Genomic DNA, 52,902 nt, shown 5'->3' with positions numbered 1-52,902 from the left:
CTTCCTGGCCTTCGTCGCAGGCCATGCGATACTGTTTGCCGTCGATGGAAACCGTGACCTGTGCCATTGCCTTACCTGTCCAGGACCGCGCGGATGGTTTCCATGGCGGTCACCAGCCGCCGCGACACTTCCTTGTTGGCGTCCTCCAGCCGTTCGGCGCGCGCTTCGGAATTGTCGAGCTCCTGCGCCAGGCGCGAGCGGTCGGCGTTCATGCGCTGCACCTCGGCCTCGGCTTCCGAATAATCGCGCTCATGCTCGAGCTTCGCCGCCACGGCGTTTTCCAGCCCTTCCATGGCCTTGCCCAGCCTGGCGATGACTTCCTTGAGGGTCGTTTCCCCGGTCATGGCTTCGTCCTATGCCCTGCCCATCACCGAATCGCACGTGTTCAGAACGCGTTATCTGGGAAAGATTAGGCGCCGGGTGAAGGGCACGTCAACAAAGCTCTCGCGACTGTCCCCCGCTATCGCTAATGTAGGCGCCGGGTGCCATAACAAGCCCGGCAAAATCCATCCCGATTTGTTGACTAAAAGACCGCGCCTGCTATGTGTCGCGGCATCCTTTTCCAAGGGTTCTCCCCAGGCTCCAACTCACTTCCGGAGGAAGCATGACCTCGCGTGAACAACATGATCGGATGGCCAACGCGATCCGTTTCCTTTCCATGGACGCCGTCGAGAAGGCGAACTCCGGTCACCCAGGCCTGCCCATGGGCTGCGCCGACATCGCCACGGTGCTGTTCAGCCGTTTCCTGAAATTCGACGCCAAGGCACCGCACTGGGCCGACCGCGACCGCTTCATTCTGTCGGCCGGCCACGGCTCGATGCTGCTCTACTCGCTCCTGTACCTCACCGGCTATGAGGACATGACGATCGACCAGATCAAGAATTTCCGCCAGCTCGGCTCCAAGACCGCCGGCCATCCCGAATACGGCCATGCCGCCGGCATCGAGACCACCACCGGCCCGCTTGGCCAGGGGCTCGCCAATTCGGTCGGCTTCGCGCTCGGCGAGCGCATCATGAACGCCGCCTTCGGCAACGACCTCGTCAACCATTATACCTATGTGCTGGCCGGGGACGGCTGCCTGATGGAAGGTGTATCCCAGGAAGCCATTGCGCTGGCCGGGCATCTGAAGCTCAACAAGCTGATCGTCTTCTGGGACAACAACAACATCTCGATCGACGGCCCGGTCTCGCTCGCCGACAACACCGACCAAGTCGCCCGCTTCCAGGCCAGCGGTTGGAACGCCAGCCACATCGACGGCACCGATCCGGAAGCGATCGCCTATGCCATCGAGGCAGCGCGCCATTCCGACAAGCCGACGATGATCGCCTGCAAGACCACCATCGGCTTCGGCGCCCCGACCAAGGCCGGCACCAACAAGGCGCATGGCTCGCCGCTCGGCGCCGAGGAAATCGCCGGCGCGCGCAAATTCTTCAACTGGGACTCGCCGCCCTTCGAGATTCCGGCCGACATCCTCGACGCATGGCGCGCCGTCGGCACGGGTGGCGCCAAGGCCCGCGCCGATTGGGAAGGCCGCCTGGCGAAGGCCGAGCCGAAGCTCAAGGCCGAGTTCGAGCGCCGCCTCGCCGGCAAGCTGCCCTCCAATTTCGACGCCGTCATCGCCGACTACAAGAAGAAGCTGTCGGCCGACAAGCCAAAGGTCGCCACCCGCAAGTCGTCGGAGATGGCGCTGGAAATCATCAACGGCGCGGTGCCGGAAACGATCGGCGGCTCGGCCGACCTCACCGGCTCCAACAACACCAAGACCAGCCAGACCAAGAACATCACCCCCGATGATTACGGCCAGCGCTATGTCCATTACGGCATTCGCGAGCACGGCATGGCGGCGGCGATCAACGGCCTGACCCTGCATGGCGGCCTGATCGCCTATGGCGGCACCTTCCTGTGCTTCTCCGACTACGCCCGCCCGTCGATGCGCCTTGCCTCGCTGATGGGCATCCGCTCGATCTTCGTCATGACGCATGATTCGATCGGCCTCGGCGAGGACGGCCCGACGCATCAGCCGGTCGAGCATCTGGCGGCGCTGCGCGCCATCCCCAACCACAATGTCTTCCGCCCGGCCGACGCGGTCGAAACCGCCGAATGCTGGCAGATTGCGCTGGAATCCGAAAAGACGCCCTCGACGCTGGCGCTGACCCGCCAGAACCTGCCGACCGTGCGCACGGAGCATTCGGCGAAGAACCTCTCCAGCCAGGGCGCCTATGAGCTGGCCGCCGCCGGCGGCGAGGCCGTGGTGACGATCTTCGCCACCGGCTCCGAGGTCGAGATCGCGCTTGGCGCGCGCGACCTGCTGGAAAAGCACGGCCATCCGACCCGCGTCGTCTCTGTGCCCTGCTTCGAGCTGTTCGACCAGCAGAGCGAGGATTACCGCAAGAAGACTATCGGCAACGCCAAGGTGAAGGTCGCGATCGAAGCCGGCATCCGCCAGGGCTGGGATCACCTGATCGGCACCGACGGCATTTTTGTCGGCATGCACGGTTTTGGCGCCTCCGGCTCGATCGAGCAGCTCTATCCGCATTTCGGCATCACCGCCGAAGCTGCGGCCAAGGCGGTCGAAGCCCGGCTGCACGGCAACTAAGAATTGGCTCAGCCCGGCAACGTCGGTTGACGCTTTGCCGGGCTGGACCAACCTAATCGATTTAAATGCGACCTTCTGCGGCTGGATTCTTGCGCCTTCCGCCGTTATGACACTGCGGACCCATCCGCCCCAAGGGAGAGAACAATGACCGTCAGAGTTGCCATCAACGGATTTGGCCGCATCGGCCGCAACATCCTGCGCGCCATCCATGAATCCGGCCGCAAGGACATCGACGTGGTCGCCGTCAACGACCTCGGCCCGGTCGAGACCAATGCGCACCTGTTGCGCTATGACAGCGTGCATGGCCGCTTCCCGCATGAAGTGACCGTGGACGGCGACCAGATCTCGGTCGGCAAGGAGAAGTTCAAGGTCACCGCGATCAAGGACCCGACCCAGCTGCCCTGGAAGGAGCTCGGCGTCGACATCGCGCTCGAATGCACGGGCATCTTCACCGCCCGCGACAAGGCGGCCGCGCACCTGACCGCCGGCGCCAAGCGCGTGCTCGTCTCGGCCCCGGCCGAAGGCGCCGACCTCACCGTCGTCTACGGCATCAACCACGACAAGCTGACCAAGGACCACATCGTCATCTCGAACGCGTCCTGCACCACCAACTGCCTGGCGCCGCTGGCGGCCGTGCTGCACGAAACCGTCGGCATCGAGAAGGGCATGATGACGACGATCCACTCCTACACCGGCGACCAGCCGACGCTGGACACCATGCACAAGGATCTCTACCGCGCCCGCGCCGCGGCGCTGTCGCAGATCCCGACCTCGACGGGCGCCGCCAAGGCGATCGGCCTTGTCCTGCCCGAGCTCAAGGGCAAGCTCGACGGCATTTCGATCCGCGTGCCGACCCCGAACGTCTCGGTTGTCGACTTCAAGTTCATCGCCAAGCGCTCGACTTCCGCTCAGGAGATCAACGAAGCGGTCATCGCCGCGTCCAATGGCAAGCTGAAGGGCGTTCTGTCGGTCACCCATCACCCGAACGTGTCGATCGACTTCAACCACGACCCGCATTCCTCGATCGTGGCACTCGACCAGACCAAGGTGATGGACGGCAACTTCGTCTCGGTGCTGTCCTGGTACGACAACGAATGGGGCTTCTCGAACCGCATGGGCGACACCGCCGTCGCCTTCGGCAAGACCATCGGCTGATCGCTCGTCAATTTACAGTTCAAAACGCCCGGCTTCGGCCGGGCGTTTTCGTTTAAGTCTCGGCGGATCAGCGCACCTGGTGACAGCCGGAACACCAATCGCGTCGTCATTCCAGAATCCGCGGCTGAGCTTCGCTCCTGCTTCGCCCTGGAATGACGAAGTTTGGAAGCATTGAACCCAAAAAACATCCTGTTGCCTTGCACTGGTCATGTCTTCGCCCCACTCTCCCGTAAAGCCACAAACAGAGGGACTTGGAGGGGCAATAGCGGATGGAGCATGCGATCTATCTCGTGACGCTGGTCGGCACGGCGCTCATTGTCGCCGCCGCGTTTTCGAGCCTGATCGCCTTCCGCTTCGGCGCGCCTTTGCTGCTCCTCTTCCTCTGCATCGGCCTTGCTACCGGCGTCGACGGGCTCGGCATCGAATTCGACAATGCGCGGCTGGCCTATTTTGCCGGCTCACTGGCCTTGGCCATCATTCTGTTCGATTCCGGTTTCGGCACGCCGCTCAACGCGCTGCGCCAGGCGGCCGGGCCGGCGCTGTCGCTGGCCACGATCGGCGTTATCCTGACCACAGCCATCTTCAGCGCCGCCGCTTCCTATGTTCTCAAGCTCAGCTGGCTGGAATCCTCCCTGCTTGGCGCTGCCGTCGCCTCCACCGACGCGGCCGCCGTCTTCTTCCTGCTGCGCGCCGGCGAGATCCATCTGCGCGAGCGCGTGCGCGCGACGCTCGAGGTGGAATCCGGCACCAACGACCCGATCGCCATCTTCCTCACCATCACCCTGGTCGAGATCATCGCCGCGCATGCCAACCCGGAAGCCAACGTGCTGGCCACAAACCTTCTGCTCGGCTTCCTCGCCAATATGGGGCTCGGCGCCGTCATCGGCGTGCTCGGCGGTTTTGCCATCGTGCGTCTGGTCGAGCGGTTGAATCTCGATCACGGCCTGCTGCCCATCTTCGTGCTGACGCTGTCGCTGATGGTGTTCGCGGCGGCCGGTGCCGTCGGCGGCTCGGGCTTCCTCGCCGTCTACCTTGCCGGACTGATCGCCGGCAATTCCGACATACGCGCCGTCACCATCCTGAAGCGTTTCCAGGACGGCATGTCGTGGCTGGCGCAGATCATCATGTTCCTGATCCTCGGCCTGTTCGCCACACCCTCGCAATTCCCCGAAATCCTTGTGCCGGCGATCCTGCTCGGCCTGTTCCTGATCTTCGTCGCCCGCCCGGTCGCGGTCTGGCTCTGCCTGACCCCGTTCCGGCTGCCGCGGCCAGAGGTCGCCTTCGTCTCCTGGGTCGGCCTGCGCGGCGCGGTCTCGATCCTGCTCGCCATAACGCCGCTGCTCGGCGGGCTCGAGCACGGCCGGCTGATCTTCAACGCCGCCTTCATCATCGTGCTGGTGTCGCTGGTGGTGCAGGGCTGGACGGTCGGTCCGCTGGCGCGCCGCCTCGGGCTGATCGTGCCGGCCCGTCTTGGGCCGCTGGACAAGGTGGAGCTCGAATTGCCGGGCTCGGCACATCATGAGCTGCTCGCCTATCGCGTCGCACCCGGCAGCCCGGTGGCGCGGGGCGAGCGCATCCCGCGCTGGGCGAGGCCCTCGCTGGTGCTGCGCGACGGCCGCTCGATGCGCTTCCAGGACATGGGCCGGCTGGCGGCCGGCGATCAGGTCTACATCTTCGTACCGGACCGCTACCCGCGCCTGCTCGACAAGCTTTTTGCCAGCCGCGCCGTGGTCGATCCTGAGGATGCCGACTTCTTCGGCGCCTTTGCCGTCGATCCGGCCCGCTCGGCCGCGGAGCTGGAAGCCGCCTATGCCCCCGGCCTGTCCGAGGCCGAGCAGAAGCTCACCGTTGCAGCGCTCGTTACCGAGCGGCTCGGCGGCCGTGCCGAATATGCCGACCGTGTGATGATCGGCCCGATCGAGCTGATCGTGCGCGATGTGGACGAGAAAGGCAGGATCACCGGCCTTGGCCTGTCCTTCGAGCCGACCGCGCCGGTCGCGCGCGTGCCGGTGTTCATGAGCGCCGGCGAGATCGGGGACCGCATCGCGGCGCTGATCCGCAGCTGGCGCAGGCCGGCAGCGAAGCAGGCAGCCGACGACGTGCCGGTCGACACGGTGGCGCCGGCAGCGGACGGGCAGAAGGCAACCGGCGAAGGCTGATGTCTCACGGCGACATCATTTTTGCGCGCGCGCCATTGACGCGGCCCTTGCATCGTCTTCCGCGCCGAGTAAGGTCGCCGCGTTTTCGCTAGAGCAATTCCACGAAAAGTGTGGGCGGTTTTCCGTCCGGATTGCGTCAAGGCACCAGGAAGGAACGACCATGGCCGGCTTCAAGACACTCGACGATATCGGCGCCGTCAGCGGCAAGCGCGTCCTGGTGCGCGTCGACCTCAACGTTCCCGTCGCCGACGGCAAGGTGACCGACGCCACTCGCATCGAGCGCATCGGCCCGACCATCGCCGAGCTCTCGAAAAAGGGCGCCAAGGTCATCCTGCTTGCGCATTTCGGCCGCCCCAAGGACGGCCCGTCGGACGAATTCTCGCTGGAGCCGATCGCCAGGGCCACGGCTGACGTTCTCGGCCGCCCGGTCGGTTTCGCCGCCGACTGCATCGGCGCCAAGGCCGCGGACGCCGTCGCGGCGATGAAGGACGGCGACGTCCTGCTGCTCGAGAACACCCGCTTCCACAAGGCGGAGGAGAAGAACGAACCGGCCTTCACCGAACAGCTCGCCGCCAATGGAGACATCTATGTCAACGACGCCTTTTCGGCCGCGCACCGCGCGCATGCTTCGACCGAGGGTCTGGCGCATCATTTGCCGGCCTATGCCGGCCGCACCATGCAGGCCGAGCTCGACGCGCTGGAAAAGGGCCTCGGCGATCCGGTACGGCCGGTGGTGGCCATCGTCGGCGGCGCCAAGGTCTCGACCAAGATCGACCTGTTGATGAACCTGGTGAAGAAGGTCGATGCGCTGGTGATCGGCGGCGGCATGGCCAATACCTTCCTTGCCGCGCGCGGCACCGATGTCGGCAAATCGCTCTGCGAGCATGACCTCGCCGGCACCGCCAAGCAGATCATGATCGAGGCGGCGGAAGCCGGCTGCGCCATCATCCTGCCTGCCGATGGCGTCGTGGCCAAGGAATTCAAGGCGGGCGCCGCCAGCGAGACCGTCGCCATCTCGGACGTGCCGGCCGACGGCATGATCCTCGATGTCGGCGCAAAGACCGTGCAGAGCGTCAACGACTGGATCGACCGCGCCGCGACGCTGGTCTGGAATGGGCCGCTCGGCGCCTTCGAGATCGAGCCCTTCGACCGCGCCACGGTGGCCGCGGCAAAGCATGCCGCCGCACGCACCAAGGAAGGCAAGCTGGTCTCGGTGGCCGGCGGCGGCGACACGGTGGCCGCGCTCAACCATGCTGGTGTCGCCGACGACTTCACCTATGTCTCGACCGCCGGCGGCGCGTTCCTCGAATGGATGGAAGGCAAGCCGCTGCCCGGCGTCGAGGTGCTGAAGCGGTAAACAGTCCGAGACCAGGCAAAGCCCGCGCGGCTTTCAATCGATTCTAGCTTTCCGGCGTCATTCCTTTGGCGGTAGTGTTCTGCTAGCGCGGAATAAACGCAGCGTAGGAGAGCACCCATGAGCGAACGTCTCGAAGATATCGCCGCCGCTATGGTGAGCGGCGGCAAGGGCCTGTTGGCGGCCGATGAGAGCTCCGGCACCATCAAGAAGCGTTTTGACGTCATCGGCGTCGAATCCACGGCCGATAACCGGCGCGACTATCGCGAGATGATGTTCCGGTCCAAGGAGGCGATGTCAAAATACATCTCCGGCGTCATTCTCTACGATGAGACCATTCGCCAGAAGGCCGCCGACGGCACACCGCTGGTCGACATCATCAAGGCGTCCGGCGCCATTCCCGGCATCAAGGTCGATCTCGGCGCCAAGCCTCTCGCCGGCTTTCCCGGCGACACCATCACCGAGGGCCTGGACGGGCTGCGCGAGCGGCTTGCCGACTATTACAAGCTCGGCGCCCGCTTCGCCAAATGGCGCGCGGTGATCGACATCGACACCAGCAAGGGCGTGCCCTCGGCCAATTCGATCGCCTCGAACACCCACGCGCTGGCCCGCTATGCCGCGCTCTGCCAGGAAGCCGGCATCGTGCCGATCGTCGAGCCGGAAGTGCTGATGGACGGGGCGCATTCGATCGACACCTGCTACGACGTCTCCAAGGCGACGCTGATCAGGCTCTACGACGAGCTTTACGCGGCCCGCGTCGTGCTGGAAGGCTCGATCCTGAAGCCGAACATGGTCATCTCAGGCAAGAAGTCGGGCAAGACCGACAGCCCGGAGGAAATCGCCGAAAAGACGATCAAGCTGTTCCGCGAGGTGGTGCCGTCGGCAGTGCCGGGCATTGCCTTTCTCTCCGGCGGCCAGGAGGACGAGGAGGCGACCGCCAACCTCAATGCCATCAACGCCATCGGCCCGCATCCTTGGAAACTGACCTTCTCCTATGGCCGCGCGCTGCAGGCCGCGCCGCAGAAGGCATGGAGTGGCAAGGCCTCGAACGTTGCTGCCGGCCAGGCTGCCTTCACCCACCGCGCCCACATGAACCATCTGGCGGCGCTCGGGAAATGGCAGCCGGCGCTGGAAAAGGCCGCCTGACGCCATCCCTGAGCAGTGCATAAACCCGGGCCAGCAGCCCGGGTTTTTGCTTTTTGCGAGCCGCGTTCCCACTTGTCAGGCGCCGACCGCTATCGGCCATGTCGGATCGCGCCGATGTCGAACGTCCTTGGCAGGAGAGGACAGGAGATGGTCATGCATCGCAATGCCGTGGTTTCGCGCGAAGACTGGTTCGAAGCGCATCGCAAGCATCTCGAACGCGAGAAGGAGCTGACAAAGTTCCGCGAGCTTATCGCCGCGGAGCGGCGGCAACTGCCCTGGTTCAAGCTGCGCAAGGATTATGTTTTCGAGAGCGAAGCGGGGCCGAAGCATCTTGCCGAACTGTTCGCCGGCAAGAGCCAGCTCATCGTCTATCATTTCATGATGGCCCCGGGCTCCGACCACCGCTGCGAGGGCTGCTCGTTCCTCGCCGACCATATCGACGGCGCCAACCGGCACCTGAAGCATCATGACGTCTCGCTGGTTGTCGTCTCGCGTGCGCCGCTGGCCGATATCCTGCCTTACAAGCAGCGCATGGGCTGGAAGTTCGACTGGGTGTCGTCCTATGCGTCCGATTTCAACTTCGACCTGCAGGTCTCCTTCACCGACAGGCAGATCGCGGCGGGCGAAACCACCTACAATTTCGAGAAGCGCCCGCTGCGGTCGAAAGACCTGCCCGGCACCAGCATCTTCTATCGCAACGAGTGCGGCGACATCTTCCTCACCTTCATGTCGCGCGCCCGCGGCGGCGATGCGCTCATCGGCACCTATCATTATCTCGACATGACGCCGAAGGGCCGCGGCGAAACGGGTCCCTATTACAACCTGATGGACTGGGTGCGCCTGCATGACGAATATCGGGACAAAGACAAGGACCGGCCGGACTGCTGCGCGTGAACGGCAGGACGCGCCACTCGCGAGCCGTCCTCCCCCGAATATGGACAGGCCTACGCCCAGTGCCCAAGCACCGCCGCCAGCGAGATCGCGGCCATCGCAAGCAGCGCCAGCTTCCAAAAATCGCCGCGCCGCTTCAGCCCCGGCCAGCCCAGCGGCTTGATGACCTGGATCAGCATGATGCCGCAGATGACAAGGGCGAGCAGTTTCGTCATGCCGCCTTTGACCAGCATCGATGGCGACTGTCAAAGCTGTTCTCGAGCGCACCCTCGGGCGGAGCATTCCTGACAGAAATAGGGCCTATTCGAACGCTGCGAGCGGCACCGCACCGTCTTTCTCCGCACCCTGCCAACCTCCTGACAGACTGCTGTCAGGAGGGGTGTGAGATACTCTTCCCATCAAAAAGAGAGGAGTGAGGTCATGAACGGTTTTACAATTCTGCGTAGTGTGCAGCATTATGTCGGCAGAATCCGCACCGTGCGCAACGAGATTCGCACCCAGCGTTTCCTGAACACCTTGCCGGCGGACATCCGCAAGGACATCGGCTGGCCGGACCTTTACCAGGGCCGCGTGCGCGAAAACTGAAATTTTGCTGCCGCGACTTGGATTGTGGCGGCAGCGCGCCCAGATGTAATGGCGGCCAGCGATGTTGAGTTCAGGGAAAGAAGCCTTTGTTTGCCGATAGCTTCGCCGCAGCCTCCTGACAGTATGTTGTCAGGAGGCATGCGGTAATTGGAGCAGCTTCGATCCTGACAGCAACGAACATGGTTCGACGATCCGGAGTAATCCGCAATGGTGAGAAGCTGGAACGACAAGCTGAACGCACCGGGCGTCAACCACATCAAGCCGTCGCCGCGACTATCCTTCGGAGCGAAATTCGTTGCCGCGCTGCGCAAGCGCGAAGGGCTTATGCCATAATCCTCGGGGGATCTAGCGATGCGTCGTGCTGACAGGCTTTTTCAGATCGTGCAGCATTTGCGGGGCGGCCGGCTGGTCACCGCGCAGAAGCTTGGCGCATGGCTCGAGGTTTCAGAACGCACCATTTACCGCGACATAGCCGACCTGCAGTCGACCGGCGTGCCGATCGATGGCGAAGCGGGCGTCGGCTACATGATGCGGGAGGGATTCGACCTTCCCCCGCTGATGTTCACACGTGACGAGATCGTGGCGCTGGTTGCCGGCGCCCGCATGGTGCGCGCCTTCGGCGGCGCTACGATGGCGAGGGCCGCCGACGAGGCGCTGGTCAAGATCGGCGCCGTGCTGCCCGACACGGAAAAGGACCGCATCGCCCGCACCGAGATCCACACGCCGATGTGGGTAGTGAGCGACGCCGCGCGGGAAGCGATCGACCTGATCGAGCGCGCCATCGAGAAGCGCCAGGTGCTGACCATCGACTATTCCGACGAAGCCGGCCGCGGCACCGCGCGCGACATCAGGCCGTTGGGGCTGTGGTTCTGGGGCAAGGTCTGGACACTGGTCGCCTGGTGCGAGATGCGCGACGATTTCCGCGCCTTCCGCATCGATCGCATCGCCTCGGTCGTCATTGCCGGCCGCATCTTCAAGCCGGAGCGGGGCAAGCAGCTCGCCGATTTCTACCGCGCCGTCGAGCGCTCAGAGGATTACGGCATGGCCCCCGACCGCGCCGCGCGGACGTGACTTGCGCTTTTCTCCTTCTCCCCTTGTGGGAGAAGGTGGCCGCGAAGCGGCCGGATGAGGGGTGTTCCAGGGAACGCCGACGTCTCACTCCGCTGGAACACCCCTCATCCGTCTCGGCGCTATCGCGCCGATCCACCTTCTCCCACAAGGGGAGAAGGTAAGAGCGCTCATTCCTCGTCTTCGTCCTTGTTCTTCGACTTGAGCGCCGAAAGCTTGGCGAAGACGGCGTTGGCATCGAGCTCCTGGTCCTCGTCCTTCGGCTTCTCCGGCGCCGGCACCAGCCGTTCGGTGAGCGCGGCGGGCAGCAGCGTGTCGCCGACAGGCTGCGCCGGCTCGCGGCCGCGCGAGGCTCGGTTGACTTCGAGGTCCAGGTCGATCTGCGAGGTGAGGCCGAGCGTCACCGGATCCATCGGCTGCAGATTGGCCGAGTTCCAGTGCTTGCGTTCGCGGATCTGCTCGATCGTCGACTTGGTGGTGCCTACGAGACGGGCAATCTGCGCATCCTTGAGCTCGGGATGGTTGCGCACCAGCCACAAGATGGCGTTCGGCCGGTCCTGGCGCTTCGACAGCGGCGTGTAGCGCGGGCCTTTGCGCTTCGATTCCGGCACCCGCACCTTCGGCTCCGACAACTTCAGCCGGTAGTTGATGTCCTTCTCGCCGCGCGCGATCTCGTCGCGCGTCAACTGGCCGGTGATGATCGGGTCCATGCCCTTGATGCCCTGGGCCGACTCGCCGTCGGCGATCGCCTTGACCTCCAGCGGATGCAGCCCGCAGAACTGCGCGATCTGCTCGAAGGAAAGCGCGGTGTTGTCGACCAGCCAGACGGCGGTCGCCTTGGGCATCAGCAGCGAATTGGCCATATCAAAAATCCTTCTCGTTCGCCCGCTTTCCCGCGCGGGCGGTGGTTTTAGAGCCACCAAAATGGGAAATTCGCGGCCTGTATAAACGCTCCCTCCAATTTTCGCAATGTTTTTGGGAAGGGCCGATTCAAGGCCCCTAAAAAGACAAAACCCGCTGGACGAGGTCCAGCGGGCTTGGAACCGGAAACAAAGCAAGCGTCTCGACGGCTCTGGCTTGCATGTCGCAGCCCGACCGCGAGGCCGGGCTGCGTCTGATTACACCGCCTGGCGGGCGATACGCTCGATATCGGCTCGGTTGATGCCGAGGTCGCTAAGCTGGCGGGCATTGAGCTTGTTCAATTCGCGCACGGTCTCGTTGTACATGCGCCACTTACGGAAAGCACTGATCGGGTTCATGATGGTTCTCCAGTCGTTTGGTCAAATCGTTTGATGCCGCGTAAATAGGCACTCCTGCCCACAAATTGAACGGACGCTTTTGCATGGCCGCAATGCGTTTTGTGCAATGCAGCATTAAGGTTTCGTTCAGCTTGGAACCGGACACGCGCCGACGCCAGGATGGGTCGAGATTCAGGTCAGGCCGAGTCGAAAATGGTGGACTTCGAGAACCGGAGCGGAGCGTACTTTAGTACTTGAGCACCGGAAGCGCAGAAGCCCGGCATTTGCAGGCCGGCCTCACCTGAATAACGACCCATCCTACTCCACGTCGAGGACGATCTTGCCGATGTGCTCGCCCTCTTCCATCCGCTCATGCGCCCGCCAGGCTTCGGTCAGCGGAAAGATCGTGTCCATGACGGGTGCCACCTTGCGTGTGCCGAGCAGCGGCCATACCTGGGCCTCCAGCGCGGCCGCGATCGCCGCCTTGAACTCGACGGTACGCGGGCGAAGCGTCGAGCCGGTATGGGTCAGCCGCTTCACCATGATCTTGGAGAAGTCGGCGCTGGCCACGGCCCCGGCCTGCACCGCGATCTGTACGATGCGCCCTTCGACGGCCGCGGCATCGTAATTGCGCCCGACATAATCGCCGCCGACCATGTCGAGGATGACGTCGGCGCCCTTGCCATCGGTCGCATCCTTCACGGCGGCGACGAAATCCTCCTCGCGGTAGTTGACTGCCCGGTCGGCGCCGAGCTTCAGGCAGGCGTCGCATTTCTCCTTGCTGCCGGCGGTGGTGATCACAGTGGCGCCGAAGGCCGAGGCGAGCTGGATGGCGGTGGTGCCAATGCCGGACGAACCGCCATGGACAAGCAGCGTCTCGCCTTTCTTCAGGCCGCCGCGCTCGAATACATTGTGCCAGACGGTGAAGTAGTTTTCCGGAACCGCGGCGGCTTCCGAATGCGTGAAACCCGCCGGCAGCGGCAGCACGCTGCCGGTATGAACCTTGACATATTCGGCATAGCCGCCGCCCGGCGTCAGCGCGCAGACCCGGTCGCCGATGCGCCAGCGCGATATCTCGTCGCCGAGCGCCGCGATTTCGCCCGACGCTTCGAGGCCCGGCAAGTCGGATGCACCGGGCGGCGGCGGATAGGCGCCCTTGCGCTGCTGGACGTCCGGCCGGTTGACGCCGGCCGCGTGCACCCGGATCAGCACTTCGCCGGGGCCGGGCACCGGCACGTCGCGTGTTTCCGGCTTGAGCACCTTTGGCCCACCCGGTTGCGAGATCGCGATGGCCGTCATCTTCGCCGGAATCTTCTGTCCGTTTGCCATGATGTCGTGTTCTCCCTGTATCCCGGTCTATCGCCGCCCGTTTGCATCTGCCTGGAGCAGTTCGGCGCTTGAAGAAGCGCCAACCTGCTCCAACTCTTTGTTCTTACGCTATTCCGGACGGAAAACCGCTACGCACTTTTCCCGGAATTGCTCTATGTATGCCGATTGCCAAATCAGGCAAATGGCCGAGTAAGAGAGGAGCGACGGATGGCGATCTTCGACGACGAACCCAGGAAAAAGCAGCGCCCGCACGAGATCGGCCAGGACCTGTCTTTGTTGTCCGTCGACGAATTGTCCGAGCGCATCGCATTGCTGCGCGACGAGATCGCCAGGCTGGAAGCCGAGCGCACCGCCAAGGGCGCCACCAAATCCGCCGCCGAGTCGCTGTTCCGCCGCGGATAAATTGTTCGGCGTGCTCTCTCGCCGCCGAAAAGCCCGAATACATCTGTCTTCAGGCCCTGCGTCTCGAACCCGGATCAAGCGATGTTTGCAACCTACAGACCGATCCTCTCGCTGCTTCGCGGCACAGCGTTCCTGCTCGCTGCATCCGGCCTGCACGGGCTGCTCCTGCCGCTGCGCGGCCAGGTGGAAGGCTTTTCGACTGCATCGCTCGGCCTCATGGGCACGGCCTGGGCGGGCGGCTTCGTCACCGGCTGTTTCTTCGCGCCGCGTCTTGTTCGCCGTGCCGGCCATGTCAGGGCTTTCGGCGCCTTCGCTGCGTCCGGCGCGATCATCGCGCTGCTCACCGGCCTCATCATCAACGAATATGTCTGGATCCTTTTGCGCGCCTTCACAGGCTTCACCATGGCCGGCGCCTTCATGGTGATCGAGAGCTGGCTCAACGAGAAGGCCACCAACGAAAACCGCGGCACCGTCTTCGGTCTCTACATGATGGTCACCTATGCCTCGATCATGGGCGGTCAGATGATCGTCGCGGGCGGCGACGTGCGGTCTGCCTCGCTGTTCATGATCACCGGCATCCTGTTTTGCCTGTCGCTCATTCCCACCGCCGTGTCGACGCAGTCGCATCCCAAGCCCCTGCAGGACGTCAAGCTCGACGTCAAAGGCCTCTACGCCAATTCGCCGGTGTCGGCCGTGGCCTGCCTCCTGATCGGCATTGCCAACGGCGCCTGGGGCACGCTCGGCGCCGTCTATGGCGCCCGCATCGGCATCTCCACCGCCGAGATCGCTCTGATGATGAGCCTTGTGGTCATCGCCGGCGCCGCCATGCAGCTTCCGGCCGGGCGTCTCTCGGACACGACCGATCGCCGCTTCGTGCTGGCCGGCGCGGCCTTCGGCGCGGCGCTAGTCGCGATGCTGATCTTCCTGGTCGCGCCGCGTTCGGGTGTTTTCGTCATCGTGCTGACCGCCGCCTATGGCGCCTTCGCCTATACGCTCTATTCGATCGCCGTCGCGCATGCCAACGACCACGCCCGCGCCGAGGACTTCGTCAAGGTTTCCGGCGGTCTGTTGCTGCTCTACGGTTTCGGCACGATGATCGGCCCGCTTTTGGCCGCGGCCTTGATGGGCTCGGTGCGTCCGGAGGGGCTTTTCCTGGCAACCGCGCTCGCGCATCTCAGCCTCGCCGGCTACACGCTGCTGCGCATCCGCGCCCGCGCGCCGGTGCCGATCGAAGACCGCGATGCCTTCAAGACGCAGCCCGCGGACCGCGCGGTCACGCCCGAGGCCACGCGGCTCGATCCGCGCAGAAAGGTTGAAACCGATAGTTGAGATTCGCGAGACTTTGCCTCACAAATAAAGGCATGATGTTTTCTGACGCCTTTATGGCGATAGCCGATCCCAACCGGCGCTATCTCTTGGAAGAACTCCGGCGCGGCCCAAAGACGGTGAACGAATTGGCCGCCGGATTGCCCGTCTCACGCCCGGCGGTCTCCCAGCATTTGAAGGTCCTGCTGGATGCCGGCCTGGTCAACGCCAAGGCCGAAGGCACAAGGCGCGTTTATACTGTCAGCAGCGCCGGCTTCCTCAGGCTCAATATCTGGCTCGACCAATTCTGGGAAACGGCGCCTGGGGAATAGTCTTTGGCGTTTGATGCATGTCGCTCAGAAGTGTGCAGCGGTTCTGAGACAACGACAGGCGTCAAGACCCAAAGCGCGATCCGCTTTGGCCGGAGCCCTCAGCTCCCAGTGCCGTCCCGAGCGCGTCGAGCAATTCGCCGGTGCCGTGCTCGCGGGTGGCCGGTGAGTCGATGCCGTCGAAAAAGGCGCCCTGTTCCGTCAGGATGAGCCGCGTTCCCTTGCCTTCGGCGATGAGCTCGATCGTCGCAAGCGACACGGAGACTCGGGTTTCGCCGAACAGAAGCTCATAGCTGTAGACGATGCGCCGGTTGGGCACGATATCGTGATAGATCGCGTTGTAGAAATGCATCTGTCCGTCGCTGGGACAGCCGGCATTCACTTCCTTGCCGCCGACCCGAAAATCCATCTCATGCCGGCTGGGCATGGGGTTGTCGGGGTCAAAGAACCAGCGCTTCTTCGCCGTCGGATCGCTCAGCGCGAAATAGACCTTCTCCGGCGCCGCCGGATAGACGCGCTCGATGACGAAGGTGGAATGGACGACGGATCGTTCGCTCATGACGGGACCCTTCAGGTTTCATCTTTCGTTTCAGCGAGGAAATCGCCGAGGCGGTCGAGCCGACGCTCCCAGGCAAGCCGCCGCTCGTTGATCCAGTGCTCGGCGGCCCGAAGCGCCTGCGGCTCGATCCGGCAGGTCCGCACCCGGCCAAGCTTTTCGGTCCGCACCAGACCGCTTGCCTCAAGCACGTTGAGATGCTGGACGACGGCCGACAACGACATCGCTAACGGTTCAGCAAGCTGGCTGACCGAAGCCGGCCCGCGCGACAGACGGTCCACCATCTGCCGCCGCGCCGGGTCGGCGAGCGCCTGGAACATCAGGTCGAGCTGGGCGGGATCGTGGAGCATCTCGCTCTAGCCGTTATTGTACGGAAAGAGCTTGAAGTAAGGTCCCGCTTCCTCGATCACCCGGGCGAAGGACGGGCGCGCGAGCAGCCGGTCGTGGTAGCGTTTCAAGGCCAGGAATTTTTCGCCGAAGGGCTCGACCTTGTTGGCGTAGAACAGCGCCGGCGAGGCGGCGCAGTCGGCCATGGTAAAGCTTTCGCCTACGGCCCAGGTCCTTGCCGCCATCTCCTCGTCGACAATGGCGTAGGAGTTGCGCAGCTGCGCGCGGGCCTCCTCGACCCCGAACGGATCGGTCTTGTCCGTCGGCCGCAGCCTGTCGCCGACGATCTTCTGCATCGGATGCTGCACGTAGAAATCGTAGAAGCGGTCTGCCTGGCGGACCTGCAGGGCGAGATCGATATCGGCGGGAATGAGCTCGACCGGCCCGGGGTAATGCGCGGCGAGATATTCGACGACGATGGTCGATTCCAGCACCGTGCGGTCCCGCGCATCGTCACGCAGCGCCGGCATCTTGCCGGTCGGCGACACTTTCAGGAATGCAGCGCGGGAAGCCTCGTCGCCGAGGTCGACAATGACCGACTCGAATGGCGTGTCGTTCTCGTAAAGCGCGATTAGCGGCTTCCAGCAGAACGAGGCCAGCGGGTGGAAATGCAGCGTCAGGGACATTCCGGCTCTCTTTCGCATTCGGATAATCGATACTGAAGTAACTACTTCACTATTGTCGCGGACGGCTCAAGTCAAGCCGGCGTCTTGCCGGCGCTAGCCGTGTGCGGCGATGGCCTCGATGATCTGCGACCAGTCGTTGCGATGCAGTTCGTGGCCGCCCCCTTCGACCTTGACCAGCTTTGCGCCGAGAATCGCCTTGGCGAGCGCTTCGCCATGTTCGATGGGGAAGAGCGGATCGGCGCTACCGTGGATGACGAGCAGCGGCACGCGAAGATCCCGCACCGTGCGCTGCGGGCCGCCGCCTTTGAGCAGGAAATGGTTGGTCGCGCTGGCGAGACCGCCGGAGCGGTCGTAATCCTCCTCGATCATCTTGCGCGTCCGCCCCTCATCGAACGGATGGCGAGTGCTGGCAATGGCGCGGGCATCCTTGACCATGAAGTCGAGCACCTGCTCCCGCTTCGACCAGTCGACGTTGCCGCCTTCGGCCGAGTGCTGCTTGTAGGCTTCGGTCGTTCCGGGCAGGCCGGATGTATCGACGCCGAGCGGCGAACAGGAGATCACGGTGAGCGCGCTGACGCGTTCGGGATATTTCAGCGCCACGCTCTGCGCGAGCATGCCGCCCATCGACATGCCGGCGACATGCGCCTTGGCGACGCCATGGTCGTCGAGCACGCGCATGGCGTCGTCCACCATATCCTCGAATGTGTAGGGCGGCGCGCCCGGCGGAAATTTGGTCGATAGGCCCGTGTCGCGGTTGTCGTAGCGGATGACGAAGCGGCCGCGCCCGGCAAGTTGCCGGCAGAAGGCTTCCGGCCACCACAGCATCGAAGCCATGGCGCCCATGATCAAAAGGATCGGCGGATCTTTCGGACTCCCGAAGCTTTCCGAAATGATGTCGGGAAGCTGCGCCGCGTTGGTCATCTGCTCCTCCTATCCGATTGCAATTTGCAATCAGTTGCACGATAATCAAACCGATATCATAATGCAACTGGTTTTTCTGGAGAGTGCCATGAGCATCGACCGTCGGTCCGGCTGCCCGATCAATCTGTCGCTCGAGGTCTTTGGCGACCGCTGGAGTCTGATCATCCTGCGCGACATGATCTTCGGCGGCAGGCGCCATTTTCGCGAGTTGCTCAACGGCTCGCTGGAAGGCATCGCCTCCAACATCCTGGCCGACCGACTGAAGCGGCTGATGGAGCTCGGTCTGCTGACCAAGGCCGACGACCCCAGTCACAAGCAGAAGGCGATCTACAGCCTCACGGAGATGGCGATCACGCTGGTGCCCATCATGGCGCAGCTCGGCGCCTGGGGACGCGTCTGGCTGCCGGTCACGGAAGAATTGTCGATCCGAGCCGAGCTGCTCGAAAAGGGCGGCCCGCCGCTATGGGAGCAATTCATGGACGAACTGCGTCACGAGCATTTGGGCGCACCATCCAAGACGCCGCCGGGCACGCCGACCGTGCGCCAGCAACTGCGCGCTGCCTATGAGGCAGTGGTCGCGCGAAAGGCTGAGGCAACGTCAATTTAAGTTTATATCCCGGCTGGCCGACCGCATCGACACCGAGAAGCCGGCCAGCACGTCGAACAGCGCGATGACCATCAGCGTGAAGAAGACGGAGTGCGCCGCGCCCTTCACCAGCAGGAATTCGACCAGGAAGGCGATGAAGACCAGCGTCGACAAAAGGTGATCGAGGATCGAGGCATTGGTGGTGCGCACCGATTTCGATATCTCGACGAACAGGAAGATCAGCCCGATCAGCACCATCAGGCCACCGAGCGTCATCGAGAACACGCCGCCCGACATCATGCGGAAGGAGAACATCTCGGTCGTCCAGGGATCGTCGCCGCCGCCGAACAATCCCAGCAGGCCGAGATTGTAGAGGACGAAGGGCACGATCAGCAGCGGGATGGCACCGAACATCTGGGCGACTCCATGGGCACCCCTTTTGTAAAATCCGCGGCAGGCGCGCCGTCAAGGCTTTTCGCCGGCGGCGGCGAACACGCTCTAAGACCTAATGAAATAACAATGTCAGCCGGTTGTCCGGCTTTTCTGCAGCCTGCGAGACCCAGGTCTCCCTCAACCAAGGGCCGCACGCAAAAAGACCGGCCAGAGGCCGGTCTTTGAAACGTCACGAACCGCGGAAGCCGCTCAGCTTTCCTTCGGCTCAAGAACCTGGCGGCCGCGATACATGCCGGTCTTCAGGTCGATGTGATGCGGGCGGCGCATTTCGCCGGAATTCTTGTCCTCGACATAGGTCGGGGCCTTGAGCGCGTCGGCCGAGCGGCGCATGCCGCGCTTCGACGGAGAGGTTTTTCTTTTTGGAACGGCCATGGATATGCTCCACTACATGGTCAAAATGCCCCGGCAACCCTCGCGAAAGGGCCGCATCGAGGCCATAATCTGAGAAAGTCGGGTGCCTATACACGCCTTGCGCCGTTTTGGCCAGCGCCGGCGCGAATTTTTTTGCCGCAGGAGGACAGGAACTAGGTGTGTCGAGATTCAAGTCAGGCCGAGCCGAGAACGGTGGCCACCGAGAACCGGAGCGGAGCGTACTTAAGTACGTGAGCACCGGAAGCGCAGGTAGCCGCCGTTCGCAGGCCGGGCTCACTTGAATATCGATGCACCTAGTCAAGGCAGCCGACATAGGCGCCTGACCTGCTCGCGCGCCGCTCGATCAGCGAGGCCAGCCGCCGCAGGCCCGGCCCCGGCCTGGCGGGATTGCGCGCGATCGGGTTGGGCAGGCTGACGGCAAGCAGCGCCGCCTGCCGGCGCGACAATTGCTTGGCAGAGACGCCGAAATGATGCCGGGCGGCGGCCTCGATGCCATAGATGCCCGGCCCCCATTCGGCGATGTTGAGATAGATTTCCATGATCCGCCGCTTCGACATCACAGCATCGAAATAGACGGCCAGGGGCAGCTCGACCACCTTGCGCACGCTGCCCAATGGGCGCGACCACAGAAAAAGGTTCTTCACCGTCTGCATCGTGATGGTGGAGGCGCCGCGCGTCGCCTCGCCGGCCAGCGCGTCGTCGACCACGCCGCGCAACTCGCCCAGATCGACGCCGCGATGAAAGCAGAACTGCCCGTCCTCCGACATGATCACCGAATGCGCCAGCACCGGCGCCACGTCATCGATCGACACCCAGCGCCGGTCGTAGCCGGAAAAAGTCACGAGGTCCTTCAGCATTAGCGTCGAGACCGGATGCACGAAAGGTGGCAGATAAAGGAAGGTGAGCACGACCGGTATGACTGCCAGCACGAGCGCCACGACCAGGCAACGCCGGCCAAGCCGCTTGAGACCGGCGCGGTTCAGGCGCCGACGTCGCGCCATGTCCAGCCCTTCGCTTTCATATTCGACGATCGGTTCCGTCAAGCCGTCCACCCGTGCCTCGCCTCTTCCGGCATAAAGGCGCGAGCCTGCTTGCGCAATGTCTGAGTGTCGGCTACCGGTCCCGGCCATGGGCAAAGACAACCAGATCGCCTTCGAATCCGCGCTTTTCATGCGCGCCGCCGCGGTCGAGACCGAGCTGCGGCGGATCCTCGACGCGCGTCCGCTCACCAGTGAGATCGTGCGGCCGGAGCGCCTGATGGCGGCCATGCGCCATGGCGTGCTCAATGGCGGCAAGCGGCTGCGGCCATTTCTGGTCATGGAAGGCGCGGCTCTTTTCTCCGCCGATAGCGAGGCGGCGCTGCGCGTCGCCGCGGCGCTCGAATGCGTGCATTGCTACTCGCTCATCCATGACGACCTGCCTTCCATGGACGACGACGATTTGAGGCGCGGCCAGCCGACGGTGCACAGGGCCTTTGACGAGGCGACCGCGGTCCTCGCCGGCGACGCGTTGCTGACCTTGGCCTTCGACGTCGTCGCCGACGATGCGACCTTGCTGGCGGCGGAGCGCCGCGCCACCCTGGTCCTCGCCCTTGCCCGTGCGGCCGGTGCCGGCGGCATGGTCGGCGGCCAGATGCTGGACCTGGAAGCGGAGCGCGAACGGCCGGACGAGGCGGGGATCATCACGCTGCAGGCGATGAAGACCGGCGCGCTGATCCGCTTCGCCTGCGAAGCCGGCGCGATCGTCGCCGGCGCGCCTCCTGCCGACCGCGAGCGGCTGGCGGAGTTCGGCTCGGCGATCGGCCTTGCCTTTCAGCTCGCCGACGACCTGCTCGACCTGACCGCCGACGCAAAGCAGATGGGCAAAGCGACGAACAAGGATGCGGCCGCCGGCAAGGCGACGCTCGCAGCACTGCACGGTCCCGGCTGGGCGCGCGGCCAGCTCCACGGCCTCATCGACCAGGCGCATGCGCTGCTCGAGCCCTATGGCGAGCGGGCTGAGCTGCTCAAGCAAGCGGCGACCTTCGTGGCGACGCGCAACAGCTGAACTGTGGCGCGGCGGGCGCCCATTGCGGAAGCCGACAACAGCTCCGATTGTTCGCTATGTTCGAATACTGCTGTCGATGGCCGGGTGATTATCCGGCATCCGCAGCAGTCTATATCCGCTCCAGGACAACGAACGGACATCATCGGTCCGGTCGCTGACGCCTCCCCGGCCCTCCATCCAGAGCCGTGAAATCCACCGGAAGGAACCTGGAAATGCCCTTTGCCAACTTCAAGATGCCCGAGGCCGCCCTCACAAAGGCGCAAAAGGAAGACCTCGTCCACAAGACCACGCAGATGTTCGTCGACTATTTCGGCGAAGGTGTACGCCCCCACACCATGGTGCTGATCGAGGAAGTTCCCGACGGAGGCTATGGCCGCGCCGACGAGGTCTTCATTCTTCCCGACGCCTACCGGGCCGAGGATAGTGCCTGACTTGAACCGGGCGAGTCGCTTGCCGAGCGCACGCCCAACTTTCCGTGTCGGAGCCGATACTCGCTTTCCCTTGGATCAGCCCCGCTTCGGCAAGCTCCGCAGGAAATCGATCATCGCGGCGTTGACCTCGTCCGGGCGCTCCTGCTGGGTCCAATGCCCGCAGCCGGGCAGCATCAGCGTATCGCGGATTTGCGGGACGAAGTTCCTAAGATTGGCCAACAGTTGATCCATGCCGGGGAAGGCGACTACAAGGTCACGGTCGCCCGCTGCGTAGAGAGCGGGAACCTTGATCCGCGCGCCGGCAAAGGGCGCCATCAGTTCCCAGTTCCGGTCGATGTTGCGGTACCAGTTGAGACCTCCGGCAAAGCCGGTGCGCTGGAACTCGCCGGCGTAGAAATCGCTGTCGCTTTCGCTGAGCCAGTGCGGCAGACTTGCAGGAACCTCGGCGGCTTGCAGGAGACCTCCGCCGTGCGGGACCATGGCAATTCTGGCGCCGCCGTCCGAAGCGTCTCCCGACACCGCGTAAAGCATGGCGCGCACCGTGGCCCGCGGGTCCCGTTCCAGCTCCGCCTCGGCAATGCCGGGTTGCTGGAAATAGAGCTGGTAGAACTGGGACTCCGCCGTTCGCGGCATGAGGCTGGTCGGACGCGCATTGCCGCGCGGCCGGAACGGAACGCTGAGGCCGACGACGGCATGGAAGCGGTCCGGCCGTAGCAGCGCGGCATGCCAGGCCACCACCGCACCCCAGTCGTGGCCGACGATGACGGCGCTGGGGACCTCGAGTGCGTCGAGAAGACCCACCATGTCGCCGACCAGATGAAAGAGCGTGTATTGGTCGATCGCTTCCGGCCGGTCGCTCTTGCCGTAGCCTCGCATGTCGGGGGCGACGGCACGGAAGCCCGCCGCTGCGAGCGCGCCCAGCTGATGCCGCCAGGAATACCAGGATTCAGGGAAGCCATGGCACAGAAGCACCACCGGCCCTTCGCCCTGCTCCGCGACATTGAGGCGGATGCCGTTGGTCTCAACTGTCCGCTGTATAGGTTCGCTCACGGCCGCTTCTCATGCTCGCGTTTCCACCTCTGATCAATGGCGAAAGGCCAGACGCCGCAACGGGTGGCCGAGCCAGCGGGGTGCCAAGTTTTGGAGGCGCGCATCTTCCATTGACTGTCTCAGGGGCGGTCGCGGCAGTCAATATCGACATGGTCACGTAGCGCCACGGCGTCCACGCACTTGAATAGTTCTGGCGATGCGCGTCCATTCGTGCAGGATCGCTGACTGACGAGGCGGGGAACCAATGCTTAAGCTGAAAGCCTGGCTGGCCGATTATTGGGTCATCGGTGCAGGGTTCATGGCAGCATCGCTCATAGCGGCCGCGCCGGTCTTATCGCTTCCGCTGCCGGTGTTCCTGATCTTCCTGCACAGCCCGTTTTACATGGTCCATCAGGTCGAAGAGCACGCCGGCGACCGATTCCGCAAATTCGCGAACGAAAATGTTTTCGGCGGCCGTGACGCCCTTACCGTCGCCTCGGTTCTCGTCATCAACCTGCCGTTTGTCTGGGGCATCAACCTGCTGGCTCTTTATGCGGCATTCCTGTGGGGACCCGCCTGGGGCCTGGTTGCCCCGTATGTCATGATCGTGAACGCGCTCGCGCACCTCGTCACATCGGCGCGGCTCGGCAAATACAATCCCGGCCTCGTCACCAGCGTCATTTTGTTTTTGCCACTGAGCGTCGTCACGATCTGGATGATCGGCCGGACGGGAGGTCTTGTCCCGCAATTGATCGGCGCAGCTCTCGCGATCCTGCTTCACCTGGCGATCATTGCGGTCGTGGCCGCCCGATACCGCTCTCTCGTCGTCACCTCACAGCATCGGCGGCGACGTCATCAGTCTTGATCATCGGCAAAACGGCCCTTTGTCCTCAACGGCACCACATTCGCGCTGGCCGGCTGTTCCGGCTCGGCGCTCTGCGCGGCGACTGCCATATCGGCCCGGGGCAGATAGATCGTCACCGTCGTGCCCTTGCCGACTTCGCTGTCAATTGTGACCGCGCCGCCGGACTGCTGCGCCAAGCCGTAGACCTGGGCGAGGCCGAGACCTGTACCCTTCTCGGGCCCTTTGGTCGTGAAGAACGGTTCGAAAACCTGCGGAAGCACGTCTGCCGCAATGCCGATGCCTGTGTCGGTCACCCGCAACGCGACGAATTCACCTTGCAGGCCGGCTGCGTTATCCTCGCTCGACAACAGCGCGTTCTCCGCCGTTATCGTTACCAGGCCACCGTCTGGCATGGCGTCCCGCGCGTTAAAGGCAATGTTGACGAGACCAAGCTCCAGTTCGCCGGGGTCGACCTTGACTGGCCAGGTTTCGGGTCCGACAGCGGCGACCAATTTCACCGATTTGCGCATGGAGCCCGCTATCATTGCGCGGACGGCTTCCACGCGCTCTGCCAGCGAGACGACCTCGGCGCGGGCAGCCTGCTTGCGCGAGAAGGCCAGCAACTGGCGTGTCAATGCGGCGCCGCGCTGGAGCGCAAGCTCCACGGATTCGGTCGCGCGCTTCATTTCGGGATCGACACCGACCTTCTTGCCCAGGCGAACAAAGCTTTCGACCACCGTCAGGAGGTTGTTGAAATCATGCACGATGCTGCCGGTCAGTTGGCCGAGCGCATCCATTTTCTGCGTATGAACGCGTTGCGCTTGCGCCTGCCGGAGTGCGATCTCAGCATCGCGTCGATCGGTGATGTCGCGCGTGATCTTGGCGAAACCGATCAGCTCTCCCCGCTCGTCGCGGATCGGATCGATCACCACATTCGCCCAGAACAGCGTCCCGTCCTTACGGACGCGATGGCCCTCGGTCTCGAAGCGTCCATCCCGTGTTGCCGTATAGAGCGCGCGGCCAGGTAAACCGGCGGCGCGGTCGTGCTCCGTGTAAAAACGTGAGAAGTGCTGACCGATGATTTCTTCGGCCGCATAGCCCTTGATGCGCTCCGCGCCGGCGTTCCAACTGGTCACCAGCCCGTTGGGGTCAAGCATGAAGAGCGCATAGTCGGTCACGCCGCTCACCAGAAGGCGGAACTGGCGCTCGCTTTGGCGCAAAGCTTCGTGCGCCGCACGGCGTTCGGTGATGTCGCGCGTGACCTTGGCGAATCCTTCGAGTCGGCCTGCGTCGTTGTGGATCGGGGTAACGACAACCGATGCCCAGAAACGGCTGCCATCCTTGCGTACGCGCCAACCCTCGCCTTCATATCGCCCGTTCTGCACGGCTGCTTCGAGAACCCGGAGCGGCGCGCCTTTTGCGCGTTCTTCACGAGTATAGAATTTGGAAAAATGCTGGCCCACGATTTCCTCGGCAGCGTAGCCTTTCAGCCGCTCGGCGCCGGCGTTCCAATTGGTGATCACGCCGCTTGGATCGAGCATGTAGATGGCATAGTCGGTCACGCCGTCGACAAGGATGCGGAAGCGCCGCTCGCTCTGCAGCAGCGACTCATGCGCGGCGACGCGCTCCGTGATGTCTCGCGTGATCTTCGCGTAACCCAAAAGAACGCCGTTGCGGTCCAGTACCCGTTGAACAAGGCCGCTCGACCAGAACCTGGTTCCGTCCTTGCGCACCCGCCATCCTTCGGCCTCGTATCTTCCCTCCGCCTTTGCCGCGGCAAGCATCCTGCTCGGAACCCCATTCGCCTGATCTTCGACTGTGAAAAATCGGGAAAAATGCTGCCCCAGGATTTCCGAAGCCGCGTAGCCCTTTATCTTCTCGGCGCCGGCATTCCAGCTGGTGATGAAGCCATCTGCATCAAGGGTGTAGATCGCGTAGTCGGCGACAGCGTCGATGAAGAGTTCGAGGCGGCGGCTGTCGGAAAGGTGTTGCGCGTCGGCTGTGGTCAGTGGCATTGTCGAACCCGCATTACGCTCGCATCAGGCAGTTCGTCCGGTGACGCGTCTGCAACATAAGCGTGCCTATCCTGCATAGCAACGAGCTTGGATCAATGGCGACATATTCATCCGCTCTCGCAGCCAATCTCAGAAACCCAGGTTATTTGTACAGCTTTGCTCCGGAAAACGAGCCTGGAGATGACGAGGAAAATCCCGTCTCTCACGAACTCGGCTCTGCCGAGCACGACGAACTCCCGTATAGGGTCGAGTTGTGGAACGCCACCAAGAACGGTGTCGAACAAGTCCTCGCCGTCACGGCAAATGCCAGCATCGGCTACGCTGCCTATTACGCAGCGACGCGTGAGCACCCGGACCGCTACGTCACCTTGCGGCACAAGAACAATTTCGTTTCGAGATGGAACGGTCCGGCGAATTAGGCAGGGGCCTGTCTATGACACGGAGCGCCAACTCTTCCCGTTCGGCCGAAGCGCTGCCCTATCGTATCGAACTCTGGCACGCCGACAGCCATGAGGTCATCGAACGGGTTCTCGCACGCGCCGTTACAGCCCAGCTTGCCCGCGCCATTTTTCAAGCCGCAAGGGACGAGCATCCTCGACGGCGGATCACGCTGCGCAAGGGAAACCGTATCCTCTCCGATACGACGGATTGACGATCTGCCGTCCGGTCAAAGCGCTGTCCGGAGGTCCAGTGCGCTAGACCTGTCTGTCGCGGACAGCGATACGTCGCCCCTGCATCAAAAGCTGCGACAAGACCACCTCCCTCCAACGAAATCTTAATGTAAATCAAGCGTAATCCCGACCATTAAAATTGTGCGTATGTGTTGGGGTTGCGCATGCCGGAATATTCTTCCTTCCTCCGGTCGATCCGGATCCGCTACATTTCGGGATTGCTTGTCTTCGCGCTGGCCTCGGCCGCCGTCATGTTCGCGCTCAACCGTGTGAATTCGTACCGCCACGAGGTCGATGCTCTCAGCGGCAATTTCGTCATCTTCGCCCGCGACCTGCGCAACGCCACCAATTTCGCCGAGACCACCGGCACCGCCTGGCGCAGCGAGACGCGCGATGCGTTGGCGACCGCCGCGCGCGGCCATTCCGAACGCCTGATGGGCGAGATCGGGATCCTGAACGCCCAGCTTGCCGCGATCAGGCCGCGCCTGTCGAACAACACCGTCAACGCGCTGGACACCGCTTCGGTCAATGACGACCTGTTCTGGTCGGCGCGCGATATGGTGCGCAACTTCAACTTGATGGCAGTCGCCCAGAAGGTCGACGAGTGGAGCTACCGCGAGATCCGCAACCAGAATGACCTTTTCGCCCAGCCGATGCTGGTGAAGGTGCGCACCGCGCTCGACGAGGAGCGCCGCCTCGCCGATGCTTCCAGCGACCGGCTGCTCCTGTGGGCGAGCGGCCTGCTGTTCGCTGTGCTCGCCATCGCGGCGTTTCTGATATTCCGGCCGATGGAGAATGCGATCCGCCGCGCCTTCGCCGAGACCGCCGCATCTTTGTTCAAGGCCGAGGCCGCCGACCGTGCCAAATCCGAATTCCTCGCCAATATGAGCCACGAGATCCGCACGCCGATGAACGGCGTTCTCGGCATGGCCGAGTTGCTTGCCAAGACCGAGCTGACGCCGCGCCAAAAGACCTTCACCGACGTCATCGTCAAATCCGGCAACGCGCTGCTCACCATCATCAACGACATCCTCGATTTCTCGAAGATCAATGCCGGCCAGCTGACGCTCGACCCCGCCCCTTTCCGCCTCGCGGAGGCGGTCGAGGATGTGGCGACGCTGGTGTCGGCGCGCGTTGCCGAAAAGAACCTCGAGCTCATCGTGCGCGTCGACCCGCGCCTGCCGGCCTTCGTCGTCGGCGATGCCGGGCGCTTCCGCCAGATCGTCACCAACCTGCTCGGCAACGCCGTGAAGTTCACCGAGAAGGGCCATGTCCTGATCGATGTCGGCGGCGATGTCGTCGACGGTGTGGTTCAGCTCAAGGTCCGCGTCGAGGACACCGGCATCGGCATTCCAGCCGAAAAACTGCAAAGCGTGTTCGAGAAATTCGCCCAGGTCGACGGCTCCTCGACCCGCCGCCATGAAGGCACCGGCCTTGGCCTCGCGATCGGCGCGCGGCTTGTCGACCTGATGGGCGGCAAGATCGGCGTCGAAAGCGAGATCGGCCGCGGCTCCGTGTTCTGGTTCGCCGTGCCGCTGCCGGCGCATAGCCAGCAGGCGCGTGACGAGCTGGTGCCGGTCGATGTCACCGGCGCCCGTGTGCTGGTCATCGACGACAATCCGGTCAACCGCGAGATCCTGCTGGAGCAGCTCAGAAGCTGGAGCTTCGACTGCGCGGCCGCCGAAAGCGGCGCGGTCGGCCTCGCTTTCCTCGACCGCGCCTGCCAGCTCGGCGCCTCGGTCGACTGCATCATCCTCGATTACCAGATGCCCGGCATAAACGGCGCCGACATCGCCAGAGCCATCGCCGCCGACAGCCGCCTCTCCTCCATCCCCGTCGTGCTGCTCACCTCGGTCGACCAAGTCGATTTCGGCCGCATGGTGATCGATTTCGGCATCGTCGCGCATCTCACCAAGCCGGCGCGTTCGGCGGTGCTGCTGGGCACCGTGATCGCCGCCATCCAGAAGGCGCGCACGCAAGGCGCCAAGGCGCATTTCGTGCGCGAGCCGGTCGCGGCCCAGGCGGCCCCGCCGGCCTTCACCGTCATCCGCGGCCCGTCGGTGTCCGTGCCGGCGGTACCGGAATCGACGGCAGCGCCGAGCGGCCCGATCGATATCCTGATCGCCGAGGACAATGACGTGAACCAGCTGGTCTTCGGCCAGATCCTCAACGGTTTTGGCCTCAGCTATCGCATAGCCGGCAATGGTCGGACGGCCGTCGAGATGTACCGCTCGTTGCGCCCGCGCCTGGTGTTGATGGACGTCTCCATGCCGGAGATGAACGGTTATGAGGCGACGCGCGCCATCCGCGCCATCGAAGCGCAGAATGGCGATCACACGCCGATCATCGGCGTCACCGCTCATGCGCTAAAGGGCGACCGTGAAAAATGCATCGAGGCAGGCATGGACGACTATCTGCCGAAACCGGTCTCGCCCGACCGCCTCGGCGCCAAGATCGGCACCTGGCTCAGCGAGACCGTGGCGGCGAAGACGGCTTAAGCGTCAGGCGCCAAGTGCGTTCGGCGGCCACCGTCGAGTTCCTTCGCGCCCCCCTCTGCCCTGCCGGGCATCTCCCCCACTTGGGCGGAGATCAGCAGTTCCGGCGCTTCGTCCGTCCGTTGGAGATTGGCGAAAGCAAACGTGGCGGCCAAATCTCCCCCCTTGTGGGGAGATGTCCGGCAGGACAGAGGGGGCGCTGTCCCGCCGACTCTGAACCAGCTCTTTTCGAGCCTTCAGCCCCGCCGGAACGGATACAGGAATTGCCGCCAATAGCCTTTCGGCACCGGATGGCCGTGAATGCCATAGCCCTTCGGCCACCGTCCCTCGGGCAGATGGTAGGTGCCGAATAGCCGGTCGAGTAGCGGGAAATGGATGGCGAAGTTGACGTCGATCGCCTCTTTCTCGAGGCCGTGATGCCAATGATGGAAGCGCGGTGACACCAGCACCTTTTCTGCCGGACCGAAGCTCGTTCCGATGTTGGAATGGATGAAGGACGAATAGACGTAGACGATCAGGATATAGGTCTGGATCGCCGATTCATCGAAGCCCAACACGAACATCGGCGTCGCCGTCAGGCTGCGCAGCACGATGATTTCCAGGAAATGCATCCGCGCGCCGGCGATCCAGTCCATCGACTTGGCTGAATGATGCACGGCGTGGAAATTCCACAGGAATGGGATGCGATGGAAGGCGCGGTGCACCCAATATTGGGCGAGATCGGTCAGGAACATCACCGCCAGCAGCTGCACGATCCAAGGCAGATCGTGGACCCAGGCGCGCACCGACCCAAGACCGCCTTGCGCATTGACGAAATTGGACGGCGCGAGCGTCAGGTAGGTCAATATTTGCACCAGCAGCGACGAGACCAAATAGTAGAACAGGTCCTCGCGCCATTCGTCGCGGAACACGGTCTGGCCCTTGTTGCGGGCAAAAATGCGCTCGAGCGGAACGAACAAAACCCCCATGAACAGGGCGTTCAGGATGAAGAAGTCGAGACCGAAGAACACCCCCTCGATCCGCAACTCGTGACGCACCGGCAGCATGCCGATGAGCGAGGCCAACAGCACGGTGACCATCGCCGCCACGCCAAGTGTCTTTTCCCTGCGCAGCATCATGCTCAGAATGGCCAGAATGTAGCCGGAGATAAGCACGAAATAGAGGACCGGCTTGAAGAACAGCATCTGGTGGATCGGAGCCAGGTCCGGCATCGAGGTCAGCGATGGATAGCGCAACACGATGACCATCAAGAGGGCGGTGATGCCCGCAAGCAATGCGATCGAGCCGGACAGCCAGCCGGACCCGAACGGCCGCTTGGTGCGCGGCGTCTCGAGTTCGCCGATAACCCTTTTAAGGAAATTCGCCCCCGGCATGATGCTCCCCCTATGTGGTCACGAATAAAATGCGCCCTGGAAATACTGAACCCGCTCTTACTATGGCGAAGCACATTAAGATTTAACCGCCACCGCCCTGGCAAGCGGATTCTCCTCGCAATATTAGCAATTGGCTATCGGCGTTGTTGACGACCGGAAGATCGAGCCACCGCAAGGAATGCAGGTCGCTACAATTAAATCGCTGCTGGATGAGGCGGGCACATTCGGACGGCATCAGCCGGCTGGTGTCGAGCTCAAGGTCGTAGGCGACACCTCGGTGCACGCGTTCGAATTGCCAGCGTGCAAGTCCGGGCAGTCGGTCTGCACGCCGGCTTTCGCGCGTTTCGAGCACCTCTTGCGGCCCCCTGTCCTGGCGTTGCGTCACCGATTGCGCAACACCACGCAGGCGCCGCCGACGCTTTGCAGCTTGGTGCAGATGCCGTTGGCCTCGCCACGCGAGTCGGCGCCGATCCTGACCGCATAGATGCCGCGGCGGCCGATCGGCGTGCGCACCCGGCTCACCACCGGATCACGGCTGGCGAGCAAGGCCGGGAACCGGCTTTTGACCCTCAGCCATTGGCCGATCGCCGCCGAGCGGCGGAAGTTGCCCGCCACCTGCACGCCCCACGGCTTGACGTTGATCGAGGCCATGGCGACGGTCCGCGACATGATCACCGGCAGTCTGCGGCAGGCAAGCGCGAAGCTCATCTTCGGGTCGAGCGGCTGGACGGTGCCGGCATAGGACCTGTCCGAGAACTTGTCGACGGGCTCGCCCATGACGTCGAAGACATAGCTTTCCGTCTCCATCGGCAGGAAGCCGCCCGAGGCGAGCCAGCGCGACACGCGGTTCTCGCCGGCATTGTAGGCCGCGGCCGCGAGCCCGAGATTGCCATAGCTGACCTTCATCTCGGCGAGATATTTCGCCGAGGCCGGGATGGCCTGCCCGATGTCGAAGGGATCGGCGAGCCCGCGCATCTTCGCGGTGCCCGGCATGAATTGCGCGATGCCTTCGGCGCCGACCGGGCTCACCGCGCCCGGATCGAAGCGGCTCTCCTTCCAGATCAGCCGGGCGAAGAAATCCTTGGGCAGGCCGTTCTGTTGGGCCTGGGTCTCGATCAGATCGCAGACGCGGGAAATCAGGCGCTTGGCGGCCGACTTCGACTGCGGCGGATCGGCGAATGCCTGGGCGGCCGGGATCAGCACGAAAAACAAGAGCAGCGTTGCCTTTAGGAAACGCCGCATCGGTTCATTCCGCGGCGGCTTTGCCGTGTCCGTACCGCTGCTCGATATAGTCGCCGACCATCTTCTCGAAATCCTGCGCGATCGAAGGGCCGCGCAGCGTCGCAGCCTTCTTGCCGTCGATGAAGACAGGCGCCGTCGGCGTCTCGCCGGTGCCGGGCAGCGATATGCCGATATCGGCGTGCTTGGATTCGCCGGGACCGTTGACGATGCAGCCCATCACCGCGACCTTGAGGTTCTCGACGCCGGGATATTTCTCGCGCCACACCGGCATGTTCTTGCGGATATCGGCCTGGATGCTCTGGGCAAGTTCCTGGAACACAGTGGATGTGGTGCGGCCGCAGCCGGGGCAGGCCGCGACGATAGGCACGAACTGCCGGAAGCCCATGGTCTGCAGAAGTTCTTGCGACACCTGCACCTCGCGCGTGCGGTCGCCATTCGGCTCCGGCGTCAGCGAGATGCGGATCGTGTCGCCGATGCCCTGCTGCAAGAGGATGCCCATCGCCGCGGAAGAAGCGACAATGCCCTTGGTGCCCATGCCGGCTTCGGTGAGGCCCAGATGCAGCGCATGATCGGAGCGGGTGGCAAGCTCGGTATAGACGGCGATCAGGTCCTGCACACCGCTGACCTTGGCCGACAGGATGATCTTTTCGCGGCCAAGCCCGATCTCTTCCGCCATCTCGGCCGACAGGATCGCCGACTGCACGATCGCCTCGCGCGTGACTTCCTGCGCGGTGAGCGGCGAGCCCTTCGCCTGATTGTCGTCCATCAGCCGGGTCAAAAGCTCCTGGTCGAGCGATCCCCAATTGACGCCGATGCGTACCGGCTTGTCATATCTGATCGCCATCTCGACGATCGCGGCGAACTGGCGGTCCTTCTTGTCCTTGAAGCCGACATTGCCCGGATTGATGCGGTATTTGGCCAGCGCTTCGGCGCAGGCCGGATGATCGGCGAGCAGCTTGTGCCCGATATAGTGGAAGTCGCCGACCAGCGGCACGTCGATGCCGAGCCGCAACAGCCGCTCATGGATGCGCGGAACCGCCGCCGCGCTCTCGTCGCGGTCGACCGTGATGCGCACGATCTCGGAGCCGGCACGATGCAGCGCCGCGACCTGGGCGACGGTCTGGTCGACATCGGCGGTGTCGGTGTTGGTCATCGATTGCACGACGACCGGTGCGCCGCCGCCGACCATCACGCCGCCGACCGATACGCCGACCGACCGGCGACGCGGGAAGGGAGAAGAAAAATATCCGGTCATGCCGGCCGCCTTCATTTGGGAGTTTCGGCATGAGGTGGCGGAGCAAAGATGGCTTGTCAATGGCAAGCGGCGAGCCAGCCTGCAAATCGGCTGGAGCCGTGCGGGAAATAACAACCGGGCCGACCGCAAGATTTGCGGCCAGCTTTCCGTCAATTTCAGTTAAAAGCACCGACCCGGTGGCATTTCTTGCCACCGGAAATTCACCGCGGCGGGTTGCGATGATGGTGCCTGGAAGAGCTTCAGTGTGTCGTCGGACTAGCTTTCAGCTTTTCAATCTCGTCCTTGATTGCCAGCTTGCGTCGCTTGAGATTCACGATTTCGAGGTCGTCGACCGAAGGATGGTTCATCGCATCGGTGAGCTCGCGCTCGATATCACCGTGTTTCCGCTGCAACTCGTCAAGATGGGATGCAAGAGACATGAATGGTTCTCCCTTTCATGGTTTCCTCGATTGCAGCCGTCGCAGGAGCCTCCACCGCAGGTTGCGACTGTGACGGCACCATGACAGTTTGCCACCAACCGATCTCGATGTCGAATGCCACGTGGTAGCATTCCACGACAAAGTGAAATGTGGTAAGGGCTGCGCGCCGGTCACAAACCCGCAAGTCACGGCCCCGCCCAAACAGCCCGATTGGGCGATGCATACGCAGACGGTAGATAATGTCCGAACAGGAACAGGCTGAAATACGCCTCGAATATTCCCGGCTCAAACAAGAACACGCCGATTTCGACGCCGCCATCAACGCGATGATCGCCACCGGCTGCGACCCGCTTCAGATCCAGCGCATGAAGAAGAAGAAGCTGATGCTGAAAGACCGGCTGTCGGCGCTGGAAGACCGCATCATTCCCGACATCATTGCCTGAGCGGATCGCCCCGCACCGTTAAGAGATCGATAGCCGTGCCGCGCGTTCGCGCAGCAGCGCGAGAAGTTCGCCGGTCCGTTCTTCGGACGTGTCGATCGGCACCACAAGGCACATGGTCGCTTCGACCTTGCCTGGCGCAGAGAACACCGGCGCCGCAAGGCATTTGGTGTAGGCATCGACCAGGCCTGACGTGACGCAATAGCCGGTGATGCGCGCCCGCGCGATATCGTCGATGAAATCGTCGAGTTCGAGCTTGCGGCCGTCCGGCAGCACGAGGTCGTCTCGCGTGACCATCGCTTCGATCCCGCCGCGGTCGAGGCCGGCAAGCAGCAGCCGGCCGGAAGCAGTCCAGGGCAGCGGAATCTGCAGGCCGGTGGCCGAACTGATGCGGAATGGCCTGGTGCCCGGGCTCGAATGGACGATCGTGTAGCGGCCGTTCTGCAGCATGCAGAGCTCGGAGGTCTCGCCGGTCTCGCGCGACAGCGTGTCGACCTCCTGGCGGCCGCGCCTGAGCAGGTCGTTGCCGCGCATATAAGCCATTCCATAGAGATAGAGCTTCTTGCCGAAATAGACGCGGTTGCCGTCGCCAGCCATTTCCAGCAGCCCGGCTTCGACCAACTCGCGCACCAGCGTATAGGTCGTCGAGCGCGGCGCATTGAGCCCTTTGGCCAGGTCGCCGATGCCGATCGCACGCTGGTTGGCGTGCAGGAATTCCAGGATGTTCAAGGCCCTGTTGAGCCCCTTCTCGCGCGAGCCCGCCGGCCGCTCTTCATCCGCACCGTCGCTCGGCCACTCGGTCAGCGTTTCACTCTCTTGCATTGTCGATTCCTAGTGCTAGTATCTGTCTTGTACAGGATACACACGTCTCTTGTAAGAGACAATCGCTGATTGCGACGCGTATCTCTGCTGCATTGGGGAACACACCATCAAAGGAGGTCGCCGTGAACGACACATCCGGCAGACGTGATTTTCTGAAACTGGGAATGGCGGGGCTGGCCACCGCCGGCGCGCTCACCGCCATCAGCGCCGAGAAGGCGGCGGCGCAAGCCGCGTCCGACAGCGTGCTGCGCACTGCGCTCGATCGCGGCAAGCTGATCGTCGGCACCGGCAGCACCAACGCGCCGTGGCATTTCGAAAACGATGCCGGCGAGCTGGTCGGTATGGACATCACCATGGGCCGCATCCTTGCCAAGGGCCTCTTCGACGACCCGACCAAGGTCGAGTTCGTCATGCAGGATCCGGCGCAGCGTATTCCGAACGTGACGACCAACAAGGTCGACATCACCATCCAGTTCATGACCATGACGGCGCAGCGCTCGCAGCTGATCCACTTCTCGCGGCCATATTACGTCGAAGGCGTCGCGCTGCTGACGCTGCCTGGCTCCGAGAACAAGACCTTCGACAAGCTCCTGGCGAACGGTTCCGCCACGCGCATCTCGATCCTGCAGAATGTCGACGCCGAAAGCTCGGTGCATTTTGCCCTGCCGCAGGCGCAGGTGCTGCAGATCGATACCCAGGCGAACGTTCTGCAGGCGTTGGAATCCAAGCGCGCCGATGCCGCCGCTGTCGATCTGTCGACGGTGCGCTGGCTCGCCTCGCGCAATCCCGACAAGTATTTCGACGCCGGCAAGAGCTGGTACTCGATGCTTTACGGCGCTGCGGTCCGGCAAGGCGACCTCGACTGGCTGACCTTCGTCAACCAGACCTTCACCATCGCCATGTTCGGCCATGAGACGGCGCTCTACGATGCCGCCTTCAAGGAATATTTCGGTCAGGAGCCGCCGCCGCGCCATCCGGGCTTCCCGGTCATCTGACGCGCCACACGACCAACCGGCGGAAGGGTGGGGCAACCGTTCTTCCGCCTGTTCTCCTCACACCGGCCCATGCGAATGATGAATGCTATGTTCACCGCGGGCCATTGAGACGGACGCATGGGCTATACGCTCAATTTCAACCTGATCTGGCGGCATTTCGACAAGCTATGGGGCGGCTTGCTGCTCAGCCTTGAGCTTGCCGTCATCTCGATCGCCATCGGCATCGTCATCGGCTTGGTGTTGGCCGTCTGGTATGTCTCGGCCGGACGCGTGGTGCGCGCCATTATCGCCGCCTATGTCGAATTCATCCGCAACGTACCGCTGATCCTGCTGGTCTATTTGGTCTTCTACGGCCTGCCGACGGTCGTCGACCTTGCCTACAGCGCCCCCACCTCGTTTGTCCTGACGCTATCGGTCTATAGCGGCGCCTATCTCGTCGAGGTGTTCCGCTCGGGCCTGGAAGCGGTGCCGCGCGGTCAGCTCGACGCCGGCAAGGCGATCGGCCTTACTCCATGGCAGCGCCTGATCCACGTACGCCTGCCGACGATGCTGCGCATCACGCTGCCGGCACTGTCCAACACCTTCATCTCACTGTTCAAGGACACCTCGATCGCCTCGGTGATCTCGGTGCCCGAGCTCACCTACGGCGCCCAGTGGATCAACTTCAACACGTTCCGCATCGTCGAGGTCTATCTGGTGACGACGGCGATGTATCTGGTGACCGGCTACACCTTGCTGTTTGCGCTGCGGCTGGTCGAACGCCGGTTCAGGGCGGCGCGCTGAGATGCTGAGCCAGATCCTCTACGCCCTGCCGTTCCTTGCCGAAGGCTTCGCCGTGACCTTATGGGTCTCGCTGCTGGTCGTGGTCCTGTCCTTGATCGCCGGGGTCCTGCTGGGCGTCGGCCTGGTCTACGGGCCAGCGCCGCTGCGTTGGGCGGTGCGCATCTTCTCGGACACCATCCGCGGCATCCCGATCCTGGTGCTGATGTTCTTCGTCTATTACGGCCTGCCCGCGGTCGGCGTGCACCTTCAGTCCTTCTGGGCAGCGGTGCTGGCGCTGACCTTGTTCAAGACGGCGCAGGTCGTCGAATATGTCCGCGGCGCCGTCGCCTCGATCCCGAAAGGCCAGTCGGAAGCGGCGATGGCGATCGGTCTCACCTTCCGCCAGCGCCTCACCTCGGTGATCTTCCCGCAGGCTTTCCGCCGCTTCCTGCCACCCTGGATCAACGGCGTCACCGATGCCGTGAAGGGCAGCGCGCTGGTTTCGCTGCTCGGCATCACCGATCTGATGCAGGCGATCAACCAGGTCATCGGCCGCACCTATGAGGCGATGCCGCTCTATATCCTCGGCGCTCTCATCTATTTCGCCGTCAATTATGCGCTTTCCTATGCCAGCCGGCGGCTGGAACGGCGCTTCGCTTTCATCCGGGATTAAGTGATGGCCAGTTCGAACGACAACCCAGCGCTTCTCGACATTGCCGAGGTCTCGAAATCCTTCGGCTCGGTCAGTGTGCTGCGCTCGGTCAGCTTGCAGGTGGCGAAGGGCGAGGTGGTGACCATTATCGGCCCTTCGGGCAGCGGCAAGACCACGCTGCTGCGCTGCGTCAACTTCCTCGAAAGCTATGACAGCGGCTCGATTCGCATCGACGGGAAGGAGGTCGGCTTTCGCGACGGCGGCGCGCGCCAGCGGCGCAGCGAACGCGATTTGGCCGCCATGCGCGCCGAGACCGGCATGGTGTTCCAGAGCTTCAACCTCTTCCCGCATCTGACCGCCGCCGGCAACATTATGCTCGGCCTGACCAAGGTGCGCGGCAAGAGCAAGACGGAGGCGCGCTCGATCGCCGAGCATTGGCTGAGCCGCGTCGGCCTCGCCCACAAGGCAGACAGCCTGCCCGCCGAACTTTCGGGTGGCCAGCAGCAGCGAGTCGGCATTGCCCGCGCAGTCGCCATGGAGCCCAAAATCCTGCTGCTCGACGAGATCACCTCGGCGCTCGACCCGGAGCTCGTCGGAGAGGTGCTGGCGGTGGTCCGCAGCCTCGCCGAAGACGGGATGACCATGGTGATGGTCACGCACGAGATGGCCTTCGCCCGCGATGCCTCCAGCCGCATCGTCTTCATGGCCGATGGCGGTGTCTCGGCCGTCGGTCCGCCGAAAGAAGTGCTCGCGGCGGAAACGACCAACGAGCGCCTCCGCGCATTTCTGGCGCGTTTCCGCGCCTCGCATTTCTGAAAGCGGATGGCCTCGGCCTTCCAGGGAGTACCGTTCCATGTCGCCTTACATACGGCTCGCCGAGCTTGGCCTGACGTTGCCGGAGCCGCCGACGCCCATCGCCAATTTCGTCACCCATGCCGAGAGCGGCCGGCTGATCTTTCTTTCGGGACAGGGGCCGCTGCGTGCCGATGGCACGCTTTGCACCGGCAAGGTCGGCGATGACGTGACCGTGGATCAGGCCTATGAGCATGCCCGCCTCACCGGCCTCAATTTGCTCGCCGTCATGCATGCCGCGGCGGGCGATCTCGGCCGCATCGTGCGCGTCGTCAAGCTGCTCGGCTTCGTCAATGCCACGCCGACCTTCAGCGACCACCCCAAAGTGGTCAACGGCTGCTCGGATCTCTTCGCCGATGTTTTCGACAAGCTTGGCGGCCATGCTCGCTCGGCCATCGGCGTCGGCTCGCTGCCACGCAATATCACTGTCGAAATCGAAGCGGTCGTGGAGATCGCCGCCTGACTTAACGGAGTCCACTCACATGAAGACCTATTCCGACACCGGCTCCAACACCACTATCCGCGAGCGGCTGGGCTTGAGGCCAATCATCAATGTCTCGGGCACGATGACGGCGCTGGGCGCCTCGATCATCGTTCCCGAAGCGATCAGCGCCATGGCCGAGATCGCTTCGCAATGGGTGGAGATGGACGATTTGCAGCGCGCCGCGAGCGCGGTGGTCGCACGCCTCACCGGCGGCGAGGCCGGCTTCATCACCGCCTGCTGCGCCTCGGGCATCACCATGGCCATCGCCGGCGCAATGACAGGCACCAATCTTCTCGCGATCGAACGCCTGCCGGACGACACCGAAGGGCTGAAGTCCGAGGTCGTCATCCAGCTCGGCCACATCGTCAACTATGGCGCGCCCATCGACCAGTCGATCCGCGTCGCCGGCGCCAAGGTCATTCCGGCGGGCACCGTCAGCGTCACCCAGGACTATCACGTGCGCGAAGCGATCAATGAACGGACGGCGGCGGCTCTCTACGTCGTCGCCCACCACACCGTGCAATACGGCATGCTCTCGCTGGAGGAATTCTGCGAGATCTGTCATGCCAAGAACATTCCAGTGATCGTTGATGCCGCGTCCGAATATGACCTGCGCAGCTTCCTGGCGCGCGGCGCCGACATCATCGTCTATAGTGGCCACAAATTCCTTTCGGGCCCGACCAGCGGCATCGTCACCGGCCGCAAGGACCTGGTACGCGCCGCCTACCTGCAGAACCGCGGCGTTGCGCGCGCCATGAAGGTCGGCAAGGAAAGCATCGCGGGCACCATGGCGGCGCTCGACGCCTGGGAGAAACGCGACCATGCCGGCATCCGCCGGCGCGAGGAGGCGGCGCTCAATCTGTGGAAGGATTCACTTCAAGGCATCCCCGGCATCGGTGCTGAGATCATTCCCGACCCGACCAACAATCCACTCGACCGCCTGCAGGTCTTCGTGCGCCCGGAAAGCCGCTTCACCGCCGCAGGCCTCGCTTCCGCTTTGGCTGCCGGCTCGCCGCCGGTTATCGTCCGCAATCACGAGGTCGAGCGCGGCCATTTCTTCCTCGACCCCTGCAATTTGCATCCCGGCGAGGCGGAGATCGTCGCCAAGCAGCTGCGCGCCGTGTTGACGGCCAAGGAGCGTCCGGCCGATGCGATGAAAATCGCGCGCAAGGACTCCTCGGGCTCTTTGCGTTGGCCGGACTAGCTCGGTGCGCATTCGCCACATCCTTGCGGCTGTCGGCGAATTCCGCTAAGGCGCGCCTTTGCCGCCGGGAGCGAAGCCTTGACCGATCAGCGTGCCGACGTCGCCATCATCATGGGCAGCCAGTCCGACTGGACGACGATGCGCCAGGCCGCGGAAACGCTGGAAGCGCTGGGCATCCCGCACAAGCGGCTGATCGTCTCCGCCCACCGCACGCCCGACCGCCTCTATGAGTTCGCCAAGGGCGCCAAGGCCGCCGGTTACAAGGTGATCATCGCCGGCGCCGGCGGAGCGGCGCATCTGCCCGGCATGACGGCCGCAATGACGCCGCTGCCCGTCTTCGGCGTTCCGGTGGAATCCAAGGCGCTTTCGGGCCAGGACTCGCTGCTCTCCATCGTGCAGATGCCGGCCGGCATCCCGGTCGGCACTTTGGCGATCGGCAAGGCGGGCGCCGCCAATGCAGCGCTTCTCGCAGCGGCGGTGCTGGCGCTGAACGACGATAAGCTCGCTGCCCGGCTCGACGCCTGGCGCGCGGCGCAGACCGCCAAGGTCGCCGCCGAGCCGACGGACACGCCGTGAGTCTGGCGCCCGGATCGACCATCGGCATCATCGGCGGCGGCCAGCTTGGCCGTATGCTGGCGATGGCTGCGGCGCGGCTCGGCTACCGTGTCGTTGTGCTGGAACCGCAGGCCGACTGCCCGGCCGCGCAGGTCGCCAACCGACAGATCGTCGCCGCCTATGACGATCCGGCGGCGCTCGCCGATCTGGCCAGCGCCAGCGCCGTCGTCACTTACGAATTCGAGAACGTCCCGGTCGCCGCGGCGCAAACGCTGGCTGCAACGGTCCCCGTCTATCCGCCGGCCCGCGCGCTCGAAGTCGCGCAGGACCGCCTCACCGAAAAGAGCTTTCTCAACGGCATCGGCATCCCGACGGCGGAGTTCTGTCCGGTCGACAATGACGATCAACTGACCGAGGCCATCAAAACGTTCAACGGCAGCGGCGTGCTGAAGACCCGCCGCATGGGCTATGACGGCAAGGGCCAGCGCGTCTTCCGCAATATGCAGACCGGCGGCTTTGCCGGCACCTGCGAGGCGATGGGCAATGTGCCGCTGATCCTGGAATCGCTGGTCGCCTTCGAGCGCGAGATTTCGGTGATCGCCGCGCGTGGGCTGGACGGCTCGGTCGCCGTCTTCGATCCGGCCGAAAACGTCCACCGCGAAGGCATATTGCGCAGCTCCACTTTGCCGGCGGCCATTCGTCCGGGGACGGAAGCCGCCGCCAAGGAGGCAGCCGCGAAAATCCTTTCCGCGCTCGGCTATGTCGGCGTCATCGGCGTCGAGTTCTTCGTGCTGGCCGACGGCGCGCTTCTGGCCAATGAACTGGCACCGCGCGTGCACAATTCCGGCCACTGGACCGAGGCCGCCTGCGTCGTCTCGCAGTTCGAGCAGCATATCCGCGCCGTCGCCGGCCTGCCGCTGGGTTCGCCCGCCCGGCATTTTGACTGCGTGATGGAAAACCTGATCGGCGACGACATGCTGAAAGTGCCGGCGCTGGTGGCTGAGCCCGACCTGATGTTGCATCTCTACGGCAAGGCCGAGTCGCGCCCCGGCCGCAAGATGGGCCATTTCACTCGTCTCATCAGGTCGCAATAACGCCCTATTGCATATCCTGATCGTCGCCCGCGTCCGAGCCGGCGCAACTCGGATCGCTCAGCTTGCAGCTGGCGTCGGAGGTCAACTGCTTTATGCGATCATTGGTCAGCGTCGTCAGGCACTCCGAAACCTCCATCGGGTGAATGGAGCCGCCCTCGCTCTCGGCAGTCGCATAGGCGCATTCGGCGTCGCGAAAGGCGATCCAGGCGCGTTGCGCCGTCTGCAGCAGCTTATTCGAGGCCTGATCGTTGCTGCCGACGATGTTCTTGTAGGCAGCGTTGAGCTTGGCATCGGCCGCCTGATAGTCGGCATCGGCGCAAATATTCAGCATCGACTGGCTGTCGTCATTGCGGTCGCAGTCCTCGGCAAAGGCTGCCGGAGCCGTCGCGAGCAAGGCAAGACAGGCAGGCAAAAGCAGGCGACGCATGTGCAATCTCCGGTCGTTTCGGCGAGACCGCACCATCCCAGCCGCCCTTGAGTCGCGCAATGCCGTGCTGCCGGATGGCGAATATTTGATCTGCCGGCCCACTTGTGGCATTCGGGGCGCGCACACGTGGTTGACACGGGCAAGGCACCTCGTTTATGAGCCACGCAAGTTCCAAGGCGCGCTTTTTCCGGGCGCGCCTTTTAAAATTCGGCCCGGGACGGGCCCTGACCGAACAGGCAAGACCATGAAGATCAAGAATTCGCTCAAGGCGCTCAAGGCGCGTCACCGCGACAACCGGCTGGTTCGCCGCAAGGGACGCATCTACATCATCAACAAGACCGCTCCGCGCTACAAGGCGCGCCAGGGCTGAGACTTGAGCGCAGCTTGCTGTCGCTTGCTGCGCGGCGCCCACGGCGCGCTGATGTCGAATGCCGGTTCGCCGGCGCTCTCACGCTAAAATCGCTTTGACGATCCGCCGTCCGGGACTAGATTCCGACGATGCGGATTCGTTTTGCATTTTTCGCCGCCCTTATGCTCTCCGGCACAGTTTTGCCTGCAGGGGCAGAAACGGTGCCCGGCGCGCTACCGCCAGATGCCGCGCCACCCGCCACAACACCGCCACCCGCCGCTCCGACCAGGCAGGGCCGCCTCGACCAGCTCTTCGCTGAGTTGAAGCGCGAGCGCAATGAAAAGGCCGCCGAGCGCATCGCCGGCCGCATCTGGAACGAGTGGAACCAGTCGGGCAGTGCCTCGATCGACCTGATGATGCAATGGGCGCAAAAGGCGACGGAAGACCAGAAATTCGACGTCGCCCTCGACTTCCTCGACCAGGTCGTGACCTTGCAGCCCGACTATGCCGAAGGCTGGAACCGCCGCGCCACCGTCCATTTCATGATGAAGAATTACGGGAAGTCGATGGCCGACATCGACCGTACCCTGGAGCTCGAGCCGCGCCATTTCGGCGCGCTCTCTGGCCTCGCTCAGATCATGGCCGAAACCGGCCACAAGCAGTCGGCGCTGGAGGCCTGGCAAAAGGTGCTGGCGATCTACCCGATGATGCGCAGCGCCCAGAACCAGGTCTCGACGCTCTCGGAAGAGCTCGCCGGCGAGGGGATTTAGGCAGTAGGAATTGGGCAGTAGGCAATAGGAAAGAGAGCAACCTACTGCCTACTGCCTACTGCCTACTGCCTACTGACTACTGCCCTACTCCCCTACTCCCCTACTCCCCTAAACTAAATCCGGCCTACCACCGTATCCCTCCGCATGAACCTCATCTGCGCCGCCCTCCTCTTCCTCGTCGCTCTCCTCTTTGCCTTCGCCGGCGTCACCCGCGCCGGCGTCTGGCTGGTCGAGCGACGCAGCCCGCCTGCCGGCGCGTTCGCCGAGATCGATGGCGCGCGCATCCATTATGTCCATATCCCGGCGCCCGCCGGCGCCGACCTGCCGCCGGTCGTCTTCATCCATGGCGCCAGCGCCAATCTCAAGGACCAGATGCTGCCGCTAAGGCCCCTGCTCGGGAGCCGCGCCGAAATGCTGTTCCTCGACCGCCCGGGGCTCGGCTGGTCGGAGCGCGGAGACAATGAGACGTTGGCGAAGCAGGCGGATACCATTGCCGCGCTGATGGACCGGCTGGGAATCCGCGACGCAGTCATCGTCGCCCATTCCTTCGGCGGCGCGATCACCACGGCCTTCGCCCGTCAGCATCCGGAAAAAACGCTTGGCCTCGTCTTCCTTTCGCCCGCCACGCATCCCTGGCCGGGCGGCGCGACCGCCTGGTACTACAAGCTCACGGCCACGCCGGCGATCGGCTGGCTGTTTTCCGAAACGCTCGCCTATCCGGCCGGCATGCTGCAGATCGGCGGCGCGACGTCTTGCGTCTTCTCGCCGAACGCTGTGCCGGACTCCTATGTCGACAATGCCTCGATCCCGCTGGTGCTGCGGCCGTCCGCCTTCCGCGCCAACGCCCGCGACGTCGCCCAGCTCTACGACTATGTCCGCGCCGCCTCACCTGGCTATCGCGAGATCAAGGCGCCGACGGTCGTCATCTCGGGCGATCGCGACAAGGTGGTCTACGCGACAATCCATTCCATCGGCGTGGAACGCGACATTCCCGGCGCCGAGCTGGTCTGGATCCACAATCTCGGCCACAAGCCGGACTGGATCGCGCCCGACCTCGTGGTCGGCGCCATTGCGAAAGTGGCCGGCGCGCAGATCGATTTGCAGGCGATCGCCAAGACCGCGGAAGGCCGGATCGCCGGCGACGCGCAGGGCGCCGGCAAATGTCCTGAGCTCCGGGTGCCAGACGCAGAACTCGCGCCGGGCTGAACTCGGAGGTTCAAGCGCCAAGGGCGTGTTGAGATTCGGGTCAGGCCGGCCTCACCCGAATATCGACTACGCTCTAGTGAGTCTCCGACCCCACATAGGCAATCCGCAGCATGTTGGTCGAGCCCGGCGTCCGCAGCGGCACGCCGGCCGTGATGATGACGCGGTCGCCCGGCTTGCCGAAGCCTTCCTCCAGCGCGATGCGGCAGGCCCGGTCGACCATGTCGTCGAGGTCGGTCGCGTCCGGCGAGACGACGCAATGCGTGCCCCACAAGAGCGACAGCCGGCGCGCCGTGTTGACGATCGGCGACAACGCCACGATCGGCACCTGCGGGCGCTCGCGCGCGGCGCGCAGACCGGTGGTGCCCGACGCGGTGTAGGAGATGATCGCCGACAGTTTCAGCGTCTCGGCGATCTCGCGCGCGGCCAGCGAGATGGCGTCTGCGCCGGTGGCTTCCGGCTCCGAGCGCTGCGCATTGATGATGCCGGCATAGGTCGGGTCGGTTTCGACCTTGGTGGCAATGCGGTTCATCATGGCGACCGCCTCGACCGGATAGGCGCCGGCCGCGGATTCGGCCGAAAGCATGATCGCGTCCGCGCCTTCGAAGACGGCGATCGACACGTCGGAGACCTCGGCGCGGGTCGGCACGGGCGCGGTGATCATCGATTCCAGCATCTGCGTGGCGATCACCACCGGCTTGCCGGCGCGGCGCGCCGCGCGCGTGATCTGCTTCTGGATGCCGGGCACGGCTTCCAGCGGCATCTCGACGCCGAGATCGCCGCGGGCGACCATCAGCGCGTCGGAGAGCTCGATGATCTCAGGAAGTCGGGCCACCGCCTGCGGCTTCTCGATCTTGGCCATGATCAGCGCGCGGCCGCGCGCGATCTTGCGGGCCTCCGCCAGGTCCTCCGGCCGCTGCACGAAGGACAGCGCCACCCAGTCGACGCCGGTGGCAAGCACCGCGTCGAGATCGGCACGGTCCTTCTCGGTCAGCGCGCCGACCGGCAGGTCGGTGTCGGGCAGGCTGACGCCCTTCTTGTCGGAAATGCCCGAGCCGGCGACGACCGTGCAGGTGATCGATTTGCCGTCGCTCTTCAGCGCCTTCAGCTCCAGCTTGCCGTCGTCGATCAAAAGACGGTGACCCGCCTCGACCGAACTCAGGATTTCGGGATGCGGCAGATATACCCGCTTCGACGTGCCGGCTTCGGGATTGTCGTCGAGCGTGAAAGTCTGGCCGACAGCCAGCGCTTCCTTGACGTTGGCGAACTTGCCGACCCTGAGCTTCGGGCCCTGCAGGTCGGCCAGGATGCCGATCGGCCGGCCGACGGCCGCCTCGACGGCGCGGATGCGGCCGACCAGCGTGCGCATCAGCTCGTGGTCGGTATGGCTCATATTGATGCGGAAGACATCTGCGCCCGCTTCGAAGAGCTTTCTCAGCATCTCCTCGGAGGAGGAAGCCGGACCGATGGTGGCGAGGATCTTGACCTTGCGGCTACGTCTCATTGACTGTTTGTTCCCGGAGCGGGGGTCGCTGGCGCGCCTCCCGTTGCGGGCTCGTCGGTCAGCTGGACCATCCAGCTGGCCTGCTCGCCCGTGTCATATTCCTGAAATCCGGCGCGTTGGAAGCCCCGGGCGACGCAATCATTCACGCCGGCTATCTTGAACTCTTTTTCGGCGACGCACATGTTGATCGGGCCGTCCCAGCGCCCGCCACGTTCGGCGTCTTCTGCATAAAGATAGTAAAACCTTGATGACAGCGGACCCTCGATCAGCGTCTTGCAGGTCGATCCTTCGATGTGCCACCAGCCCTCGGTGATCCAGCCGGCCTTGGCGCGATAGCCGATGCCGACGCCCACCAGATTTTGCGTCGCGTTGCAAACGCGGAAGTCGGCCCGGGCCGGCGAGGTCGCGGCTATCGCGAAAAAACCCGCGCCGACGATCAGCAACGGCACGGCCAGGCGCTTGCGCAACCGACCGGCAAAACCCATCGCAGATCCCCTTGCGAACCACATTTGCATCTCTCGAAGCCCTTTTCAGCAAACTCCGGGCGCATGTCAACGCGCCGTTTTGTTCAATTCCAATCGATTTAGAAGGGCCCGTCGCGCAAATTCTCCCTCGGTCGGGGATTTTTTGCGGAAACCTTGGCCAAACAACGGCATTGCGCCGGCGTCCTCTTCGTGGAATGACGATAGCACATCGCAGCCGCCATCCCCTTTTCAGCCGATGACCCGATCCACAGTTTTCACGCCGTTCGACATAGTCGAGGGCGACCGCAAGAGAGGCGTCGTGCTTCTCGCCGACCACGCCCGCCGCGATCTCCCCGACGAATACGGCAGTCTCGGCTTGCCGGCGTCCGAATTCGACCGTCACATCGCCTATGACATCGGCGTCGAGACGGTGACGCGCGAGCTCGCCGCTGCGCTTGACGTGCCGGCGGTGCTTGCCGGTTTCTCGCGGCTGCTGATCGATCCCAACCGAGGCGAGGATGACCCAACCATGATCCGCCAGCTCTATGACGGGACCGTGGTGCCGGGAAACTATCCGATTGCCCGGGAGGAGCGCGAGCGCCGGCTCGACCGTTTCTACCGGCCCTATCACGACGCCGTCGGGGCGATGATCGCCTCCGTCGCCTATGCTTCGGGCAAGGCGCCGTTCATCCTCTCCGTGCATTCCTTCACGCCGGCGATGCAGGGTTTTGTCCGCCCCTGGCATGTCGGCGTCCTGTGGGACCGAGACGACCGCGTGGCGCGGCCGCTGATCGACATGCTGGCCGAGGACAAGTCCCTCGTCGTCGGCGACAACGAACCCTATGACGGCGCGCTGCGCGGCGACACCATGTTCCGCCACGCCATCGTCAACGGCTACGCACATGCTCTGATCGAAATCCGTCAGGACCTGATCGCCGACCGCGCCGGCGCCTTGGCCTGGGCCGAACGCTTGGCGCCGATCGTTGACGCCATCGACCGGCGCCCCGATATTCATCAGGTGAAAATGTTCGGCTCGCGCACCGGACCTGTGTGACGAGACCGACGGCGGAGTTCCCCATGACCGAGCTCAACGACGACCAGAAACGCGATTTCGAGGCAGCCGCGTTCCGCCGGCTGGTGGCGCATCTGCGCGAGCGCGGCGATGTCCAGAACATCGACCTGATGAACCTCGCCGGCTTCTGCCGCAACTGCCTGTCCAACTGGTATCGCGAAGCCGCCGAAGCCGAAGGTGTGGCATTGTCGAAAGACGCTGCGCGCGAGATCATCTACGGCATGCCCTATGCCGAATGGCAGGCGCTCAACCAAACCGAGGCGTCGGAAGCCAAGAAGGCCGAGTTCGAGGCGCGGCGGCCAAAGGATCATTAGCGATGCCGAACGCTTTCGCGACTTCGTCATTCTAGGGCGAAGCAGTCGCGAAGCGACGTCGCGGAGACCCTAGAATCCATTCCGTGACGCCTGCCGAAAAATGCTGCGGTCCAGAACAATCGTAACGGCGCGACCCCGGAGAAGCTTCTGCATGGTAGCGGCGCTCCTAAGTCACGGAATGGATCCTCGGGTCTACGCGCGTCGCTTCGCTCCTTGCTCCGCCCGTGGATGACGATGGGAGAAGCGTCTCGGCTAATCGCCAAAGCAGCAGCCCGCCATGAACAACGCCTCGTCCCCGATCGCGCCCTTGGTCCAAGCACTTCCCCGCTGCGGTCCTTGACTACAAATTGAATCGATCTAATTTGCCGCGCGAATCCTTTGCATGGCGGATTTCAGACGATGAGCGTGCAAACCACGATGCAGGCCGCGGCGCGCGGCCGCTGGGCCGTCGCCGGTATTTTCCTCGCCAATGGTTTCTTGACCGGCAGCTGGGCGCCGCAGATCCCGGTTTTTCTCACCCGGCTCGACATCACCCGATTCACTCTCGGCCTGCTGATCCTCCTGTTCGGCGTCGGCGCGGTCATTGCCATGACCTGGTGCGGCCATCTGATCTCCCGGCACGGCTCGCGCAGCGTGACGCGCTGGTTCGGTGTCTGCGGCAGCTTCGGCCTGCTGATCGTGGCGCTCGCCCCTAACGTTCCGCTGGCGGCGATTGCCATGCTCGTCTTCGGCGGCTCAATCGGCGGCATGGATGTCGCGATGAACTCGAATGCCGTCGTGGTGGAAAGGCGGCTTTCGCGCGCGATCATGTCGTCGTCGCACGGCTTCTGGAGCCTCGGCGGCTTCGCCGGCGGCGCGCTCGGCGGCTACTCGATCCAGAATTACGGCTATCTTGCCCATGCCGTCGCGGTGACGGTGATCGCCTTTGCCGTCATCGCGTTTGCCGTTCGTTATCTCATCGCCGAGGGCCGGCCGCAGGCGGTCGAGCACCAGAAGTTCACGCTGCCGCGGCACATGGCCGTCTATCTGGTCGGGCTGATGGCGCTGCTCACCATGATCTCGGAAGGCGCGGTGCTCGACTGGGCGGCGCTCTTCCTGCACCAGGAACTGAGCGCCGATCTCGCGGTCGCCGGGCTGGCCTATGCCGCCTTCTCCGGGGTCATGGCGCTGATGCGTTTCCTGGGCGACGGCGTGCGCAACCGCTTCGGCGCGGTGTCGACCTTGCGCGGCTCCGCGCTGGTCGCCGCCGCCGGCATGCTGGTCGCCGGCCTCTCGCCGTCGCCTTACCTTGCCATAGCCGCCTTTGCTTTCTGCGGCTTCGGCATCGCCAACATGGTGCCGATCATCTTTTCGGCCGGCGGCAATCAGGAAGGCATGTCGTCCGGCACCGGCATGAGCGTCGTCACCACCATGGGCTATTCCGGCATATTGGTGGCGCCGTCGGCAATCGGCTTCGTCGCCGAGCATTCGAGCTTCGGCCCGATCTTCGTTGCGCTGTCCGCGCTGCTGGTCGTCGTGCTCTTGATGGCCGGCCTCGCTCACCGGGCCGAATTCGCGCCCGAGCCCATACCGGCCGAATAGCGCTTCAGTTCCTCATGCAGGAAATCCGCCACGCGGCGGATGCGCATGCTGGTGCGCACGTCCCGATGCATGGCGAGCCAGACCGGTAGGTTCGGCAAAGGCACTTCGGGCAAGAGCTTTTGGAGGTCCGCATCGGCATCGGCCAACGGCTCCTGGCCGATGCCGATGTGTGGGATATCGTCATCGTGAGCCGTCGCGTCTCGCCGCATGATCAATGCAGAGCACGGGAAACGAACCGGCCGGGCCAAAGCCCGGCCGCAACTCATTGAAGGATCAGATCCTGCCCATCAACAAGAGTATCAACAGCACGACCAGGATGACGCCAACGATCCCCGACGGCCCGTAGCCCCAGGAGCGCGAATGCGGCCAGGCCGGCACCGCGCCGATCAGGATCAGGATAAGGATAATTACGAGAATTGTGCCGATCGTCATGAAAAACCCTCGCCGTCTGGTTGAACTTCGAGGGAACAATGCAAAAAGCCGCCCGGTTGTTCCCGGGCGGCTTTTTTCCTTGGGGTTGTGAAACGCTCTATTCCGCAGCTTTCGGGAAGGCCTCCGCCGGCCCCGCGCCCGTCTCGCTGGGCGGCTCGTCGGTCATGACTTTGCCTTTGCCGCGCCGCAACAGGCGGCTGAACCAGCCGCGGCGCTGGCCGGGCTTCACCTTGGCGCGCGTGAACACCATCAGCATCGAGGGCGTCACCACCAGCGTCAGCAGCGTGGCGAAGGACAGGCCGAAGACGATCGCCGAGGACAGCGAGATCCACCATTGCGTCGACGGCGCGTTGATCGTCGTCTCGTGATGGAAGATTTCGAGACCGAGCCCGAAGGCGATCGGCAGCACGCCGAGGATGGCCGAGACCGCCGTCAGCACCACCGGACGGGCGCGCTCGCGGCAGGTCTGCAGCACCGCGTCCATCTTGTCCCAGCCTTCCTCGCGCAACCGGTCGTAAGTGTCGATGAGCACGATGTTGTTGTTCACCACCACACCGGCCAGCGCGATGACGCCGATGCCCGACATGACGATGCCAAAGGCCTCGCCTGTCAGAAGCAATCCGAGGAACACGCCGATCGTCGCCATGACCACGCAGGACAGGACGAGCCACACGCTGGTGAATTTGTTGAACTGCGCAAGCAGCACCAGGAAGATCAGGAAGATCGCCGCGCCAAAGGCCTTGCCGAGGAAGGCGCTGGCTTCCGCGCTGTCTTCGTTGGAGCCGGCGAGCTTCCAGCGAATGCCGCTGCCGAGATCCATATCGCTGACGGCCTTGGTCACCTGCTCCTGCACCGCCGCGACCTGCGCGCCGGCGCTGACATTGGCCTGCACGACCACGGTGCGCGCGCCGTCGATGCGGTTCAGGATACCGACGGTCGGCTCCGGCTTGCGCACGACGAAGTTCGAGATCGGCACCGACCCTTGCGAGGTCTGCACCCTGAGCTCGTCGAGCGTCGACAGCGTGCGCCGATCCTCGGGCAGGCGGAGCCGGATGTCGACCGCATCGTCGGCACCGGCCGGCCGGTATTCCGACAGCTTGAGGCCGTTGGTCACCAGTTGCACCACCGTGCCGACCGAAGTCGGGCTGATGCCGTATTGCGCCGCCTTGGCGCGGTCGACCTCGATCGCCCAATCGACGCCGGGCGGCGGCAGGCCGTCCGAAATGTCGATGACATTGGGGATCTTGGCGATGCGTGCCGCGACCGCGCGCGCCTTATCGTCGAGCCCGGCCGGGTCGACGGCCGAAAGCCTGATCTGGATCGGCTTGCCGGTCGGCGGGCCGGCTTCCGGCACGCGCACTTCGACATCGACGCCGGGAATGCCGGCCATCACGCCGCGCAGGTCGTCGAGGATCTGGTTGGCAGACTTGCGCTCGCGCCAATCGACGAACTCGTACTGGATGACGCCGACCACGTCTTCCGGAATGTCCTGGCCGCCGCCTTGCGTCTTGCCGACGCGGGTATAGACCGACTTCACGCCGGGCCAGCCGAGCAGACGGTTCTCCGCCGTCTTCGTCGCGGCGTCCATTTCGGCCAGCGAAAGATTGCCGCGGGCATGCACATAGAGCAGGCCGTAATCCGGCTCGACGCTGGGGAAGAACTCGACGCCGGCGCCATATTTCGAATAGGCGAAGCCGACGCCGACCAGAAGTCCGACGGTGAGCAGGATCACCGTGATCGGGAAGCGCACCGCCTGCTTGACCACCGCCATGTACCAGCCGTCGCGGTTGCCTTCCTCGTGATGCTCCGGCGCCTTGGCGAAGATCGCGCCCAAAGTCGGCGCGAAGACCAGCGCGTAGAGCATCGAGGCCGACAGCGTCACGATCAGCGTGATCGGCATATATTTCATGAAGTCGCCGATGATGCCCGGCCAGAACAGCAGCGGCGAGAAGGCGGCGATGCGCGTCATCGTCGCCGCGATGACCGGGCCGGCCATGCGCTTGGCTGCCAGCGCGAAGGCATCCGCCTTCGGCATGCCCTCGCTCATGCGCCGTTCCGCGAATTCGGTGACGATGATGGCGTCATCCACCAGCATGCCGACGGCCAGGATCAGGCTGAACAGCACGATCATGTTGATCGTGTAGCCCATCATGGCAAGCAGCAGGATGCCCATCAGGAACGATGACGGGATGGCAAGCCCGATGAGCAGCGAGGCCCGCCCCGACAGCGCATAAAGGATGACGATGAACACCAGGATGACGGCGATCATCACATGGTTCTGCAGGTCGCCCAGCAGCTGGTTGACGAAGACCGACTTGTCCTGCGTGTAGGTGACATGCATGCCCTCGGGCATGGTCTTGATAAAGGTGTCCGACACTTCCCTCACATGGTTCAACGTGTCGATCAGGTTGGCGCCTATGCGCTTCTTGACTTCGATGGCGATCGCAGGCTTGCCGTTGAGGCGAGTGACCGTCTCGGCGTCCTTGAAGGTCGAGCGTATGGTCGCGATGTCCTTGGCCTGGACCACGGCGTTCCGCGTGGCGACCACCGGCAGGTTCGCGACATCCTCGGGCGTCTCGATCAGCGACGGCACCTTGACCGCGTATTTGCCTTCCGAGCCTTCGAGATTGCCGGCCGCGACCAGGCTGTTGGAGGAGGCGACGCCCTGGATCACCTGGTCGAGCTGCAGTCCGTAGGAGGAAAGCTTCACCGGATCGACGACAACCTCGACAAGGTCGTCGCGAGCGCCCTGCAGCGAGCCTTCGAGCACGCCGGGCACCTCCTCGATGCGGTCGCGCAGCTCGCGCGCGGCCGACGTCAGCACGCGCTCCGGCACATCGCCGGAAAGCGTGACGACCAGAACCGGGAATTCAGAGACGTTGACCTCGTTGACGGTCGGCTCCTCGGCGGCCTGCGGCAGGTCGGCCTTGGCGTCCTGCACCTTGCTGCGCGTGTCCTGCAGCGCTGTCGCGAGATCCGTCTGCGGCTGGAATTCGACCAGCACATAGCCGCCGCCCTGGAAGGCGGCTGAGCGCATCTCTTTGAGCCCCTTGAGGCTCTTGAGCTTGCTTTCCATCGGCCTGAGCAGCAGGCGCTCGGAATCCTCCGGTGAGATGCCCTGATAGATCAGGCTGACATACATCATCGGAATCGGAACGTCGGGCTCTGCTTCCTTCGGCGTGGACTGGTAGGCGACCCAGCCCGCAACGACCAGAAACAGCAGCGCCGATATGGTGAGGCGAGCGTTGTTGATGGCGAGTCTGACGATATCCATGACTTCGGCCTGTTATGCTTCGGGGGCTGCGGACTGCCATCGCCGGATTGGGCCGGCGACGGACGCGTCCTGCTTTACTGCGTGCCGGCGGTGGCTTCGCCAATCAGCTTGTTGATGGTCGCCTGGTCGGCCTCGACGGGCTTCACCGGATCGCCCTCCTTCACCAGCTCCTGGCCGGCGACGATGATGCGCGCATCTTGCGGAATGCCGCCCAGCACCAGGCCGTGCGGCGTGTCGTCGACCAGGTCGATCGGAAAGAACGCCACCTTGTCGTCCTTGCCGACGGCGCGAATGCCGAGGTCGCCCTTGTCGCCGAGCGTCACCACCGAACGCGGCAGCATGACCGCGTTGGTCGGCTCGGCGCTGAGCGCGAT

The 52,902-nt window shown here is 63.9% G+C and carries 61 protein-coding genes and 1 pseudogene (2 of these 62 only partly in view); 34 read left to right on the top strand and 28 right to left on the bottom strand.

The window, feature by feature from the left end; all coding sequences use genetic code 11:
• Both LB523_RS09025 and LB523_RS09020 read right to left on the bottom strand, forming a co-directional pair.
• Positions 1-67, bottom strand: partial view of a cell division protein ZapA gene (locus tag LB523_RS09025; protein WP_095767358.1) — the 5' end (the start) only. 299 nt of this gene lie to the left of the window's left edge; only the first 67 of its 366 coding nucleotides appear in the window; its start codon is at positions 65-67; its stop codon lies beyond the left edge, outside the window.
• 4 nt (positions 68-71) lie between these two features.
• A complete protein-coding gene (locus LB523_RS09020; RefSeq protein ID WP_023763725.1) occupies positions 72-344 on the bottom strand; it encodes a DUF4164 domain-containing protein in 273 nt (90 codons plus the stop codon).
• Positions 345-604: 260 nt separating this feature from the next.
• Here LB523_RS09020 and tkt point away from each other — a divergent pair, with 260 nt between their 5' ends.
• The 6 genes from tkt to LB523_RS08990 all read left to right on the top strand — a co-directional run bounded on the left by tkt (position 605) and on the right by LB523_RS08990 (position 9,304).
• Complete coding sequence (gene tkt, locus LB523_RS09015; protein WP_224602281.1) at positions 605-2,596, top strand: transketolase; 1,992 nt, start codon at positions 605-607, stop codon at positions 2,594-2,596.
• 144 nt (positions 2,597-2,740) lie between these two features.
• A complete protein-coding gene (gene gap / locus LB523_RS09010; RefSeq protein WP_095767356.1) occupies positions 2,741-3,751 on the top strand; it encodes a type I glyceraldehyde-3-phosphate dehydrogenase in 1,011 nt (336 codons plus the stop codon).
• 269 nt (positions 3,752-4,020) lie between these two features.
• Entirely contained in the window at positions 4,021-5,910 is a 1,890-nt protein-coding gene (locus LB523_RS09005) for a potassium/proton antiporter (protein ID WP_224602280.1), read from the top strand.
• Between the two features lie 160 nt (positions 5,911-6,070).
• Complete coding sequence (locus tag LB523_RS09000) at positions 6,071-7,267, top strand: phosphoglycerate kinase (RefSeq protein ID WP_224602279.1); 1,197 nt, start codon at positions 6,071-6,073, stop codon at positions 7,265-7,267.
• A gap of 117 nt (positions 7,268-7,384) precedes the next feature.
• Positions 7,385-8,410, top strand: coding sequence for a class I fructose-bisphosphate aldolase (locus LB523_RS08995; protein WP_224602278.1), 1,026 nt, complete (start codon positions 7,385-7,387; stop codon positions 8,408-8,410).
• 153 nt (positions 8,411-8,563) lie between these two features.
• Positions 8,564-9,304: a DUF899 domain-containing protein gene (locus tag LB523_RS08990; RefSeq protein WP_224602277.1), complete on the top strand. Its 741-nt coding sequence runs from the start codon at positions 8,564-8,566 to the stop codon at positions 9,302-9,304.
• Positions 9,305-9,354: 50 nt separating this feature from the next.
• Here the strand turns inward: LB523_RS08990 and LB523_RS08985 are convergent, their stop codons facing one another.
• Positions 9,355-9,534: a hypothetical protein gene (locus tag LB523_RS08985; protein WP_042641561.1), complete on the bottom strand. Its 180-nt coding sequence runs from the start codon at positions 9,532-9,534 to the stop codon at positions 9,355-9,357.
• 187 nt (positions 9,535-9,721) lie between these two features.
• On the opposite strand from LB523_RS08985, the gene LB523_RS08980 reads away from it, so the two are divergent.
• Together LB523_RS08980 and LB523_RS08975 are read left to right on the top strand one after the other, a co-directional pair.
• Positions 9,722-9,886 carry a hypothetical protein gene (locus LB523_RS08980; RefSeq protein ID WP_095767353.1) on the top strand — a complete coding sequence of 55 codons (165 nt, stop codon included), beginning with the start codon at positions 9,722-9,724 and terminating at the stop codon, positions 9,884-9,886.
• A gap of 351 nt (positions 9,887-10,237) precedes the next feature.
• A complete protein-coding gene (locus LB523_RS08975) occupies positions 10,238-10,957 on the top strand; it encodes a helix-turn-helix transcriptional regulator (protein ID WP_095767352.1) in 720 nt (239 codons plus the stop codon).
• A gap of 167 nt (positions 10,958-11,124) precedes the next feature.
• Here the strand turns inward: LB523_RS08975 and LB523_RS08970 are convergent, their stop codons facing one another.
• The 3 genes from LB523_RS08970 to LB523_RS08960 all read right to left on the bottom strand — a co-directional run bounded on the left by LB523_RS08970 (position 11,125) and on the right by LB523_RS08960 (position 13,521).
• Positions 11,125-11,817: a DUF1013 domain-containing protein gene (locus LB523_RS08970; RefSeq protein ID WP_224545579.1), complete on the bottom strand. Its 693-nt coding sequence runs from the start codon at positions 11,815-11,817 to the stop codon at positions 11,125-11,127.
• 255 nt (positions 11,818-12,072) lie between these two features.
• Positions 12,073-12,213, bottom strand: a complete 141-nt coding sequence (locus tag LB523_RS08965) for a DUF1127 domain-containing protein (protein ID WP_095767350.1) — start codon at positions 12,211-12,213, stop codon at positions 12,073-12,075.
• Positions 12,214-12,510: 297 nt separating this feature from the next.
• A complete protein-coding gene (locus LB523_RS08960) occupies positions 12,511-13,521 on the bottom strand; it encodes an NAD(P)H-quinone oxidoreductase (protein ID WP_224602276.1) in 1,011 nt (336 codons plus the stop codon).
• Between the two features lie 207 nt (positions 13,522-13,728).
• On the opposite strand from LB523_RS08960, the gene LB523_RS08955 reads away from it, so the two are divergent.
• From LB523_RS08955 to LB523_RS08945, 3 genes are all read left to right on the top strand, one after another.
• Positions 13,729-13,923, top strand: coding sequence for a DUF1192 domain-containing protein (locus tag LB523_RS08955; RefSeq protein ID WP_095767348.1), 195 nt, complete (start codon positions 13,729-13,731; stop codon positions 13,921-13,923).
• A gap of 81 nt (positions 13,924-14,004) precedes the next feature.
• Entirely contained in the window at positions 14,005-15,252 is a 1,248-nt protein-coding gene (locus LB523_RS08950; protein ID WP_224602274.1) for an MFS transporter, read from the top strand.
• Between the two features lie 32 nt (positions 15,253-15,284).
• Complete coding sequence (locus LB523_RS08945) at positions 15,285-15,560, top strand: ArsR/SmtB family transcription factor (protein ID WP_224602272.1); 276 nt, start codon at positions 15,285-15,287, stop codon at positions 15,558-15,560.
• A gap of 61 nt (positions 15,561-15,621) precedes the next feature.
• On the opposite strand, the gene LB523_RS08940 is transcribed toward LB523_RS08945, so the two are convergent.
• The 4 genes from LB523_RS08940 to LB523_RS08925 all read right to left on the bottom strand — a co-directional run bounded on the left by LB523_RS08940 (position 15,622) and on the right by LB523_RS08925 (position 18,047).
• Complete coding sequence (locus tag LB523_RS08940) at positions 15,622-16,116, bottom strand: SRPBCC family protein (RefSeq protein WP_224602269.1); 495 nt, start codon at positions 16,114-16,116, stop codon at positions 15,622-15,624.
• Positions 16,117-16,127: 11 nt separating this feature from the next.
• The gene (locus LB523_RS08935) at positions 16,128-16,463 is read right to left on the bottom strand and encodes an ArsR/SmtB family transcription factor (protein WP_095767344.1); all 336 of its coding nucleotides are present in this window, start codon (positions 16,461-16,463) and stop codon (positions 16,128-16,130) included.
• A gap of 6 nt (positions 16,464-16,469) precedes the next feature.
• Positions 16,470-17,126, bottom strand: a complete 657-nt coding sequence (locus LB523_RS08930; RefSeq protein ID WP_224602267.1) for a glutathione S-transferase family protein — start codon at positions 17,124-17,126, stop codon at positions 16,470-16,472.
• 93 nt (positions 17,127-17,219) lie between these two features.
• Positions 17,220-18,047: an alpha/beta fold hydrolase gene (locus tag LB523_RS08925; protein ID WP_224602265.1), complete on the bottom strand. Its 828-nt coding sequence runs from the start codon at positions 18,045-18,047 to the stop codon at positions 17,220-17,222.
• An 88-nt stretch (positions 18,048-18,135) separates the two neighbouring features.
• On the opposite strand from LB523_RS08925, the gene LB523_RS08920 reads away from it, so the two are divergent.
• Positions 18,136-18,654 (top strand): winged helix-turn-helix transcriptional regulator, encoded by a 519-nt coding sequence (locus LB523_RS08920; protein ID WP_224602263.1) that lies wholly within the window; start codon positions 18,136-18,138, stop codon positions 18,652-18,654.
• Here the strand turns inward: LB523_RS08920 and LB523_RS08915 are convergent.
• The 3 genes from LB523_RS08915 to LB523_RS08905 all read right to left on the bottom strand — a co-directional run bounded on the left by LB523_RS08915 (position 18,646) and on the right by LB523_RS08905 (position 20,510).
• Positions 18,646-19,047 (bottom strand): hypothetical protein, encoded by a 402-nt coding sequence (locus LB523_RS08915; RefSeq protein WP_140545089.1) that lies wholly within the window; start codon positions 19,045-19,047, stop codon positions 18,646-18,648. The genes LB523_RS08920 and LB523_RS08915 overlap by 9 nt on opposite strands.
• A 228-nt stretch (positions 19,048-19,275) precedes the next feature.
• The gene (rpmF, locus tag LB523_RS08910) at positions 19,276-19,458 is read right to left on the bottom strand and encodes a 50S ribosomal protein L32 (protein ID WP_006203806.1); all 183 of its coding nucleotides are present in this window, start codon (positions 19,456-19,458) and stop codon (positions 19,276-19,278) included.
• A gap of 293 nt (positions 19,459-19,751) precedes the next feature.
• Entirely contained in the window at positions 19,752-20,510 is a 759-nt protein-coding gene (locus LB523_RS08905; protein ID WP_095767340.1) for a transglycosylase domain-containing protein, read from the bottom strand.
• 76 nt (positions 20,511-20,586) lie between these two features.
• Here LB523_RS08905 and LB523_RS08900 point away from each other — a divergent pair, with 76 nt between their 5' ends.
• Positions 20,587-21,504 carry a polyprenyl synthetase family protein gene (locus LB523_RS08900; protein ID WP_411966446.1) on the top strand — a complete coding sequence of 306 codons (918 nt, stop codon included), beginning with the start codon at positions 20,587-20,589 and terminating at the stop codon, positions 21,502-21,504.
• Positions 21,505-21,716: 212 nt separating this feature from the next.
• Positions 21,717-21,935 (top strand): tautomerase family protein, encoded by a 219-nt coding sequence (locus LB523_RS08895; protein ID WP_095767338.1) that lies wholly within the window; start codon positions 21,717-21,719, stop codon positions 21,933-21,935.
• A 75-nt stretch (positions 21,936-22,010) separates the two neighbouring features.
• Here the strand turns inward: LB523_RS08895 and LB523_RS08890 are convergent, their stop codons facing one another.
• The gene (locus LB523_RS08890) at positions 22,011-22,985 is read right to left on the bottom strand and encodes an alpha/beta fold hydrolase (RefSeq protein ID WP_224602261.1); all 975 of its coding nucleotides are present in this window, start codon (positions 22,983-22,985) and stop codon (positions 22,011-22,013) included.
• A 244-nt stretch (positions 22,986-23,229) separates the two neighbouring features.
• On the opposite strand from LB523_RS08890, the gene LB523_RS08885 reads away from it, so the two are divergent.
• Complete coding sequence (locus LB523_RS08885; RefSeq protein ID WP_224532577.1) at positions 23,230-23,829, top strand: HXXEE domain-containing protein; 600 nt, start codon at positions 23,230-23,232, stop codon at positions 23,827-23,829.
• Here LB523_RS08885 and LB523_RS08880 read toward each other — a convergent pair.
• Positions 23,820-25,823, bottom strand: coding sequence for a PAS domain-containing sensor histidine kinase (locus LB523_RS08880; protein ID WP_224602258.1), 2,004 nt, complete (start codon positions 25,821-25,823; stop codon positions 23,820-23,822). The two genes, LB523_RS08885 and LB523_RS08880, sit on opposite strands and share 10 nt — an antisense overlap.
• A 95-nt stretch (positions 25,824-25,918) precedes the next feature.
• Between LB523_RS08880 and LB523_RS08875 the strand changes: the two genes are divergently transcribed.
• The 3 genes from LB523_RS08875 (at position 25,919) to LB523_RS08865 (ending at position 28,992) form a co-directional block, all read left to right on the top strand.
• Positions 25,919-26,242: a hypothetical protein gene (locus LB523_RS08875; RefSeq protein WP_140841535.1), complete on the top strand. Its 324-nt coding sequence runs from the start codon at positions 25,919-25,921 to the stop codon at positions 26,240-26,242.
• A gap of 14 nt (positions 26,243-26,256) precedes the next feature.
• A complete protein-coding gene (locus tag LB523_RS08870) occupies positions 26,257-26,475 on the top strand; it encodes a hypothetical protein (protein WP_224545566.1) in 219 nt (72 codons plus the stop codon).
• A gap of 183 nt (positions 26,476-26,658) precedes the next feature.
• Entirely contained in the window at positions 26,659-28,992 is a 2,334-nt protein-coding gene (locus LB523_RS08865; protein WP_224602256.1) for a response regulator, read from the top strand.
• Between the two features lie 233 nt (positions 28,993-29,225).
• Here LB523_RS08865 and LB523_RS08860 read toward each other — a convergent pair whose 3' ends face one another.
• The 4 genes from LB523_RS08860 to ispG form a co-directional block, all read right to left on the bottom strand.
• Entirely contained in the window at positions 29,226-30,362 is a 1,137-nt protein-coding gene (locus tag LB523_RS08860; protein ID WP_224602255.1) for a sterol desaturase family protein, read from the bottom strand.
• 82 nt (positions 30,363-30,444) lie between these two features.
• Positions 30,445-30,747 carry a phosphotransferase-like protein gene (locus tag LB523_RS08855; RefSeq protein WP_224712913.1) on the bottom strand — a complete coding sequence of 101 codons (303 nt, stop codon included), beginning with the start codon at positions 30,745-30,747 and terminating at the stop codon, positions 30,445-30,447.
• Positions 30,744-31,604: a lytic transglycosylase domain-containing protein gene (locus LB523_RS08850; RefSeq protein ID WP_224602251.1), complete on the bottom strand. Its 861-nt coding sequence runs from the start codon at positions 31,602-31,604 to the stop codon at positions 30,744-30,746. The genes LB523_RS08855 and LB523_RS08850 overlap by 4 nt, the downstream gene beginning before the upstream one ends.
• A gap of 4 nt (positions 31,605-31,608) precedes the next feature.
• On the bottom strand, positions 31,609-32,859 hold the full coding sequence (ispG, locus tag LB523_RS08845; protein ID WP_140841545.1) for a flavodoxin-dependent (E)-4-hydroxy-3-methylbut-2-enyl-diphosphate synthase: 1,251 nt from the start codon (positions 32,857-32,859) through the stop codon (positions 31,609-31,611).
• Here ispG and LB523_RS08840 point away from each other — a divergent pair.
• Positions 32,858-33,022: a hypothetical protein gene (locus tag LB523_RS08840; protein ID WP_224602248.1), complete on the top strand. Its 165-nt coding sequence runs from the start codon at positions 32,858-32,860 to the stop codon at positions 33,020-33,022. The two genes, ispG and LB523_RS08840, sit on opposite strands and share 2 nt — an antisense overlap.
• 76 nt (positions 33,023-33,098) lie before the next feature.
• Here the strand turns inward: LB523_RS08840 and LB523_RS08835 are convergent, their stop codons facing one another.
• The gene (locus LB523_RS08835) at positions 33,099-33,278 is read right to left on the bottom strand and encodes a YdcH family protein (RefSeq protein ID WP_042641511.1); all 180 of its coding nucleotides are present in this window, start codon (positions 33,276-33,278) and stop codon (positions 33,099-33,101) included.
• 239 nt (positions 33,279-33,517) lie between these two features.
• On the opposite strand from LB523_RS08835, the gene LB523_RS08830 reads away from it, so the two are divergent.
• A complete protein-coding gene (locus LB523_RS08830; protein ID WP_040985243.1) occupies positions 33,518-33,721 on the top strand; it encodes a YdcH family protein in 204 nt (67 codons plus the stop codon).
• Between the two features lie 18 nt (positions 33,722-33,739).
• Here the strand turns inward: LB523_RS08830 and LB523_RS08825 are convergent, their stop codons facing one another.
• Positions 33,740-34,540 (bottom strand): IclR family transcriptional regulator, encoded by an 801-nt coding sequence (locus LB523_RS08825; protein ID WP_224602246.1) that lies wholly within the window; start codon positions 34,538-34,540, stop codon positions 33,740-33,742.
• Positions 34,541-34,704: 164 nt separating this feature from the next.
• Between LB523_RS08825 and LB523_RS08820 the strand changes: the two genes are divergently transcribed.
• From LB523_RS08820 to LB523_RS08785, 8 genes are all read left to right on the top strand, one after another.
• Complete coding sequence (locus LB523_RS08820; protein ID WP_210200001.1) at positions 34,705-35,535, top strand: transporter substrate-binding domain-containing protein; 831 nt, start codon at positions 34,705-34,707, stop codon at positions 35,533-35,535.
• Positions 35,536-35,652: 117 nt separating this feature from the next.
• Entirely contained in the window at positions 35,653-36,318 is a 666-nt protein-coding gene (locus LB523_RS08815) for an amino acid ABC transporter permease (protein ID WP_140841553.1), read from the top strand.
• Between the two features lies 1 nt (position 36,319).
• Positions 36,320-36,970 (top strand): amino acid ABC transporter permease, encoded by a 651-nt coding sequence (locus LB523_RS08810; RefSeq protein ID WP_095767326.1) that lies wholly within the window; start codon positions 36,320-36,322, stop codon positions 36,968-36,970.
• Between the two features lie 3 nt (positions 36,971-36,973).
• Positions 36,974-37,765 (top strand): amino acid ABC transporter ATP-binding protein, encoded by a 792-nt coding sequence (locus tag LB523_RS08805; RefSeq protein ID WP_224545559.1) that lies wholly within the window; start codon positions 36,974-36,976, stop codon positions 37,763-37,765.
• A gap of 37 nt (positions 37,766-37,802) precedes the next feature.
• The gene (locus tag LB523_RS08800; protein WP_140841559.1) at positions 37,803-38,264 is read left to right on the top strand and encodes a RidA family protein; all 462 of its coding nucleotides are present in this window, start codon (positions 37,803-37,805) and stop codon (positions 38,262-38,264) included.
• A 19-nt stretch (positions 38,265-38,283) separates the two neighbouring features.
• Entirely contained in the window at positions 38,284-39,489 is a 1,206-nt protein-coding gene (locus LB523_RS08795; protein ID WP_224602245.1) for an aminotransferase class V-fold PLP-dependent enzyme, read from the top strand.
• Positions 39,490-39,567: 78 nt separating this feature from the next.
• The gene (gene purE, locus LB523_RS08790; RefSeq protein ID WP_224532587.1) at positions 39,568-40,065 is read left to right on the top strand and encodes a 5-(carboxyamino)imidazole ribonucleotide mutase; all 498 of its coding nucleotides are present in this window, start codon (positions 39,568-39,570) and stop codon (positions 40,063-40,065) included.
• The gene (locus LB523_RS08785; protein WP_224602243.1) at positions 40,062-41,138 is read left to right on the top strand and encodes a 5-(carboxyamino)imidazole ribonucleotide synthase; all 1,077 of its coding nucleotides are present in this window, start codon (positions 40,062-40,064) and stop codon (positions 41,136-41,138) included. Before purE ends, LB523_RS08785 begins: the two co-directional genes overlap by 4 nt.
• Before the next feature lie 4 nt (positions 41,139-41,142).
• Here the strand turns inward: LB523_RS08785 and LB523_RS08780 are convergent, their stop codons facing one another.
• On the bottom strand, positions 41,143-41,565 hold the full coding sequence (locus tag LB523_RS08780) for a lysozyme inhibitor LprI family protein (RefSeq protein ID WP_224602242.1): 423 nt from the start codon (positions 41,563-41,565) through the stop codon (positions 41,143-41,145).
• Positions 41,566-41,809: 244 nt separating this feature from the next.
• Here LB523_RS08780 and ykgO point away from each other — a divergent pair, with 244 nt between their 5' ends.
• The 3 genes from ykgO (at position 41,810) to LB523_RS08765 (ending at position 43,890) form a co-directional block, all read left to right on the top strand.
• Positions 41,810-41,935: a type B 50S ribosomal protein L36 gene (gene ykgO / locus LB523_RS08775; RefSeq protein ID WP_040974291.1), complete on the top strand. Its 126-nt coding sequence runs from the start codon at positions 41,810-41,812 to the stop codon at positions 41,933-41,935.
• A gap of 128 nt (positions 41,936-42,063) precedes the next feature.
• The gene (locus tag LB523_RS08770) at positions 42,064-42,684 is read left to right on the top strand and encodes a tetratricopeptide repeat protein (protein WP_224532590.1); all 621 of its coding nucleotides are present in this window, start codon (positions 42,064-42,066) and stop codon (positions 42,682-42,684) included.
• A 144-nt stretch (positions 42,685-42,828) separates the two neighbouring features.
• Positions 42,829-43,890, top strand: coding sequence for an alpha/beta fold hydrolase (locus LB523_RS08765; protein ID WP_224602241.1), 1,062 nt, complete (start codon positions 42,829-42,831; stop codon positions 43,888-43,890).
• A 73-nt stretch (positions 43,891-43,963) separates the two neighbouring features.
• Here the strand turns inward: LB523_RS08765 and pyk are convergent, their stop codons facing one another.
• Together pyk and LB523_RS08755 are read right to left on the bottom strand one after the other, a co-directional pair.
• Positions 43,964-45,391, bottom strand: a complete 1,428-nt coding sequence (pyk, locus tag LB523_RS08760) for a pyruvate kinase (protein WP_095767318.1) — start codon at positions 45,389-45,391, stop codon at positions 43,964-43,966.
• Positions 45,388-45,876, bottom strand: coding sequence for a DUF1036 domain-containing protein (locus tag LB523_RS08755; RefSeq protein WP_095767317.1), 489 nt, complete (start codon positions 45,874-45,876; stop codon positions 45,388-45,390). Before LB523_RS08755 ends, pyk begins: the two co-directional genes overlap by 4 nt.
• 235 nt (positions 45,877-46,111) lie before the next feature.
• Here LB523_RS08755 and LB523_RS08750 point away from each other — a divergent pair, with 235 nt between their 5' ends.
• The 3 genes from LB523_RS08750 (at position 46,112) to LB523_RS08740 (ending at position 48,822) form a co-directional block, all read left to right on the top strand.
• Positions 46,112-46,909 (top strand): N-formylglutamate amidohydrolase, encoded by a 798-nt coding sequence (locus LB523_RS08750; RefSeq protein ID WP_224602240.1) that lies wholly within the window; start codon positions 46,112-46,114, stop codon positions 46,907-46,909.
• A 23-nt stretch (positions 46,910-46,932) separates the two neighbouring features.
• A complete protein-coding gene (locus LB523_RS08745; protein ID WP_095767315.1) occupies positions 46,933-47,241 on the top strand; it encodes a DUF1244 domain-containing protein in 309 nt (102 codons plus the stop codon).
• 399 nt (positions 47,242-47,640) lie between these two features.
• Positions 47,641-48,822, top strand: coding sequence for an MFS transporter (locus tag LB523_RS08740; protein WP_224602239.1), 1,182 nt, complete (start codon positions 47,641-47,643; stop codon positions 48,820-48,822).
• Here LB523_RS08740 and LB523_RS08735 read toward each other — a convergent pair.
• From LB523_RS08735 to LB523_RS08720, 4 genes and pseudogenes are all read right to left on the bottom strand, one after another.
• A pseudogene (locus LB523_RS08735) lies at positions 48,780-48,989 on the bottom strand (LysR family transcriptional regulator); the annotation flags it as partial. The gene LB523_RS08740 and the pseudogene LB523_RS08735 sit on opposite strands and share 43 nt — an antisense overlap.
• A gap of 106 nt (positions 48,990-49,095) precedes the next feature.
• Positions 49,096-49,254, bottom strand: coding sequence for a DUF3309 family protein (locus LB523_RS08730; RefSeq protein WP_040991775.1), 159 nt, complete (start codon positions 49,252-49,254; stop codon positions 49,096-49,098).
• A gap of 97 nt (positions 49,255-49,351) precedes the next feature.
• Positions 49,352-52,528: an efflux RND transporter permease subunit gene (locus tag LB523_RS08725; protein ID WP_224602238.1), complete on the bottom strand. Its 3,177-nt coding sequence runs from the start codon at positions 52,526-52,528 to the stop codon at positions 49,352-49,354.
• Positions 52,529-52,602: 74 nt separating this feature from the next.
• Positions 52,603-52,902 carry the end of an efflux RND transporter periplasmic adaptor subunit gene (locus LB523_RS08720; protein WP_224602237.1) on the bottom strand. The gene runs 903 nt beyond the window's last position, so only the last 300 of its 1,203 coding nucleotides appear in the window; its start codon lies beyond the right edge, outside the window; its stop codon occupies positions 52,603-52,605.

The sequence above is a fragment of the Mesorhizobium sp. ESP-6-4 genome, from assembly GCF_020164735.1.
Classification (GTDB): Bacteria; Pseudomonadota; Alphaproteobacteria; order Rhizobiales; family Rhizobiaceae; genus Mesorhizobium.
Note: the sequence above shows the minus strand (reverse complement) of the source record. Positions and strands in the feature narration are given on the sequence as shown.

What these genes read in the sequence shown, in the direction of transcription:
- LB523_RS09020 (WP_023763725.1), bottom strand. Translation starts at nt 344, where the DNA reads ATGACCGGGGAAACGACCCTCAAGGAAGTCATCGCCAGGCTGGGCAAG.
- tkt (WP_224602281.1), top strand. Translation starts at nt 605, where the DNA reads ATGACCTCGCGTGAACAACATGATCGGATGGCCAACGCGATCCGTTTC.
- gap (WP_095767356.1), top strand. Translation starts at nt 2,741, where the DNA reads ATGACCGTCAGAGTTGCCATCAACGGATTTGGCCGCATCGGCCGCAAC.
- LB523_RS09005 (WP_224602280.1), top strand. Translation starts at nt 4,021, where the DNA reads ATGGAGCATGCGATCTATCTCGTGACGCTGGTCGGCACGGCGCTCATT.
- LB523_RS09000 (WP_224602279.1), top strand. Translation starts at nt 6,071, where the DNA reads ATGGCCGGCTTCAAGACACTCGACGATATCGGCGCCGTCAGCGGCAAG.
- LB523_RS08995 (WP_224602278.1), top strand. Translation starts at nt 7,385, where the DNA reads ATGAGCGAACGTCTCGAAGATATCGCCGCCGCTATGGTGAGCGGCGGC.
- LB523_RS08990 (WP_224602277.1), top strand. Translation starts at nt 8,564, where the DNA reads ATGCATCGCAATGCCGTGGTTTCGCGCGAAGACTGGTTCGAAGCGCAT.
- LB523_RS08985 (WP_042641561.1), bottom strand. Translation starts at nt 9,534, where the DNA reads ATGCTGGTCAAAGGCGGCATGACGAAACTGCTCGCCCTTGTCATCTGC.
- LB523_RS08980 (WP_095767353.1), top strand. Translation starts at nt 9,722, where the DNA reads ATGAACGGTTTTACAATTCTGCGTAGTGTGCAGCATTATGTCGGCAGA.
- LB523_RS08975 (WP_095767352.1), top strand. Translation starts at nt 10,238, where the DNA reads ATGCGTCGTGCTGACAGGCTTTTTCAGATCGTGCAGCATTTGCGGGGC.
- LB523_RS08970 (WP_224545579.1), bottom strand. Translation starts at nt 11,817, where the DNA reads ATGGCCAATTCGCTGCTGATGCCCAAGGCGACCGCCGTCTGGCTGGTC.
- LB523_RS08965 (WP_095767350.1), bottom strand. Translation starts at nt 12,213, where the DNA reads ATGAACCCGATCAGTGCTTTCCGTAAGTGGCGCATGTACAACGAGACC.
- LB523_RS08960 (WP_224602276.1), bottom strand. Translation starts at nt 13,521, where the DNA reads ATGGCAAACGGACAGAAGATTCCGGCGAAGATGACGGCCATCGCGATC.
- LB523_RS08955 (WP_095767348.1), top strand. Translation starts at nt 13,729, where the DNA reads ATGGCGATCTTCGACGACGAACCCAGGAAAAAGCAGCGCCCGCACGAG.
- LB523_RS08950 (WP_224602274.1), top strand. Translation starts at nt 14,005, where the DNA reads ATGTTTGCAACCTACAGACCGATCCTCTCGCTGCTTCGCGGCACAGCG.
- LB523_RS08945 (WP_224602272.1), top strand. Translation starts at nt 15,285, where the DNA reads ATGATGTTTTCTGACGCCTTTATGGCGATAGCCGATCCCAACCGGCGC.
- LB523_RS08940 (WP_224602269.1), bottom strand. Translation starts at nt 16,116, where the DNA reads ATGAGCGAACGATCCGTCGTCCATTCCACCTTCGTCATCGAGCGCGTC.
- LB523_RS08935 (WP_095767344.1), bottom strand. Translation starts at nt 16,463, where the DNA reads ATGCTCCACGATCCCGCCCAGCTCGACCTGATGTTCCAGGCGCTCGCC.
- LB523_RS08930 (WP_224602267.1), bottom strand. Translation starts at nt 17,126, where the DNA reads ATGTCCCTGACGCTGCATTTCCACCCGCTGGCCTCGTTCTGCTGGAAG.
- LB523_RS08925 (WP_224602265.1), bottom strand. Translation starts at nt 18,047, where the DNA reads ATGACCAACGCGGCGCAGCTTCCCGACATCATTTCGGAAAGCTTCGGG.
- LB523_RS08920 (WP_224602263.1), top strand. Translation starts at nt 18,136, where the DNA reads ATGAGCATCGACCGTCGGTCCGGCTGCCCGATCAATCTGTCGCTCGAG.
- LB523_RS08915 (WP_140545089.1), bottom strand. Translation starts at nt 19,047, where the DNA reads ATGTTCGGTGCCATCCCGCTGCTGATCGTGCCCTTCGTCCTCTACAAT.
- rpmF (WP_006203806.1), bottom strand. Translation starts at nt 19,458, where the DNA reads ATGGCCGTTCCAAAAAGAAAAACCTCTCCGTCGAAGCGCGGCATGCGC.
- LB523_RS08900 (WP_411966446.1), top strand. Translation starts at nt 20,587, where the DNA reads ATGGGCAAAGACAACCAGATCGCCTTCGAATCCGCGCTTTTCATGCGC.
- LB523_RS08895 (WP_095767338.1), top strand. Translation starts at nt 21,717, where the DNA reads ATGCCCTTTGCCAACTTCAAGATGCCCGAGGCCGCCCTCACAAAGGCG.
- LB523_RS08885 (WP_224532577.1), top strand. Translation starts at nt 23,230, where the DNA reads ATGCTTAAGCTGAAAGCCTGGCTGGCCGATTATTGGGTCATCGGTGCA.
- LB523_RS08880 (WP_224602258.1), bottom strand. Translation starts at nt 25,823, where the DNA reads ATGCCACTGACCACAGCCGACGCGCAACACCTTTCCGACAGCCGCCGC.
- LB523_RS08875 (WP_140841535.1), top strand. Translation starts at nt 25,919, where the DNA reads ATGGCGACATATTCATCCGCTCTCGCAGCCAATCTCAGAAACCCAGGT.
- LB523_RS08870 (WP_224545566.1), top strand. Translation starts at nt 26,257, where the DNA reads ATGACACGGAGCGCCAACTCTTCCCGTTCGGCCGAAGCGCTGCCCTAT.
- LB523_RS08865 (WP_224602256.1), top strand. Translation starts at nt 26,659, where the DNA reads ATGCCGGAATATTCTTCCTTCCTCCGGTCGATCCGGATCCGCTACATT.
- LB523_RS08860 (WP_224602255.1), bottom strand. Translation starts at nt 30,362, where the DNA reads ATGCCGGGGGCGAATTTCCTTAAAAGGGTTATCGGCGAACTCGAGACG.
- LB523_RS08850 (WP_224602251.1), bottom strand. Translation starts at nt 31,604, where the DNA reads ATGCGGCGTTTCCTAAAGGCAACGCTGCTCTTGTTTTTCGTGCTGATC.
- LB523_RS08840 (WP_224602248.1), top strand. Translation starts at nt 32,858, where the DNA reads ATGCCGGCCGCCTTCATTTGGGAGTTTCGGCATGAGGTGGCGGAGCAA.
- ispG (WP_140841545.1), bottom strand. Translation starts at nt 32,859, where the DNA reads ATGACCGGATATTTTTCTTCTCCCTTCCCGCGTCGCCGGTCGGTCGGC.
- LB523_RS08835 (WP_042641511.1), bottom strand. Translation starts at nt 33,278, where the DNA reads ATGTCTCTTGCATCCCATCTTGACGAGTTGCAGCGGAAACACGGTGAT.
- LB523_RS08830 (WP_040985243.1), top strand. Translation starts at nt 33,518, where the DNA reads ATGTCCGAACAGGAACAGGCTGAAATACGCCTCGAATATTCCCGGCTC.
- LB523_RS08825 (WP_224602246.1), bottom strand. Translation starts at nt 34,540, where the DNA reads ATGCAAGAGAGTGAAACGCTGACCGAGTGGCCGAGCGACGGTGCGGAT.
- LB523_RS08820 (WP_210200001.1), top strand. Translation starts at nt 34,705, where the DNA reads ATGGCGGGGCTGGCCACCGCCGGCGCGCTCACCGCCATCAGCGCCGAG.
- LB523_RS08815 (WP_140841553.1), top strand. Translation starts at nt 35,653, where the DNA reads ATGGGCTATACGCTCAATTTCAACCTGATCTGGCGGCATTTCGACAAG.
- LB523_RS08810 (WP_095767326.1), top strand. Translation starts at nt 36,320, where the DNA reads ATGCTGAGCCAGATCCTCTACGCCCTGCCGTTCCTTGCCGAAGGCTTC.
- LB523_RS08805 (WP_224545559.1), top strand. Translation starts at nt 36,974, where the DNA reads ATGGCCAGTTCGAACGACAACCCAGCGCTTCTCGACATTGCCGAGGTC.
- LB523_RS08800 (WP_140841559.1), top strand. Translation starts at nt 37,803, where the DNA reads ATGTCGCCTTACATACGGCTCGCCGAGCTTGGCCTGACGTTGCCGGAG.
- LB523_RS08795 (WP_224602245.1), top strand. Translation starts at nt 38,284, where the DNA reads ATGAAGACCTATTCCGACACCGGCTCCAACACCACTATCCGCGAGCGG.
- LB523_RS08780 (WP_224602242.1), bottom strand. Translation starts at nt 41,565, where the DNA reads ATGCGTCGCCTGCTTTTGCCTGCCTGTCTTGCCTTGCTCGCGACGGCT.
- ykgO (WP_040974291.1), top strand. Translation starts at nt 41,810, where the DNA reads ATGAAGATCAAGAATTCGCTCAAGGCGCTCAAGGCGCGTCACCGCGAC.
- LB523_RS08770 (WP_224532590.1), top strand. Translation starts at nt 42,064, where the DNA reads ATGCGGATTCGTTTTGCATTTTTCGCCGCCCTTATGCTCTCCGGCACA.
- LB523_RS08765 (WP_224602241.1), top strand. Translation starts at nt 42,829, where the DNA reads ATGAACCTCATCTGCGCCGCCCTCCTCTTCCTCGTCGCTCTCCTCTTT.
- pyk (WP_095767318.1), bottom strand. Translation starts at nt 45,391, where the DNA reads ATGAGACGTAGCCGCAAGGTCAAGATCCTCGCCACCATCGGTCCGGCT.
- LB523_RS08755 (WP_095767317.1), bottom strand. Translation starts at nt 45,876, where the DNA reads ATGGGTTTTGCCGGTCGGTTGCGCAAGCGCCTGGCCGTGCCGTTGCTG.
- LB523_RS08750 (WP_224602240.1), top strand. Translation starts at nt 46,112, where the DNA reads ATGACCCGATCCACAGTTTTCACGCCGTTCGACATAGTCGAGGGCGAC.
- LB523_RS08745 (WP_095767315.1), top strand. Translation starts at nt 46,933, where the DNA reads ATGACCGAGCTCAACGACGACCAGAAACGCGATTTCGAGGCAGCCGCG.
- LB523_RS08740 (WP_224602239.1), top strand. Translation starts at nt 47,641, where the DNA reads ATGAGCGTGCAAACCACGATGCAGGCCGCGGCGCGCGGCCGCTGGGCC.
- LB523_RS08730 (WP_040991775.1), bottom strand. Translation starts at nt 49,254, where the DNA reads ATGACGATCGGCACAATTCTCGTAATTATCCTTATCCTGATCCTGATC.
- LB523_RS08725 (WP_224602238.1), bottom strand. Translation starts at nt 52,528, where the DNA reads ATGGATATCGTCAGACTCGCCATCAACAACGCTCGCCTCACCATATCG.